Here is a 54,599-nt window from a genome sequence, read left to right on the forward strand (position 1 = left end):
GCCGGATCTGAGGCTTGCCGAGTCGGCGGACATCGTGTTCGCCGCGACGGTGCGAGGGGACAGCGTCAGGTTCGCGGTGGCGCCCGAGGTGAAGGTGACCTTCCATGGAGATCCGGGTGAGGACTCCGACGTCGGCAGCCACCGGATCCACCTGCCCGACGAGGTGGCCGAGGGTACGAGCTACCGGGCGTTCCAGATCGAGTACGTCATCGCGTCCAAGGTCATCTTGACCGACACCGACTGATCGCGACGGTCGTGGAGTCGCGGCGGGGCAAGGTGTCGCGACGGTCATTACAGCGCGGCGGGCGGCACCGGGTGGCGGGGCACGCGGGCAGGGTGAGATACCTGCCCATACCACTGCAAAGCATCCCGCAACAGCAAGCCAACAGCGTGACCATTGTCACTCTGGCCCGGAAGACACATACCGGCAACATCCGCCGCGTATCTTTTACCGATCACCCAAGCGTCTCCCATGCTTCGGGTTCGTACGGCGCGGCGCGCGGCCTGCGCGTAGGCAGGGGATCGAGGGGAAGTTTCGGGCAGGTTTGTGGCGTTATGTCGTACGGCGGGACCCGAGCACTGGCTGATCAACCGGTCCAGTAAAATCGGCCCATTCAAATTGATATTTCCGGACTTCACGCCCCATGTGGCGATATAGGAGGGTGTGGCATGACGACGGCTGCCCTGCAGACCGTGTTGACCGTTCCCGAGCGGTTCCGAGGCCCGGCGGGAGTCGCCAACGGCGGCTGGCTGGCCGGGACCCTGGCGGGTGCCCTCAACGGTAAACGATCAGCGGTCGAGGTCACGCTGCACGCGCCCACGCCCCTGGAGCAGGACCTGCGGCTGGAGCACGTCGCCAACACGGTGGCGCTCTACGACGGCGAGAAGCTGCTCGTGGAGGCCATCCCGGTGGTCGAGGAGGTGACGCCGCCGCCGTTCGTGCGGTTCACCGAGGCCGCCCGCGCCGAGGCCGGCTTCGCCGGGCACAAGGGGCACGCCTTCCCCGAGTGCTTCGCCTGCGGGCTGCGCGAGCCGGGCGACGGGCTGCGGATCTTCCCGGGGCCCGTGGAGGGCAAGGACCTGGTCGCCGCCGGGTGGCGGGTGCCGTTCGCCGTCGCCGACGAGGACGGCGTGCCCGCGTCGGTCGTGGGCGCCGCACTCGACTGCGTCACCGGCTGGGCCCACTTCAAGCCGGGCGAGTCGGCCCTGCTGGGCAGGCTCGCCCTCCAGTTCCACCGGGACGTGACCCCGGGCGGCGTCTACTCCGTCGTCGGCCGCGCCACCGGCCGCGAGGGACGCAAGCTCTTCGGCGAGAGCGCCATCTACGAGGTGGACGGCAGCCTGGTGGCCGCCGCCCGCGCCACCTGGATCGCTCCACGCTGACCAGCGGCACACACCCTTCGACAGCCGTGGAACGGCCCCCGACCGGGGGCCGTTCCGCGTCGCACCCGAGGTCGCGGCGCACCGGCGCCGGACTGCCCGGGAGGTCAGCGGCCTGACGTGAGCCGATCCGCGACGGTCCGGGCGCAGCGCTCGTCGAACAGGATCGTGTAGTGGTTGCAATCCGGCACCACCTCGTCCGCGAGGCCGGGCAGCCGGGCGGTCCAGCTCGCCGCCAGCTCGTCCGGCAGCATGCCGACTTCCTGGTCGAGCAGCCCGCGCGGCGCCCTGAGCAGGGAGAGCGGCGCCTTGATGGTGGCCAGCGCGGCGGCGATCCGGTCACTTTCGAGAAGCATCCACCGCCCGTCCTCGCGCACCGCCTCGCCCGCCGCCCGCGAGCGCAGCGCGTCCCGCGGCCCGGTCAGGTCGTAGCGGGCGTACTCCTCGACGTCGGCGCTCCAGTTGCCGGCGAAGGCCGGGTGCGCCCTGAAGAAGTCCACGTACGCCTCGGCGGACGGGAAGGTCTGCCGCAGGCGGGCCAGCGCCGGGCCCAGGACCGCGGCCATGGCGGCGTCCGCGTCCACGCCTTCGGGCAGCGGCAGCGGCAGCCCGCCGTCGACCAGCACCACCCGCGAGAAGTCCCGCTCGGCCGCGGCCAGCGCGGCCACGTAGGCGCCCATCGAGTGCCCGGTCAGCACCGCGTCGGCTCCCGCCCCCGCGTGGTCGGCCACCCTCAGCACGTCCTCGGCGTGCCTCGGCAGTCCGTACGGCCCCGGCAGGCCCGCGCTGTGCCCGCGCCCGCGCAGGTCCATCGCCACCAGCGACCATCCCTCGGGCAGCTGCCGCGCCACCGCGCGCCAGGCCATCAGCGAGGCGGTGATCCCGTGCACGGCGATGATCACCCGCGGTCCCGACCCGAACGTGGCCACCCGCATGCCGTCGACGTCTTCAACTCTCATACCGGGATACTAAGGACAAGCGCTCCTGTACGCCTCGTGACGTCCAGGTGCGATCCATTCCGAGATCTCAGGCAAAATCATCGAATATGCGCATCACCGTGATCGAACACGAGGCCGAAGCCGGGCTCGGCTACCTGGGCCGCTGGCTGGGCCTGCCCTGTGACGTCGTCAGGCCGTACGCGGGGGACGAGATCCCCGTGCGGGCGCGGGACGGGCTGATCGTGCTCGGCGGGGAGGCCGCGGCGTGGGAGGACGAGCGCTTCCCGTGGCAGCCCGCCACCCGCGACCTGCTGCGCCGTTCCGTCGGCGAGGGCACCCCGACGCTCGCCATCTGCCTCGGCGCGCAGCTCATGACCATGGCCTGCGGGGGCACGGTCGAGCTGGGCGGCAACGGGCTGGAGGTGGGCGCGTGCGAGGTGGTCGCACTGCCGGCCGCCGCCTCCGACCCGCTGTTGTCGGGGGTGGGCGAGGCCGTCGCCGTCCAGTATCACCGTGACGCGATGACCCGGCTGCCCGACGGCGCGGTGCCGCTGATGACCGGGACCCGGTATCCGAACCAGGCCTACCGGCTCGGCGAGGCCGCCTGGGCGGTGCAGTTCCATCCGGAGGCGACCCCGGAGATCTTCGCCTCCTGGACGTCGGGCTCGGGCCTGGACGCGGAGCAGGCGCTGAACGAGGGGGTGCGCGCGGCGGCCGGGGCGCTCGAGGCCACCTGGCGGCCGGTGGCGGAGGCGTTCGCCGAGGTGGTCAGAGCCGGCGCGAAGGCGGCCGATCCGAAGGTCAGCGTCGGCGATCGCGCCTGAACCGCCGGGGCCGGGTGGCCGCATGCGCCAGCGCGTGCACGCCGCCCAGGACCAGAGGGAACATCGCGGCCCCCGCCCAGCCGGCGCTGACTGGCACGCCGGCGGCCTTGAGCCGTCGCCACGCCCACACCGAGAACGGGATCACCACCACCGGCGCGGTCACCAGCCCCGGCGTGTAGCCGCGCGTCACCGCCCCCTGCGCCAGGTGCATCGCGCCGTGCGCGCCGAAGGCGAGCAGCACGCTCTGGAAGGCCGGACTGCGCCCGCCGCTGCGCGCGCCCGCCGCCGAGGCGGCCGCGATCACCCCGCCCATCAGCCCGATCGCCACGTTCACATGCCGCTGGGAGACCTCCAGCCGCTGCCACGGGACGCCCGGGAAGCGCTGCTCCAGTCGCGGCCGGGCGGAGCGCGTCCAGCGCGCCATCGTCGCCAGCTCCTCCGCGTCGTGCACCGCCCACGCCGCGAGCAGACCCCAGGTCACCGTCGCCGGAACCCTGTCCGCGTACCCCTCGTCCATGCACCCTCCAAACGCAACGCAACGTTGCGTTTTACTCTAGGCTCTTGCGGCGCAGGGCTGTCAAGATGGAGGGGTGCCCAGGATCGAGTCCACCGCAGCCCGCCTCGCCAAGCTCGGATTCGCCGACGCGGCCCAAGCGGCCCGGCTGGTCCAGCAGGCGGGAGTCGACCTCGACGGCCTGCTCGAATCACTGGTCCGGGTGGCCGATCCCGATCTGGCGCTGGCCTCCCTCACCCGGATGGCCGAGCGGGACCCCGCCGCCCTCGACCGGCTCCGCGCCGACGGCGAGCTCAGGGAGCGGGTGCTCGCCGTGCTCGGCGTGAGCGCCGCCCTCGGAGATCACCTGGAGCGCCATCCGGACCACCTCGACCTGCTGGCCGTATCCACGCTGAGTGAGCACCGGGCGGAGCTGCTGCGCGCGGTCGGCGCCGAGCCGGACGCGGCCGAGCCTCGCGCGTCCGCCCCCGACGCGCTCGTCGCGCTGCGGGTCGCCTACCGCGGGCGGCTGGCGCACGTGGCCGCGCGCGACCTGACGGGGCAGGCCACGCTGCCCGAGGTCACCAGCGAGCTGTCCGACCTCGCCGGCGCGGCCCTGGAGGCCGCGCTGGCCATCGCGCGCGCCGAGGTGGACGCGGGCGACGTACGGCTCTCGGTCGTGGGGATGGGCAAGTGCGGCGCCCGGGAGCTCAACTACATCAGCGACGTCGACGTGATCTTCGTGGCCGAGCCGCGCGAAGGCGCGGACGAGACCAAGGCGCTGCGCGCCGCCACCCGGCTGGCCCAGGCCATGATGCGGGCCTGCACGGCCGCCACCCCCGAGGGATCGCTGTGGGAGGTGGACGCCGGGCTGCGGCCCGAGGGCCGGGCCGGGCCGCTGGTGCGGACACTGACCAGCCACCTGGCCTACTACCGGCGCTGGGCCAAGACGTGGGAGTTCCAGGCGCTGCTCAAGGCCCGGCCGGTCGCAGGGGACATGGAGCTGGGCGCCGCCTACGTCGAGGAGGTCAACGAGCTCGTCTGGTCGGCCGCCACCCGCGACAACTTCGTCGAGGACGTGCAGGCCATGCGCCGCCGGGTCGAGGCGCACGTGCGATCGGAAGGCGAGCGGCAGATCAAGCTGGGCCCCGGCGGGCTGCGCGACATCGAGTTCGCGGTGCAGCTGCTCCAGCTCGTGCACGGGCGGCTCGACCCGCTGCTGCGCCGCCGCGCCACCCTGCCCGCGCTGGCCGCCCTCTCGCGCGGCGGGTACGTGGGCCGCGAGGACTCGCGCGGCCTGGCGGAGGCGTACTCGTTCCTTCGGCGGGTCGAGCACCTGCTGCAGCTCCACCGGATGCGACGCACGCACGTCCTGCCCACCGGCGACGGCGACCTGCGCAGGCTCGGCCGGGCACTCGGCATGCAGGCGGACCCGGTGGGGGAGTTCACCTCACGCTGGCGGAGGCACGCCATGGAGGCGCGGCGGCTGCACGAGAAGCTGTTCTACCGGCCGCTGCTGCAGGCGGTGGCCCGGCTGCCCGACTCCGAGGCCCGGCTGTCCACGGCGGCGGCGTCCGCCCGGCTGGGCGCGCTCGGCTACGTCGACCCGGACGGCGCGCTGCGCCACATCGCGGCCCTGTCCACCGGGGTGTCCAGGCGCGCGGCGATCCAGCGGACGCTGCTGCCGGTCATGCTCGGCTGGTTCGCCGACACGCCGGACCCGGACGCGGGACTGCTCGGCTTCCGCCAGGTCAGCGACAAGCTCGGCACCACGCCGTGGTATCTGCGGCTGCTGCGGGACGAGACCGCCGTGGCGGCGCGGATGGCCCGCGTGCTGGGGACCAGCCGCTACGCCACCGGGCTGCTCACGAACGCGCCGGACGCGGTCGCCATGCTCGGCAGCGAGCAGGACCTGGCCGTGCGATCCGCCGAGTCGCTGCACGGCGAGGCCTCGGCCGCGGTGTCCCGCCACGGCGGCGAGGCCGAGACCGCCGTGGCCGCCGTCCGGGCGCTGCGCCGCCGGGAGCTGTTCCGCACCGCGGTCGCCGACATCTTCGGGCTCGTCGACATCGAGCGGGTCGGCGTAGCGCTGTCGACGCTGAACGACGTGACGATCCAGGCCGCCCTCGACGCCGCCATCGGCAAGATCTCGGCCGAACGCCGCGGGCCGCTGCCGACCCGGTTCGCGGTGATCGCCATGGGCCGGCTCGGCGGCATGGAGTCCTCCTACGCCAGCGACGCCGACGTCATGTTCGTCCACCAGCCGCTGTCGGGCGCCGTCGAGCGCGACGCCTCCGACGCGGCCTTCGCGGTGGCCAACGAGCTGCGGCGGTTGCTGGCGCTGCCCGCTCCCGACCCGCCCCTGCTCATCGACCCCGACCTGCGCCCCGAGGGCAGGCAGGGCCCGCTCGTGCGCACCCTGGCCTCCTACCGCGCCTACTACTCCCGCTGGTCCTCGCCATGGGAGTCGCAGGCCCTGCTGCGCGCCCGCTTCTCGGCCGGGGACGCCGAGCTGGGGGCCGCCTTCATCGCCGTGATCGACGAGCTGCGCTACCCGGCCGGCGGCATCACCGACGACGCCGTACGCGACATCAGGCGGCTCAAGGCCCGTATGGAGGCCGAGCGGCTGCCCCGCGGCGCCGACCCGGCGCTGCACACCAAGCTGGGCCCCGGCGGGCTGTCGGACGTGGAGTGGGTGGCGCAGCTCCTGCAACTCCGCCACGCCGGCACGACGCCCGCCCTGCGCACCACCCGCACGCTGGAGGCGCTGCGCGCCGCCGTCGCGCAGGACCTGCTCGACCCCGCCGACGAGGCGGTGCTGGCGCGGGCCTGGCGCTTCGCCTCCCGCATCAGGGATGCGCTCATGCTGGTCAAGGGCCGGCCAGGCGACAGCGTGCCCGCCGACACCCGCGAACGCAGCCTCATCGCGCAGACCATCGGCTACCCGCCGGACGGCTCGGAGGACTTCCTGGACGACTACCGCCGCGGCACCCGCCGCGCCCGCCGGGTCGTCGACCGCGTCTTCTACGGGGCATGACCATCGCATTGCGGAGAGTGCCGCCGTGGGTGTATCAAGGCGCGGGGTGATCACACGTGTTATCCGCATACATCGATCTCGCGCTGGGCCTGGTGCTCTCGTTCCTGATGCTGTCGCTGCTCGTCAGCGGGCTGAACGAGGCGTTCGTCCGCCTGCTGTCGATCCGCAGCAAGTTCCTGTGGGCCTACCTGCGCGACACCTTGGACGGGGCCGACGCCAAGGGCAGGTCCTGGCTGCCGTCCGGCCTGCGGGACGTGTTCGCCTCGCTGCCGTTCGTGCGCGATCCGCGGCCCGCGCACAACTCGCATCCCGCGCCCGCGGAGTCGGCCGAGATGCCGGCGCGGGACACCAAGGCCGCGGACGCCATGACGAACCTGCTCTACGAGCGGGTCCGCGAGATCGACCACCCCAAGAGCGGCAGGACCAGCATCGCCAACCTGCCGCCCGAGCGGTTCTCCGTCGCCCTGATGGAGATGGCGGCCCGCGAGCCGGGCGGCGTCGAGGGACTGCTGGAAAAGCTCAAGTCCATGGGCAGCCCGCTGTACGGCCACCTGCACGGCGTGTGGGAGACCGCCCAGCGTGACCTCAACCGCTTCCGCCAGGGGGTGGAGGGCTGGTTCGACAGCGAGATGCAGCGGCTGACGATGCTCTACAGTCGCTACGTCAAATGGGTGGTCGCCCTGCTGGCGCTCCTGGTGACGTTGCTCTTCACGATGGACGGGCTGGAATACGCCAAGACGCTGCTGCGGGACAACGCCTTCCGCGCCTCCGTCACCGCTGTCGCCGAGGCCGGGCCCGACGCGTACAGCGAGCTCAAGGCGCAGTGCGAGCAGGCCGACCCGGTGCCGTGCATCACCGACACGCTCAGCCAGCCGGCCCTGGTCAAGGTGCTCGACCACGCGATCGTCAACGTCACCCTGCCCGCCGACGGCGATCCGTCCTTCCACTGGAACGGCGCCTCGTGGTGGGACCGGCTCACCACGCCCAGCCACTGGCCCGGCTTTCTGATGACGTACGTGGCGCTGCTGTTCGGCGCGCCGTTCTGGTGGGACGTCTTCCGCCGCATCACCGGCATGCGCTCGCGCCGGTAACGTGCTGGGGATGGACACGGAACGGTTGATCATGCGCAGGTGGCGGGAGAGCGACAGGGAGCCGTTCGCGGCCATGAACGCCGACCCCGAGGTGATGGAGCACTTTGTCGCCCCGCTGACCAGGGCACAGAGTGACGCGATGGTCGACAGGGTCGAGCAGGGCTTCGACGAGCACGGCTACGGGCTGTGGGCGCTGGAGGTGCGGGCGACGGGGGACTTCATCGGCTTCACCGGGCTGGCGCTGCAGACGTTCGAGGCGCCGTTCACCCCTGCGGTGGAGGTCGGCTGGCGGCTGGCCAGGCATGCCTGGGGCCACGGCTACGCGATCGAGGCCGCCCGGCAGGCCGTCGCCTACGGCTTCGACGAGTCAGGGCTGACGGAGATCGTCTCCATGACCGCCGTACACAACGATCGCTCCCGCGCGGTGATGGAACGGCTGGGCATGACCCGAGACCCGGCCGACGACTTCGAGCACAGCAAGGTACCGGCGGGCCACCCGCTGCGCCCGCACGTCCTCTACCGGCTCAGGCGCTCATAGCGTAGAGGACGTCGCGCAGGGACGCCTCGCGGCCTCGCGGCCAGACGAGACGCAGGGCCAGGCGGGGCGCGTCGAGTTCGAGCGGCACCAGCGCGCCCGAGGCCAGGTCGGCGGCGACCGCGAAGTCCGGCAGCAGTGACCTGCCGAACCCCTGCCTGGCCCACTCGCGGGCGGTGGCGACGCTGGTCAGCTCCCTGCGCGGCGCCTCGGGGCCGAACACCCGCTCGGTGGCCAGGCGGATCGAGCATCCGGGCGCGGAGACGAGCAACGTGTCGCGGTCCCCGCCGGGGGCCGCGACCAGCAGCAGCTCGACCTCGCCCACGTCCAGGAAGTCCAGGTCGGCCGGTGGCACGAAGCCGAGCGTGCCGACGCGCAGCCCCGAGTCCAGCAGCAGCGCCGCGTCCACGCCGCCGCTCGCCAGCTCGGCCAGGAGCGTCTGCCTCGGCAGCGCCCGCACCTCGACGTCCAGGTCCGGGCGGCGCTGCGACAGCCGCCGCACCACGTCGGGCAGCCGCGTCGCGGCCAGCATCTCCAGCGCTCCGATCGTGACCCGCCGCCGGTGGCCGACGACCTCGCGCCGCACCTCGTCCGCGTGGTCGAGCAGCTCTCGCGCCCGCCCGAACAGCAGGCCGCCCCGCTCGGTCGGTCGCATGCCGCGGGGAGTCCGTTCGAACAGGGTGACGCCGAGGCTCTCCTCCAGCCTGCGGATCTGCTCCGACACCGACGCGGGGGCGAGTCCGAGCGCGTTCGCCGCTCCGGTGACGGTGCCCGCCCCCACGACTGCGACAAAAGCTCTCAAATGACGCAGATCCATGCGAGGCAGCATACGGGTTTCCCGAACGCCGCCTCCGGTCCAGGCTGTTGAGCACGTACGACCCCGCCGAGCAGGCTGGCGCGCATGAAACTGATCGGAGTCTGTCTCGCCTACTTCCTGGTGCTGCTCGACACCACCGTGCTGACGATCGCGCTGCCCGACCTGCGTGCCACCTTCGGCGGCTCGGTGGCGGGCCAGCAATGGACGGTGAACGCCTACACCGTGGCCTTCGCCGCCGCATTGCTCACCGGCGGAGCGATCGCCGACAGGTACGGCGCGGCCAGGGTCTTCAAGGCAGGCGTGGCGGCCTTCGGCCTCCTCTCGCTGGTGAGCGCGGCGTCACCGGCGCTCGAGGTCCTCGTGGGACTGCGCGCGGCGCTCGGCGTGGCGGGCGCGCTCTGCCTGGGCGGCTCGCTCGGCCTGATCGCCGAGCTCTTCCCCGCCCCGGCCGACCGGGCGCGCGCGACCGGGGTCTGGGCGGCGGTCACGGGTTCCGCCCTCGCGGCCGGGCCGCTCCTGGGCGGCCTTCTGGTGGATCTGTACGGCTGGCGTGCGGTCTTCCTGATCAACCCGCCCATCGCCCTGATCAGCTGGCTGGCCGTGCGGGGCGTGCACTCGCCGCCCGGCGGGCGCCGCGTCGACTGGGCCGTGCAGGGACTGGCCTGTCTGTCCCTGGGCCTGTTCGCGCAGGCGCTCATCGGCGCCTCGGTCCCGGTCGCCGCCCTGGCCTGCGCCGCGCTGGCCGCACTCGTGCTCGTCGAACGGCGCAGCCATGCTCCCGCTCTGCCCGGCGGGCTCCTCGCCGCGACCTGGCCGGAGTTGCTGGCCGGCACCGCGGCCACCTTCGCCTTCTCCGGCGCCCTGTTCGTGCTGACGCTGCTCCTGCAGGACGTCCGGCACCTCACGCCGCTGGCGACCGGCCTCGCCTTCCTGCCGCTTACCCTGCCCATGACGGTCAACCCGGTCGTCACCGGGCGGATCGTCGCTCGATACGGCGCCCGGCCGCCGATCCTGGGCGGGCTGAGCCTGCTCGCGGCCGGGCTCGCGGGGGTGGCGCTGACGGAGGCGCTCACGCCCTGGCTGGTGGTGATGGGTTTCGGGCTGTCGTTCTGCCTGCCCGCACTGGTGGCCGGGGTGGTGTCGAGCGCCCCGTCGGGGAGCGCGGGCACGGCGGGCGGGGTGCTGAACGCGGCCCGCCAGGCTGGAGCCACCCTCGGCGTGGCCGTGCTGGCGGGAGTGGGTCGCCCGCTGCTGGTCGCCTCCATCGTCACGGCGCTGGCGGGCGCCTGTTACGCCGTCGCGGGCGGCCGGCGGGTGAGACGTCCCCTCGGGGCGCGTTCGTAGGAGCGAGGCTGCCACATTGACGCCGACCGGCGCCGCCACGGGACAATGACGGCCACCCCTCTGGAGGGAGCGTGGATCGCATGCTCATGAGCCTGGTGGTCCACGTGGCGAGGTTCGCGGGAGCCGTCGCGGCGATCTGGGGCGTGGCATACCCGCTCAACGGCGCCACCCAGGCTCCTGGACCCGTCGCCATCCGTGTCACATCCGTCGACCAGCTGGGACTGACCGGTGTGAAGCTCCCGCCCGGCGTCACGCTCCACGGGCACGAGCTGTCACTGGACGTCTGGGACTCCACCGTCGCCGAGCAGGTGCTCGCACGCGGCGAGGTCCTGCTGAGCGGTCTGTCCGCCGGTGCCGCCGCACTTCTGCTCGCACTGGCCGTAGCGCTCCGCGTCGCCGCCGCGCATCCGGGCGCCGGCCCCTCCGCCGAGGCGCGGACGAACATCAGCGGAGAAGCGGACACTCCCTAGTGGCGGAGCGGACGCGAAAGGCGGTTGACCGTGCCCTGAACGGGCGGCGCCCGGCAGTCTCCGGCCCTGTGCGGCCAGGTGATCATCGCGCTGGTTGTGACCAGAGTGTGCCGTAAAGTGGCACGTCATGGTGGATTGGGGTATTCGGCGTGCTTCGGCTGCGGACGTCGAGGCGGTGGCCGAGCTCCGTGCCGTGGTGATGCGGGCGGATCTGGAGCGGCTTGGACGCTACGACGAGCATCGGGTGCGGCAGCGGCTGAGGGACGGGTTCGATCCGGCGCACACCTGGGTGATCGAGGTCGGCGGCGAGTTCGCCGGCTGTGCGGCGCTACGGGAAGCCGAGGACGCCCGCTGGCTGGAGCACTTCTACCTGGCCCCGCACCTGCAGGGATGCGGTATCGGGTCGGGTGTCCTGGGCGAGCTGTTGGAACAGTGTGACCGTGACGGTGTTCCTGTCCGGTTGCAGGTGCTGCGGGGAAGTCCTGCCCGGCGGCTGTATGAGCGGCACGGGTTCACCCTGGAGACCGAGGATTCGGTGGACGTGTTCATGGTCCGCGTGCCGCGCTGCCGGTGACCCGGCCGGCGCCGTCCGGGGGCCCAAGGGCGGGCACACGAGGAGCCTCGAATCAATAAGATCGTCGCTGTTGCGATGATCCGGCGATCGGGAGCCTCGATGACTGACCCCGGCGGCTTCGGCCCCCTGGAGATGGACGAGCGCGAGGTGATCGGCCCCTACCGGATCGTGGGCCGGATGGGCGCCGGTGGCATGGGGGTGGTCTACGCGGGGATCGCGGCCGACGGCGCCCGGGTCGCGGTCAAGGTCATCCATCCGGGGTTAGCCGCCGATCCGCACTTCCACGCCCGCTTCATCCGCGAGGTCGATCTCCTGTCCCGGGTGCGCGGGCGCTGCACGGTCTCGGTGCTGGCCGCCGACACCACCGCGATGCCTCCCTGGCTGGCCACCGAGTTCGTCCCCGGCCCGACGCTCAGCACGTACGTGCGGGACAACGGGCCGCTGCGCGCGGACGAACTGCTCTCGTTCGGCGTGGACATCGCCGAGGCGCTCACCGACATCCACCGGGCCGGCATCGTGCACCGCGACCTCAAGCCCGGGAACGTGATCCTCTCCGCCTCCGGCGCGAAGGTTCTGGACTTCGGCATCGCCCGGGCTCTGGACGAGAGCGGGCTCACGGGCACCGGCGCGCTGATCGGGACTCCCGGTTGGATCAGTCCCGAGCAGTACCGGGGCGACCAGGCGGACGAGGCCGCCGACGTCTTCGCCTGGGGCGCGTTGATGGCGTACGCCTCGACGGCACGCCCGCCGTTCGGCACCGGAGCCCCCGACGTCCTCGCCTACCGCGTCATGAGCGTCGACCCCGACCTGTCCGGGGTGCCCGAACAGGTCCGCGGCCTCGTACGGAGCGCGCTCGCCAAGGATCGAGCGGCCCGGCCGGCCGCGCGCGAGGTGCTCGCCCGGGTCACCGCGCTCCGCTCGGGCACCATCCCGATGGAGGCGCGCGACAGGCGCCTGATGGTGCCGCTGTGGCCGGCCGCGGCCGTCATGGCGGCGGTCGTGGCCGCCGGCGCCGTGTTCGCGATGAGCTCGGCCGGAACGCCGGAGGCACTCCGGAGCCCGAGCGACACTCCCGCCTCCACGCACACCGACAGCCCGGAGCCGGACACGACCGAGGACCCGGACGAGGCGACGACGGCGAGCGAGGCCGCCGAGGAGACGCCCAGCCCGAGCGACACCCCGGAGAAGACACCTCCCGCCAAGAAGACGAGCGCGCGCCCGAGCCGCTCGGCCACCGGTCTGCCGTGCGCGTCCGCGAGCTCGATCCTCCGGCAGGCCGCCGCGCTGAACCACGGCAGCCTGCCGGCGGACGCCGTGGTCGTGCGCAGGCGATGCGTGGGCTACTGGGTCGCGGCCGAGCTCGACTCCAAGTCCTTCGGCGGGATCGACATGATCGCGAAGCGGAACGCGACCCGATTCCTCGACGGCGAGATCGGCAGCAACCTCTGCTCGGCGGAGAGCCGGCCGACGCTCGTCGCAAGCGCGCCGAGCAGCGTCAGAGCCTTCCTCTGCCCTCACGGCCTCGGCTGACCACTCAGTCGAAGGTCAGCACGGGCTTGAGCGTGGTCCCCTTCTCGGAGTCCTCCACCGCCTGGTTGATGTCCTCGAACGCGTACGTCCTGATCAGTCTGTCGAACGGGAAGCGGCCCTGCCGATGGAATTCGACCAGCTGAGGGATGAACAGGCGCGGCACACTGTCGCCCTCGACGATGCCGCGCACACTCCGGCCGAACAGCAGCGAGGACATGTCGAGCGAGACCTCGGTGCCGAGGACGGCGGCGCCGATCACGCCGCAGGTGCCGCCGTTGGTCAGCACGTCGACCGCCTGCCGTAACACGCTGGGGACCGCGGTGGTCTCGAGGGTGTAGTCGGGGCCGAGGCCCGTGCCCGCCACCTGGCCCAGGACGGCGGCCGGTGGCAGGAGCTCCAGGACGCGCTGCGCGCCGCGCTGCCCGCCGAGGTCGTCGTCGCCGGAGACAGCTCGCAGGTGTCCTACCTGGGCACCGCACCGTACTGGCGGTTCGCGGCGCCGCGCCGGTATCTGGTGCCCATCGGCTACTCGACCCTGGGATACGGACTCCCGGCCGCCATCGGAGCACGGCTCGCCGAGCCCGCGCGGCCGGTGGTGGCGCTGCTGGGCGACGGCGCGTTCATGTTCAGCGCGCAGGAACTGGTCACCGCCGCCGAGCTGGGCCTGCCGCTGCCGGTGATCGTCGTCGACAACCACGGCTTCGGCGAGATCCGCCAGAACATGCTCGACCGGGACATCGCCCCGTACGCGGTCGACCTGACCCGCCCCGACTTCACGGCGATGGCCCAGGCCATGGGCTGCCACGGCGTGAGGGTGACGAACGCCGCGGAGGCGGCCCAGGAGGCGGCCGCCGGCCTGACCGCCTCGAAACCGACCGTGATCGTCCTGGAGGTCGGCCCGTGACCACGACCACGGTCATCGGGACAGGTGCGGCGTAGCGCGGCGGTTCTCGCGGTTGGCCGCCGTCGGTCCCGGCTCTTCTCTCCGACCTGGGAGATCGGCTCTGTCGGCCGCGGCGGTTCCCGCAACCGGTGCCGCGAGGGCTTGCCGACGGCGGGGATAACCGTTAGACATAGGGGCTAACGGTTATAGGAGGGCCCTCATGCAGCAAGAAGTGGTGCTGGCGATGCTGGCCAAGGAGCCGTCGCACGGCTATCAGCTGCGCGCTCGGCTGCGCGACGCCCTCGGCCCTCTCGGTGACGGGATGAACGCTGGGCAGGTCTACGTCACGCTGACCCGGCTGGAGAAGGCCGGCCTGTTGGCGGTCGAGAGGTCTGCCGATGGCGCCGACCGGTCGGATCGCAAGGTGTACGCGCTCACCCCCGACGGCCAGCAGCGAGTCGCCGAGTGGATCGCCGAGGTGAGCTGGCCAAGACCCGACCTCGTGGAGTTCCATCTCAAGCTGATCGCGGCCGCGTCGGCCGGGCTGGCCGACCCGCTCACCATCGTCGACACCCAGCGACGCGAGCTGCTGCGCCGGCTGCGTGACGCCCAGCGCGCCGCCATGGCCGAGCCGGAGCGCTCGAACGCGGCGCTGCTGCTGGAGGGCATCGTGCTCCGGCTTCAGGCGGACCTGCGCTGGCTCGAGGCATGTGAGCAGAACTGGACCCACCGAAGGAGTGGATCGTGAGCAACACCGCCGACACGTCCGTGCTTCGCGCCCGCGGGTTACGAAAGGAGTACGGCAAGGGGGAGGGATTGGTGCGCGCCGTCGACGGGGTCGATCTCGACATCGGCGCGGGAGAGACGGTGGCGGTGATGGGGCCCAGCGGCTGCGGGAAGTCCACGCTGTTGCACCTGCTCGGAGGGCTGGACCGGCCCTCGGGTGGAGAGGTGTCGCTGAACGGCCGTCGCATCGACGACATCGGCGAGAATGCCCTGGCCCGGATGCGACGGTCCGCGGTCGGCTTCGTCTTCCAAGGCTTTCACCTGATGGAGGAGCTGACCGCCGTGGAGAACGTCGAGCTGTCGGCGCTGCTGGCCGGACGCTCGCCGCGGGCGGCCAGACGGCGTGCGGAGGAGCTGCTGGAGCAGGTCGGGCTCGCCGACCGCGCGCGTTTCCTGCCCTCGGCGCTGTCCGGCGGCCAGCGGCAGCGGGTCGCGATCGCCCGGGCGTTGAGCAACGAACCGCTGGTCGTTCTCGCCGACGAACCGACCGGAAATCTGGACAGCGCCGCCACCCTGGACGTCCTCCACCTCTTCGAGAGCCTGCACGAGTCCGGTCAGACGCTGGTCATCGTCACCCACGACGCGCGGATCGCGGCCACCGCAGACCGGTTGATCTCGATGCGCGACGGCGCGCTCGTGGACGAGACCAGGCTGACCGGAGGCACCACCGGGCAGCTCGGCGCCCTCATCGGGCTGGAGGACTGAGGGCGATGGGCCGCATCCTGCTCGTGGGCCGCCTCGCCGTACGTGATCTCCGGCGGCGCCGCACCGAGGCCACGCTTCTGCTGCTTGCCATCATGGCGGCCACCACGACGTTGACGCTCGGGCTCGTCCTGCGCGACGCGGCCGGCGACCCGTACCAGAGCACCCGGGAGGCGACCAACGGACCTGACGTGGTCGCCAGCGTAGGCCAGTCCGCGGAGCTTTCCAGCCTCGCGGAGCTGGCCGGAGCTCCCGGCGTCGTCGACCACAGCGGACCGTACCCGGTCACCCCGGCGAGACTTCAGGCATCCGATCGAACCTCAGACGTGCAGGCCATGGGCCGCGACGCCGCGCCCGCGTCGGTCGACCAGCCCGAGCTGATACAGGGCAGCTGGGTCAGCGATGGCGGCGTGGTGGTCGAAGCCGCCTTCGCCAACGCGCTCGATGTGCGCGTCGGTGATCCGGTCACGCTGGACAGCCGGTCGTTCGAGGTCGTCGGCGTCGCGGTCACCGCCGCCATGCCGCCCTACCCGAAGGCGTCCTGCATTGTCGCCTGCATGAACGGCGCCATTCCCGATGATCCGGCCGGATTGCCTTCGGGGTTGTTGCACAATCCCGGCCTGGTCTGGCTCACCCAGGCGGATGTGCGGACCCTTACCCCGGACCCGGACTCCCTGTCCTACGCGATGAACCTGAAGCTGGCCGACCCGGATGAGGCCCAGGTGTTCGCCGACGCCAACCACGGCGAACACGGCGGCGCTCCGCCTATGCAGACCTGGGAGAACATCCTCGAAGACGCCACCGAGCTGGCCAGAGACTCCCAGATCCTTCTGCTCATCGGAGCCTGGCTGCTCGGTCTGCTCGCCGTGGCCAGTCTCTCGGTGCTGGTCGGCGGCCGGATGGCCGATCAGACCAGACGCGTCGGACTCCTCAAAGCAGTAGGCGGCACACCGAGCCTGGTCGCTGCCGTGCTGCTCGCGGAGTATGTCCTCGTGGCCATCGTCGCGGCCGCGGCCGGGCTGGCGGTCGGATCGCTGACCGCTCCGTTGCTCACCGAATCCAGTGCCGGCCTCGTCGGCAGCGCGGGCACGCCGTCGATGACCATGTCCACGGTCGGCCTGGTGACCGCCGTGGCACTCGGAGTCGCGGTGGTCGCGACCTTTGTTCCGGCCGTGCGCGCCGCCCGTTCCAGCACCGTCAACGCGCTGGCCGACTCGCCACGCCCACCCCGCCGCATCGGCTGGCTGATCGCGATCTCGGCGCGACTGCCCGTCCCGCTGCTGCTCGCCTCGCGGGTCGCCGCCCGCCGGCCGCGACGGGTCGTCCTGGGTGTGGTCAGTATCGCGATCACGGTCAGCGGGATCTACGTCCTCCTGGTACTCAACGCCTTCCTCAGCACCCAACCGCTCGCCGGCGGATATGACGATGCTCAGGTGGAGGTGCTGCGTCACGTGCTCCTCGTCTGGATGGTCATCCTGCTCTCCCTGGCGGCGGTCAACGCCATCGTCATCACCTGGGCGACGGTGCTCGACAACCGGCGTTCGTCGGCGCTGGCGCGCGCCCTCGGCGCGACCCCCCGTGAGGTGAGTGCGGCACTGGCGGCCGCGCAGGTCCTGCCCGCGCTCGTCGGCGCTGTCCTGGGCGCCTTCCCGGGAGGCTTCGCTCTGTTCGCCGCCGTGAACGCGATCACCGGCGGCGACAGCGACAGGGCCACGCTTCCGGCGCTCTGGCAACTGCTCGCCCTGGTGCTGTCAACCGTGCTCGTGGTGGCGGCGCTCACCGCTGTCCCCGCCCGCCTCGGCGCCCGCCGCCCCGTGACCGAGACCCTCCAAGCCGAGCTCACATGATTCGAGCAGGTCTGCCGGGCCTCGGCCAACGGGTCGGCGATCTCCGAGAAGGACAGCTCGTACGGCCACTGACCCAAGTGCCGTAGCCGACGCGGGAGTCAGGCGACGCCGCGAGCCGAGGCGCACCACCCACCTCCCGGCCACTTGATCGAGGCGTGACACGTACCGCGGGGATCGGCGGCTCTTCTGGCACGCCCAAAAACTCCATCGCTCGCCGCGGCTGCCGGGCGGGAGCGCGGCAGGCGGCGGCGCTACCTGCCGTACCCGCCGCCCGGCGAGGGTCAGCTACCGGACGGCGGGTATGCCTCGGGGTTCGTCCTGGGGTCGGGCATCTTACCCCAGGACGGGTCGTCGATGACCTTGCAGGGCTTGACCGGACCGGTGACGAGGTAGCCACCGAACTGCCACAGGGCTCTGGGCTTTTCCGGGCCCGAGGTCTGGTCTTCGTCCTCGATGAACTCCATGACGGCTGTCTGTCCCGGCTTGATGTGCTGCGGATCGATCCGCACCTCGCCGCGGCCCATCCTGAACGCCTTACTGTTCGGCGAGTTCTCGATCGCTTCCCTGATCCTCTTCCGGACCTCGGGATCTCTGCTCTTGAGCTCCTCCTCGGAGAACGAGGGACCGGCGTCGGTGTGCCCGCGGTCAGGGGCACACCGGGTGCCGGGCTTGACGTAGGAGACGTCGGCGGTCAGGCCAAGTGCCGCCAGGTCCTTCGCTACCTGGGTGGGATTCCTGAACTCGTTGATCTTCAGGGTGATCGTGCCGTCAGTGTTCTTGGTGACCGCGTAGGCCGGGGTCTCCGATCCGTTGAGGAGTGGCACCGCGACGGCCGCCGCCGCCGCGATGGCGGCCACCGCCGCTCCTGTGAGCAGGCGCCGCCTGACGAGCAGGCGTCGAGCCCTGTTCCGAGCCACGATCTCGGCTTTGAGTTCCATCAGCACGTGCTCCTTGAACTTCATCGCATTCCTTCCATGACGAAGGGAGCTATCTCTGGCACGTTCCTGAGCGTGCGCCGGGCGCGATGCAGCCTGGCCCTGGCGGCTCCCTGCCGGATGCCCAGAGCGGTGGCCGCCTCGCTGATCGTGAGCTGGTCGATAACGACCAGTTCGAGCATCGCGCGATCACCGTCCGGTAGTCCGGCCATGGCCTGGAAGGCCCGCCTGGCCAGGCTCTCCGCGTCGATCCGCCCTTCGAGCTCGGCGACATCGTCGGAGTCGAGCGGCCTTCGTCCGCCTACGCGATCGGCCAGCTTCGTCTCCTTGAACGCCCGCCGCCGCTCGGCCGAGAGGGTGTTGCGAGCCACGCCGTACAACCACGCGATCTCGCTACCGCGTCCGGGCCGGTAGGTGTGGGCGGAGTCGAGCACCGCGACGAAAACCTCCGCCACCAGGTCGGCGACCGTGTTCGGATCAGCGACCCTGCGGGCAAGAAACCACGTGATCGCGTCGACATGGCGTCGGTAGAAGGCTTCGAAAGCGTCCGGGTCTGTAGCGATGTCCGCCTGTCTGCGACGCACCGGCCGTGCTCCCTTCGTCGATTACACCCCTTCTTGGTCAGCAGCCGGAAAAGCGTTATGAAAGTAAACAGACGGCGCCAATGTTCCATCGGCGGCGCACGGGCGGACCGCGGAAATCGAGTCGAAGCGCGGCCGGTTGTGACGTGCTGGCGCTGTGATCACATCGCTACGTGACAGCTTGAGTGAGATCGCTAAGAACGGAACATAATTCAGCTTATGTTCCCCTTTCCGATGTTACGCTCAAAGTGATCACCTCCTCTGCGAAAGAAGATCATCATGAGCGTACGAAGGTTCCCGTTGACTCTGCGTGTCGCCGTGAGCGGAGCAACACCGGATGAGATCAGAGAGGCTGCCGTGGCGCAGGCCCTCTCGTTCTTCGGGGCGGGCACCGAGTTGGACGTCATCAGCGCCGAAGCCGAGCCGGATGGGGAGCACCACAACCGCTATAACGCGACCGTTGTGTTCCGGAAGGTCAGCTGATGAGCCTTGCCGACGAGAGCATCGGAGATGCCATCCGTGGCAGCCGCCATCGTTCGGCATCAGTGACGATCAATGGCCGCTGAGCTGGTCGAGGCGCCACGCGGCGACCTCGCGCTACCGCTCGACCTGCCGCCGATCATCCTCGACCTGACCCGGGCGTGGCTGTGGTCGTACGACTCGCCGAACACGCGTGAGGTGTATGAGCGGAACATCCGGCGGTGGTTCGAGTTCTGTGCGGAGACCGGCCTGGACCCGCTGGAGGCACGCAAGCCGCACGGCGACGTGTTCTCCCGCTGGTTCCAGGAGACGGCCCGCCGGCCCCCGAAGCCGGCGACGGTCGCTCAGGTGCTGTCGTCGGTGTCGTCCTGGTACGAGTACCTGCACGAGACCGAAGCCCTCGACGCCAACCGGTTTAAGAAGACGCGGCGGCCGAAGATCCCGCGCAAGCACTCCGAGACGGTCGCGCTCACCAAGTCGGAGGCGCAAGACCTCCTCCGGGCGGCCGACGCCGACCATGGCCGGGAACGGCTCCGTACCTCGGCGCTGATCCGGCTGCTGCTGCAGACCGGCATCCGCATCTCCGAGGCGGTGAACGCGCAGATCGACGACCTCGGGTATGCCCGTGGCTATCGGACGCTGCGCATCACGGCCAAGGGCGGCGACACGATCACCCGGCGTCTGCCGGTGGAGACGACACACGCCCTGGACGTCTACCTCGGCGAGCGGGCACGCCGCGAAGGGGTCGAGCTGCAGGACCTGAAGGGCCCGCTGTTCGCGACCTCGACGGGCCAGAGCTGGAGCAGGTCAAAGGCGTTCGAGCTGGTAGGTCGCATCGCCAAGCAGGCGGGCATCACGTCGAAGGTGTCGCCGCACTCCCTGCGGCACACCTACGCGTCGCTGGCGCAGGAGGCCGGCGTCGCGATGCGGCAGATCCAGCTCGACCTCAATCACGCCGACGTGTCCACGACCGAGATCTATCTGCACAGCCGGGACCGGCTGGAGAAGGACGCCTCTCAGGTGGTGGCGTCGCTACTGGAGTAGGAGAATCACGTGCCCAGTGTCAGGTGACATCCAATCTGGCCGCCGATCATGGCCTGACCTCGTGCTGGCCACTCGGCTGGCACATTCCGCCCCGCAGATCGTGCCATCAAAAGTGGCTATTCTCCGGCACGAGACGCCGTCATCGGCGGGGAACGCACCATGTGCTGCGGGCCCTGACGGCAGCACATGGTGCCGTTGGACTGTGGTCGTGCAGATGGTGATGCGGCGGGCTTCCACCGGGATAGCACACCATAAGCATTAAGTAATGAACTGAATACTCTAAGTTATGGGATGGTGTAGGGGGGTCTCGATAACCTCTCCCCTCGGGAGGCACCATGCCGCTTGCTCGCCCTCTGCTGCCTGGCACTGTTCTGGCCACCCCGCCGTGTGCGCTTCCGTCGCCCTGCCTGTCAAGCCCCGCACCGCGACTGCGGGCGGCGGCACCCGGTCCACAGCCGTGGGCATCGAATCTTCACGAAGGAAAGAGAACCTCATGCGTCACAGCGTGTTCAGCGGCCTGCTCGCGGCCGCGGCAAGTGCCGGGATCATCCTGTCCGGACCGGTGCCGGTATCAGCGGCGGCCACCGACCCGGCGCAGTTGTGGGTGGTCGACCACACCTCCCACAGGATTAAAAACCCCGCCGGCAACGGTTGCCTGACCGGCGCCGCTCCCGGTTATCCCACCCGGCTGCTCGGCTGCACCGGCGTACCCCCGCAGATCTTCGTCTTTGAGGCCACGATCGAGGACGTGAGCGGCATCCTGTGCCTGAGCTCCGCCGGGGCTTTCGCTCCCACAACGATGCTCCGCTGCAGCGGCTCGCCCACCCAGGCGTTCGTCTTTCATTCCGCGACCAAGACCATCCGCAACCGCGCCACCGGCCTCTGCCTGACCACCACCGGCCTCGACCAACCCACCGTTATGAGCATCTGCGCCTCATGAGACAACCACAACCGGCGTAGGCAACCCAGCCCGCACGAGCTGGTCCGATGACCGGTCGCTGGTGGACGACTTCCCGGCCGACATGTCCATCAAGGACATCGTGGCGCTGCTCGGCGCGGTCGGCCTGTCCTCACCGCCGGCGTGGCTGCGGCCATACCGCACCCTGTCCAACGGGGAGGCGTTCCGAGCGTCGATCGCGCGGGCTCTGGCCGAGTCCGGCGAACTGGTCGTCATCGACGAGTTCACGTCGGTCGTGGACCGCCAGGTCGCGCGCGTTGCCAGTCACACGATCCAGAAGACTGTCCGGCGCAGCGGACGACAGTTCGTGGCGGTGACCTGCCATTACGACGTGCTGGAGTGGCTGCAGCCGGATTGGGTGCTGGACGTCTCGACTGGTTCGTTCGAGTGGAGGTCGGTTCAATCCCGGCCAGCGCTCCGGCTCGAAATCCGGCCGGTCGACGGGCAGCTCTGGCCTGTCTTCGCACGTCATCACTATCTGAGCACGGAGCTCCACCGCGCCAGCAAGAAGTTCGCCGCAGCGAAGACGGGCCCGACGCCGATTGCGGCGTCGGGCCCGTCTGTTACCCCTCTGTTGCCTCTGAGGTTGCTCAGCAACGACAACCAACGACAAGTAATGACAACGTTTTTCCAGCTCAGCGCCTGTCCGCAGGAAGATCGCCGAGGCCGGAAAACCGCTCCGTCACACGTCGTAGTAGAGCTCGAACTCGTGCGGGTGCGGCCGCAGGCGGATCGGGTCCACCTCGTTCTCGCGCTTGTAGGCCACCCACGTCTCGATCAGGTCGGGCGTGAAGACGCCGCCCTCCAGCAGGTAGTCGTGGTCGGCTTCCAGCGCGTTGAGCACGTCGGTCAGCGAGCCTGGCACCTGCGGGACCGAGCGGGCCTCCTCGGGCGGGAGCTCGTAGAGGTCCTTGTCCACGGGCTCCGGCGGCTCGATCTTGTTACGGATGCCGTCGAGGCCGGCCATCAGCATGGCCGAGAACGCGAAGTACGGGTTGCACGACGGGTCCGGCACCCGGAACTCGATGCGCTTGGCCTTCGGGTTGGAGCCCGTGATCGGGATGCGGACGCACGCCGAGCGGTTGCGCTGGGAGTAGACCAGGTTGACCGGCGCCTCGTAGCCCGGCACCAGGCGGTGGTAGCTGTTGACCGTCGGGTTGGTGAAGGCCAGCAGCGACGGGGCGTGCCTGAGCAGGCCGCCGATGTAGTAGCGGGCCGTGTCGGACAGGCCCGCGTAGCCGACCTCGTCGTAGAACAGCGGCGAGCCGTCCTTCCACAGCGACTGGTGGCAGTGCATGCCGGACCCGTTGTCACCGAAGATCGGCTTGGGCATGAACGTGACGGTGTGGCCGTACTCGAGGGCGGTGCTCTTGATGACGTACTTGTAGAGCATCAGGTTGTCGGCCGTCTTGAGCAGCGTGCCGAACCTGAAGTCGATCTCCGCCTGGCCCGCCGTGCCGACCTCGTGGTGCTGCATCTCGACGTCGATGCCGCACTCGATGAGGTTGCGGACCATCTCCGAGCGCAGGTCGGTGAAGTGGTCCATCGGCGGCACCGGGAAGTAGCCGCCCTTGTAGCGCGGCTTGTAGCCGAGGTTGCCGCCTTCGGTGGCCTTGCCGGTGTTCCAGGCGCCCTCGATGGAGTCGATGTAGTAATAGCCGGCGTTCTCGCGCGTCTCGAAGCGGACGTCGTCGAAAATGTAGAACTCGGCCTCGGGGCCGAAGTAGACCGTGTCGGCGATGCCGGTGCCCCGGAGATACTCCTCGGCCTTGCGGGCGACGTTGCGCGGGTCGCGGCTGTAGGCCTCGCCGGTCAGCGGGTCGTGCACGAAGAAGTTGATGTTGAGCGTCTTGTGCTGGCGGAACGGGTCCACCACCGCGCTCGACGGGTCCGGCAGCAGCAGCATGTCGGACTCGTGGATGGCCTGGAAGCCGCGGATCGACGAGCCGTCGAACATGAGGCCGTCGGTGAAGACGTTGGCGTCGAAGTTCTCAACCGGGAAGGTGAAGTGATGCGTCGTCCCCGGCAGGTCGGTGAACCTGACATCGACGAACTGCACCCCTTCGTCTCTGATGAACTTCAGGACGTCGTCGGCGGAGCTGAACACTCTCGAACCTCCCTGGGGACGGGCTATCAGCCCGACGGTAAGGCGCGGCCGTTTCCATACGGTGTCTCGATTGTTTCGCACGTGTTACGCAGGCGTCATGTCGGGTCCGGGCTCGTCGGCTGCGGGACGCGGAAGACCGGGGGCGTGCTCTCCTGCGGGGCGGCGGGGGCCGGCGAGAGCACGTCGGGGCGGAAGACCAGCACGAGCCCCGCGGCGGCGATCACCGCCAGCACGGCCGCCGCCGCGAACCAGGCCCGGGAGATGCGCCTGGCAGGCCCGGCCGGGCGGGCCGCCCTGCCCGCCGCCGCCCGCATCTGGCGCCGCTCCTCCTCGCTGATCTGCGCCACCAGCTCGTTGAAGCGCGCGTCTAGGTCGTCCCCGTACGGCATGGCGTACATGATGGGCCTGAAGTCGCCCGCGTTGAAGCGCGGTTGGGTCACGATCCCGACCGCCCGCCCCGCCGGATACCGTTGGGGCATGAGCAGGAACGAGCCGCGGTGGACGCAGACCTGGCTGGGCGGCCTCAGGTCCGCCGGCGTCGATCTCGGATATCCCGGGCAGCGCCTGGGGCTGCCGCAGGAGGGCAGCGGGTCGATCGCCGGCTGGGGGCGCAGGATCGGCGCCCTGGTCATCGACTGGCTGATCTGCACGTGGGCGATCACGCAGCTGCTGCTCAGTACCAACCCGGCCGAGTCGCCCTGGATGCCCGTCGTCGTCTTCGCGGTGCAGTACTTCCTGCTCGTCGGCTTCATGGGCCAGACGTTCGGCCACCGGCTGACCGGGATCCGGATCGCGGCGATGGACGGCGGCAATCCGCGCTGGCTGCCGGTGCTGGTGCGCACCGCCCTCCTCGCCCTGGCCGTGCCGGCGCTCATCTTCGACCGCGACCACCGCGGCCTGCACGACAGGGTGTCCAACACCATGGTCGTCCGCATGTGATCTCTGCTCGATAACCGTACCGGGTTCACTTTCATACCCGGTACGGTTTATGCTGCCGTCATGATGACTGGGCTCAGGCAGCGCAAGAAGGAGCAGACGCGGCGGCGCATCGCCGAGGTGGCGCTACGGCTGTTCGACGAGCGCGGGTACGACGCCGTGACGGTCAACGAGATCGCCGAGGCCGCCGGCGTCGCCAAGGTGACGTTGTTCAGCTACTTCCCGACCAAGGACTGCCTGGTCCTGGAGGGAGTCCAGGACGACACGGCCGGGGTCGTGGCCGGGCGCCGCCCCGGCCAGCCGCCGCTGGACGCGCTGCGGGAGCACTACCGGGCGTTCGCGGCCCGCGGCGCCGACGGCGTCGACGTGCGGCACCTGCTGACCCAGGTCCGGGTGATCTCCGCGACCCCGGCGCTCATGGCCGGGGTCTACCAGGCCCACATGGGCCAGCGCTACGAGCTCGCCGCCGCTCTCGCGGCCGCCTTCGCCGAAGAGGCCGCCGGGAACGGAACGGCCGCCGCCGGGGCGGCTGTCACCGGCGACGAGGGCGGGACCGGTGATCCGGCGGGTGACCTGCTGGCGCGGATCGTGGCCGGGCAGATCACCGCGACGCTCACCACCCTTCAGGAGGCGTTCTTTCAGCGCCTGGCCTCCGGGATGCCGCTGGAGGAGGCGGGGCGCCTCCTGGCGGACGACGTGGAGCTCGCCTTCGACCTCCTCGAGAACGGCCTTAAGCCGAAAAATGGAGATAAATCGTGAAAAAAGGCATCAACTACGACACCGGCTTCCTCCCCGAACCCGACCGCAGTCGTAAGGCCTTCGACGCCGAGACCGTCAGGCGCGAGATGCGCGTGATCGCCGAAGAGCTGCACTGCCAGGTGGTCCGCGTCTCCGGCGCGGACCCCGCCCGCCTCACCGTCGCGGCCGAGCAGGCGGCCGCCGCCGGGCTGGAGGTCTGGTTCGCCCCGTTCCCCGTAGACCTCCACCCGAAGGAAACGCTCACGCTGTACGCGGAGTCGGCCCGCCGAGCCGAGGCGCTGCGCGCGGGCGGGGCCGAGGTGGTGCTGGTCGCCGGCTGCGAGACCAGCGCCTTCTGTCACGGCTTCCTGCCCGGCGCCACCTACGGCGAGCGCCTGGGGACCCTGACCACGGCGAGCGTCGAGTGGTGGTCGACCACGATCCCGCCGATCATGCGCAGCTTCGACGCCTACCTGGCCGAGGTGGCCGAGACTGTCAGGCCGCTGTTCGGCGGCAGGCTCACCTACGCCGCCGGCCCGTGGGAGTTCATCGACTGGACCCCGTTCGACCTGGTGGGCGTGGACGCCTACCGCGCCGCCTACAACGCCGGGACCTTCCGCGAGGAGTTGCGCGGCCACCTCGCGCACGGCAAGCCCGTCGCCGTCACGGAGTTCGGCACCTGCCCCTACCGGGGCGCGGCGGAGCAGGGCGGGTCGGCCTGGCTCGTGCCCGGCGGCGCGGTGCCCGACGAGGGCGAGCAGGTCCGCTATCTGGAGGAGCTGATCGACGTCTTCGAGGAGGAGGGCGTCGAGACCGCCCTGTGGTTCACCTTCGCCGGATACACCCGTCTGGGCGCCGCCGACCTCGGCTCCTATGGGGTCGTCAGGATGCTCGACGAGACCCGCTGGGAGCCCAGGAAGGTCTTCGGCGCCATGGCCGCTAGGTACGCGCGCAGCTGAAGATGGCGGTGCCGGGCAGCTGCCGGCCGCGCAGCGGGCTCCAGCCGCCCCACACCCGCTCGTGTCCCGGCGGCCACTCGGGCTCAAGCAGGCCGGTGACGGTCAGCCCGGAGGCGACGACGAGGCCGACCCAGTCGCCCATCGTCCGATGGTGCTCGACGTAGGTGGGCGCGCCGTCCTCGTCGCGCTCGACGTAGGGGGAGCGGTCGAAGTAGGACCGGTCGGAGGTCAGCCCGCGCGGCCCGGGGTCGTCCGGGAACGCCCAGCGGACCGGGTGGCTGACCGAGAAGACGAACCGCCCCGACGGCCTGAGCACCCGGCGAACCTCACGGAAGACCGCCAGCGGGTCGGCCACGAACGGCAGCGCGCCGAACGCCGAGCACGCCAGGTCGAAGCTGGAGGCGGCGAACGGCAGCGCCTCGGCGTCGGCCTGCACCGCGGGAACGCGCAGGCCGGTGTCGAGGTCGATGCGCTGGGAGTGGCGGAGTTGCCGGTGCGACAGGTCGAACGCCGCCACCTCGGCCCCCTGGCCCACCAGCCAGCGCCCGCACTGCGCCGCGCCGCAGCCGATCTCCAGCACGCGCCGCCCGCGCACCTCGCCGAGCAGCCGGGCGTCGGCCTCGTCCACGCCTTCCGGACACCAGACGAAGCCGGCGTCCCGCAGGAACTCGCCGTGCTCCACCTGGTAGTCGTCGGCGTTGCCGTCCCACCAGCCGCGGTTGGCCCGCGACGACGTCGACGGCACTAGCGCATCTTGGGGCCGCGCGGCATGCGGACGCCCTTGGGCATCGGCCCCTTGGGCATCGGCATGTTCTTCGGCAGGGACCGCAGCCGGTCCTTGACCTCGTTGACGGCCGGCTTCTTCAGGTTGCGCGGCAGCTTCATGATGTGCCGCTGCAGCTTGCCCAGCGGCACCTGGCCCTCGCCGTCACCGCACTGGATGTCGTAGATCTCGACGCCCAGCACCACCCGGGCGACCCGCTTCTTCTCGGCCGCCAGCATCTTCGCCACCCGGTTGCCCGGGCCCTCGGACACCAGGACGACCCCCGGGTAGCCGATCACGAGGTGGATCAGGTCCTGGTCGCGGTTGACCGCCATGGCGGGGGTCACCTGCCAGTTGCCGCGCATGCCCTGCAACACCGCGGCGGCGGCGCCCGTCTGGCCGTGCAGGATCGAATACTGGGCCCGCTGCGCGAGCTGCCCGAACACGATGAGGCCGACCGTGAAGGCCGCCAGGATGCCCAGGAACACGGAATACCACAGATAGTCCGTTACCAGACCGATCACCACGACCACAGCCAGCGTGCCTGCCGCCGAAAGGAAGACGATCGGCATTCCCTTGGGATTGGCCTGCTTGATGATCTTCGCGATCATGCGGAGCTGCTTGATGCGCCCCGGCTTCTCTGGATCCTCGGACTTCGCCATGGAAGGAAGGATACAAACGAACCGGACAGGTGGGAGAACGCGGTGGCCGTATCTTCCCCTTCGAGAACGTTCCAAAAGCCGGGCGGGTGTACGGCGCGGCGAGCACCGCCGCTCGGACGGCGGTGCTCAGCCCTTTGTCAGAGTTTGACGATCACCGAAAGGCGGCGGCCGCCTCGCCGATCCTGGCCCCCGCTCAGCCGGCGACGAAGAACTCCAGCAGCTCCGGCACGAGCGCCTCCGGAGCCACGTTGTGCGTCTGCCCCTCCAGCACGCGATGGGCCGCCCCGGGCAGTGTCCGGGCGACGGCCCGGCCCGCGTCCGCCATCCACGCCGGGCTGTCCGCGCCGGTCAGCACCAGCGCCGGCCTGTCGATGGCGGCGATCCGCTCGCCCGGCAGGACGTTGCCGGGGCCCATGACGGCGGCCTCGTAGACCAGCGTGTGGGCCAGTGCCTCCATACCCGCCCAGAAGGGCGTGGCGCGCATGTCCGCGACCGTCCCGGCGGGGACCTGAGCCGCCGCGACCATGAACAGCTCGACCGCCTCCCCGCGCCGGCCCCGCCGCACCAGCTCGTCCAGCCGCGCGCCGAAGTCGTCCGGCAGGCCGGGGGCGCCGGGACCGACGTGGTAGGGCGGCTCCCACACCGCCAGTTTCGCGACGGCGGGCAGGCGCGCGGCGGCTTCCAGGGCCAGCGCGCCACCGGAGGAGCCGCCGAAGACGATGGCCGGCCCACCCGCCGCCGCCATGACCGCGGCCAGGTCCTCGATCTCACGCTCCACCGTGTACGGCGCGGTGTCGCCGCTGCCGCCGCGGCCCCGGCGGTCGTAGTCGTACACCGTGAACCACGGCGCCAGCGCGGTCGCCACGCCGGTCAGCGTCGGATGCCCCCGGCCGGTGAACGCCCCGTGCACCAGGACGACGGCCGGACCGGAACCGCGCCGGTCGAAGACGATGGCGGTCCCGTCGGCGGAGACCACCGATCCGGTTGACGCGCCGGTCGCCGTGCCGGTCGTGGTGCTCATGTCAGGCCCGCCTTCGCCGTCGCCGCCGGCCACGTCAGCCCGCGGGCTGGACGAGGCACAGCACCTCCCAGTGATGGCCGTCGAGGTCGGCGAAGGCACGCTGGTAGCGGTAGGCGTCCTGCCTCGGCGGGCCGAGCGGAGTGGCGCCCGCCGCCAGCGCCTTCTCCGCCAGCTCGTCGACCTGGGCGGCATTCTCGGCACCGAGCACGAGGATGGCCTCGGTGCTCTTGGTCGCGTCGGCGACCTCCTTGGTCGCATAGCCGGCGAACGTCGCCTCGGCCAGCAACATGACCTGGGTGTCGTCGTTGATGACCACCGACGCCATGTCATCGGAGGCGCCGAAGATGGTGAGGCCGAGCTCGCCGAAGAACGTCTTCGACCGGCTCAGGTCCTTGACCGGAAGGTTCACGAAGAGCTGCATCGCCCGTTCCTTTCGACAGGGTTCGCGTGGTTGCGAACATGCCTCAAGTCTGCGGATCGGGACTCCGCCGGGCTTGCATCCTGGCGCCCGCCGCCTTGACGATGCGCGCACACTCGGCCTCAGGCGCTCCGGAGCGCGCGCTCGCGCCGGAACTCGACCGGAGGCAGCCCGTACGCACGCCGGAACAGGCGGCTGAAGTGGGCCGAGTCGGGCAGCCCCCACCTGGCCGCGACGGCGCTCACCGGCAAGGACCGCAGCGCGGGGTCGGCGAGGTCCTGGCGGCAGCGCTCCAGGCGCCGGTGCCGGATCCACGCCGAGACCGTCGTGTCGCGCGACTCGAAGAGCCGGTGCAGGTAGCGCACGGAGATGTGGTGGGCGGCGGCGACGGCGGCGGGGTCCAGGTCGATCTCGCCCAGGTGCTGTTCGATGAAGGCGTGGACGCTCAGCAGCAGCGTCTGCTGCCGGGACTCCGGAGACAGCGCCGCGACATGGTCCAGGCGCTCGGCCACGGCGGCTGTCACCAGGTCCATCACCACGGCCGACAGCCGGACCGCGCTGGCCGGCTGGTAGGAGTCCAGGTCGAGCGCCACCCGCCGGAGCAGCGGCGCGGCCAGGGCGCCGGCGCCGCTGTCCGAGGTGATCGGCACCGCGGTGATCGCCGAGGCCGCGCCGGGAGGCAGCGCCATCTGGTCATGGGGAAAGCTGAAGACGGCCAGTTGCACGGCCGAGTCGTAGGCCAGCTCGTAGGGCCTGGCGAAGTCGTAGATGACGAACTCGCCGCGCTTGAGCTGGACGCTCCTGCCGTCCTGCGCCAGCAGCGGGCTGCCCGACAGGGCCAGCACCCCCCGGTAGAGGGCGGACCCGTCACCGCGGATCAGGCGGGGCGTGCGGTGCACGCTGTGCGGCGTGGTGGTGCGGATCCTGCCGACTCCCACCGAGCCGAGCATGCCCGCCTCGATCTCGCCGCGCAGGGGCGCGTCCGGGGCGATCCGCACGTCGAGCGGGCCCAGGTTGTCGCACACAAAGCTCCGCCAGGCGTCGTGCCGCTGAGCGGGGGGCACGTCGCGGGTGCGGATCAGGATGGCCATGCCGGTCGCCTTCCCTCGACGACTGTCAGCGTAGTCACACGACGGAGCCCCGGGAGGTCTCCCGGGGCTCGCTCGCGGGGTCAGGCCGTCTGGCGCGCCGCGATGGCCTGCTGGTAGAGCTTGCCCGCCCGGTAGGAGGACCGGACCAGCGGGCCGGACAGCACTCCGGCGAAGCCGATGGCCTCCGCCTCGGCCTGCAGCTCGACGAACTCCTCCGGCTTGACCCAGCGCTCCACCGGGTGGTGGCGCGGCGTCGGGCGCAGGTATTGGGTGATCGTCAGCAGGTCGGTGCCCGCGGCGTGCAGGTCGCGCATCGCCTCGACCACCTCCTCGCGGGTCTCGCCCATGCCGAGGATCAGGTTGGACTTGGTGACCAGCCCGGCCTCGCGAGCCATGGTGATCACGCCCAGCGAGCGCTCGTAGCGGAAGGCCGGCCGGATCCGCTTGAAGATGCGCGGCACCGTTTCCACGTTGTGCGCGAACACCTCGGGCTTGCTGGAGAAGACCTCCTCCAGCTGGCCGCGGTCGCCGTTGAAGTCCGGCACCAGCAGCTCGACGCCGCAGCCGGGCAGCAGGGCGTGGATCTGGCGCGCGGTCTCGGCGTAGAGCCAGGAGCCGCCGTCAGGCAGGTCGTCGCGGGCCACACCGGTCACCGTCGCGTAGCGCAGGCCCATCTGCTGGACCGACTCCGCCACGCGGCGCGGCTCGTCGCGGTCGTACTCCTTGGGCTTGCCGGTGTCGATCTGGCAGAAGTCGCAGCGGCGGGTGCACTGGTCGCCGCCGATGAGGAAGGTCGCCTCGCGGTCCTCCCAGCACTCGTAGATGTTGGGACAGCCGGCCTCTTCGCAGACCGTGTGCAGGCCCTCCCGGCGCACGAGCGATTTCAGCTCGGTGTATTCGGGGCCCGTCCTCAGCTTGGTCTTGATCCACGGGGGCTTGCGCTCGATAGGGGTCTCGGCGTTACGCACCTCCAGGCGGAGGAGCTTTCGGCCTTCAGGAGCAACGGTCACCAGCCCAGCTTACGTCGCGCGCGGGCATGGCCACTTCGAGGGGGGACCTCAGCTGATGAGGCCGAATCCCCGGATCGCCCGGGTGTAGTGCTTGAGCAGCTCGTCGTCGATGCGGTCGGACTCGGCCGAGCCGAGCAGGACGGCGTTGGGGGCCGCGCCGAACACGCTCGGCGCCTGCCGGTCGAAGCGGGCCAGCGCGCCCTGCCTGATCGCCGGCACGCTCTCGCCGCGCAGCACCGCCGCCTGCATCGGGGCCAGATAGCGGTTGCCCGCCATCAGGTCTTCGAGCTCGGCCAGCTCCTCTGCCGTCACCACCCGCCGCGCCAGCGCCAGCCTGCGCTCGCGCGCCCGGCCGTCGCCCGAGCGGGCCAGCCGGGTCAGGCCGTACTCCAGCAGCAGCACCGGGGCGCCGACCACCCGGCCGATCAGGCGTCCGAACATGCCGGCCACCTCGTATCCGGTGCCGGGGGAGTCCAGCGCGCCCAGCGAGGCGGTGATCTTGGTCTGCGCCTCCTCGCGCGCCTTCAGCGGTGCGGCGCCCATCAGCGCGCTCCGCCACTCGCCCAGCGTCGACAGGGCGCCTTCCACGATGAGATCGTCGCCGGTCGTGGCGCCGGCGTAGGCCAGGGTCAGCAGCGTCACCCGCTGCCTGGGCGGCAGCGCCAGCCACAGCGGCAGGCCGACCACCAGCACGGGCGTCCTGAACGGGCCGACCCGCTGGTAAACGGCGCCGGTCGCGAGGTCCTCCACGGCGATCTTCCTGGGCGGCCTGACGCCCATCCGGTCAGCGACCCGCTCCGCCGTGCCGTACAGCTCGGCGGCCGACGAACGGTCGAGCACCTCGGCGTCGGCGGGCATGCGGCCCAGGCGTGGCCGCAGCAGCCAGCCGATCCCGATCAGCATGCCGCCGAGCACCCAGCCCACGGCGAACTCGGAGTTGACGACGATGGTCCAGGCGCCGAGCACGACGAAGGCCAGCGTCAGCGCGTGCACGACGAGCGCGATGACCAAAGCTGTGATCCGTCTCACAGCACGATCGTAGACAGGTAAATGCGCGCAAACCATCGCTTAACGGGGTCAGCGGCGCAGGAGATCCTCTTCGTGCAGATCGAACGGCTCCCTGCCGAGCGCCTCCGCCAGCCGCTTCTCGGCGATCGGCAGGACCTCCTCGACCACGATCCGGCGGCCGGTCTCCGCGGAGAGTGAGGAGACACCCACGTCAGGCAGTCCACACGGGACGATCCGGTTGAACCACCGCGGATCGTTCGCGCAGTTGAGCGCGAAGCCGTGCATCGTGACGCCCTGCGTGACGCGGATGCCCACCGCGCCGAGCTGCCGGTCGGGCAGGCCGAGGCTGCTGTCGCCCACGGCCCAGACCCCGGCCCGGCCCCGCACGCGCCGCGCCGTGACGCCGAAGTCGGCGCAGACCTGGATCATCGTCTCTTCGAGCCGGCAGATGTAGTCGACCACGTCGGTGATCGCCACGATCGGATAGCCGACGAGCTGGCCGGGGCCGTGCCAGGTGACCCGGCCGCCGCGGTCGACGTCGACCACCGGCGTGCCGTCGGCCGGACGCTCGTGCGGCGCGGCGCGCTTGCCCGCCGTGTAGACGGGCGCGTGCTCCAGCACCAGCAGCGTGTCGGCGACCTCGCCGGCGACGCGCTTGCCGTGCACCCAGCGCTGAAGCGACCAAGCCTGCTCGTAGGGGACGTCGACGCCGAGGCGGACGATGGCTAGTGCGTGGGGATCGACCCCATGGGTGGGGCGCATGTGTCCATTGTGCCGTTCCCTCACCCTTGTAGGGTAATTCAGGAAGTCAGCAGCCGAGGTTCGATCCTGAACTCCTTCACCCCGCCCACCCCGTCATGCTCCAGCTTGTACGCGTAACCGCTGGGATCGGTTGACACGGCCTGGATGAAGTCGGTGCCGATGTAGTGCAGCGCCACGCCCTCGTCGGCCGCGTAGCCGCCGGGCAGCTCACCGCTGGCGACCGACTCCTGCAGCAGCGGCCGGCGCTGCGGCTCGGCGTTGTAGTGCACCCCGCACGAGTAGGGCAGGAAGCCCAGGCCGTCGGACCACACGCGCAACTCCGGGCCGAAGGAGTCGGTGTTGCCGCCCACGTGCCAGCACAGCGCGCCCGCGCTCTGCCCCGAGAGCACCACCCCGGCCCGCCACGCCTCGTCGAAGGCCTCGTCGAGCCCGTGCAGCCGCCACAGCGCCATGAGGTTGGCGACGCTGCCCCCGCTGACGTAGATCATGTCCTGCTCCAGCATCCACGCCCGCGGATCCTCCACGTTGGGCATGGGGAACACGGTCAGGTGGCTCAGCTCCACGTCCCAGCCGGCGAACGCGCCGTACATCTTGAGCAGCCACTCGGCGCTGTCGCCCGTCGCGGTGGCGAGCAGGCCGAGCTTGGGGCGGTCCTGGCCGGTCAGGTCGAGTCCGTAACGCAGCAGCGGGCTGGCCTCGATGAAGCCGTAGCGCCTGGTCTGGCGGAACGAGCCGCCCCCGATGGCAAGGATGTGCGACTGCCCTGACCTGGTCATGTCGGAATCTCCCCGAAGTGAAGGACGAACAGCACACTAGAGTACGGCGCGCAGCGCATCGCCGAGACTGGTATGGGCGAAGCCGTAGCCGCTGTCCATCAGCTTGGCCGGCTGGAGCCGGTGCCCGGCCAGCAGCCCCTCCCGCGCGAACTCGCCGAGCCCGAGGGCCAGCGCGAACGCGGGGACCGGCATCGGGACGGTGGACCTGCGCAGCGCCGCGCCGAGCGTCCTGGTGAACTCGGCGTTGGTGACCGGGGTGGGGGAGACGAGATTCACCGGCCCGGAAATATGTGGATTTTCCAGGACATGTTGGGTGGCGTGCACCCAGTCCTGCTCGGAGATCCACGACCAGTACTGCTTGCCCGTGCCCAGCGGCGCGCCGAGCCCCATCCTGAAGATCGGCAGCATCCGGCCGAGCGCCCCGCCACGCCCGCTCAGCACCAACCCGGTGCGCAGCAGGACGGTCCGCACGCCGAGCTCGCCGGCCGCCGCGGCCTCCGCCTCCCAGCGCTCGCACAGCTCGGCCAGGAAGCCGGCGCCCTTGCCCGCGCGCTCGTCGATCACCCGGTCGCCGGTGTCGCCGTAGAAGTCCATTCCCGAGGCGGACACGAGCACCTCAGGCGGCTGCGACAGCTTCCGCAACGCGCCGACCAGCAGCCGCGTGCTGTCGACGCGGCTGCGGACGAGCTCGCGCTTGTAGGCGGCGCTCCAGCGCCGGCCCGCGACCGACGCCCCGGCGAGGTGCACCACCGCGCGTGCGCCCTCCAGCACGGCCGGATCCAGCACCCCCTCAGCGGGCTGCCAGAACGCCTCGTCGCCGCTCCTGGGCTCCCGCCGGACCAGCGTGACCACCCGCTCGCCCGCGCCTCGCAGCGCGGCGACCAGCGGCTCCCCGAGCAGACCCGACGCACCCGTCACGATGATCGCCATACGCCCACACTACGCCGACCCGGCTGGAAGCACGGGGCTCGAAATGCGGCGGCGGGGTGTCGGGAGCCGGCCCTGAACGGCGCGGGCCGGGTGCGCGGTGTCGCGCACCCGGCCCCCGGCCCGATCCCGCCGTGCGGGGTGGAGCTCGCTACGCGAGGCCGAGCTGGGCCTCGAAGCGGCCTTCTTCCAGGCGGCGCTTGATCGTGGTCAGGAACCTGGCCGCGTCGGCGCCGTCCACCAGGCGGTGGTCGTACGTCAGCGCGAGGTAGACCATCGAGCGGACCGCGATGACCTCGCCCTCAGGGGTGTCGACCACCACGGGACGCTTGACGACGGCGCCCGTGCCGAGCATGCCGACCTGCGGCTGGTTGAGGATCGGCGTGTCGAACAGGGCGCCGCGGCTGCCGGTGTTGGTCAGCGTGAACGTGCCGCCGGTGATCTCGTCGGGCGTCACCTTGTTGGCGCGGGTGCGCTCGGCCAGGTCCGTGACCTTGCGGGCCAGACCGGCCAGGTTGAGGTCGCCCGCGTCCTTGACCACCGCGGCGAGCAGGCCGCGCTCGGTGTCGACCGCGACGCCGAGGTTCTCGACGTCGAAGTAGGTCACCTCGTTGGTCTCGTTGTTGATCGTCGCGTTCAGCTTGGGGTGCTGCTTGAGCGCCTCGACCGTGGCCATCGCGAAGAACGGGGTGAACGTCAGCTTGACGCCCTCGCGGCGGAAGAAGTCGTCCTTCGCCTTCGCCCGCAGCCGCGCGATCTTGGTGACGTCGACCTCGACGACCGAGGTGAGCTGGGCCGCGCTCTGCAGCGACTCCACCATCCGCTTGGCGATCGTCTGGCGCAGTCGCGTCATCTTCTCCGTGCGGCCGCGCAGCGTGGTGTCGACCTGGACGGGCTCGGGCTCGGCTGCCGGAGCCTGGGCCGCCGGAGCGGCCTGAGCGGCGGGAGCGGGCGCCTGGGCGGCCGGGGCCTGAGCCGCGGGTGCGGCCTGGGCGGGAGCCTGGTCGCGCTGGCTCTTGGCGGCCTCCAGGACGTCCTGCTTGCGGATCCGGCCGCCGACGCCGGTGCCGGTGATCGCGTCGAGGTCCACGCCGTGCTCGTTGGCGAGCTTGCGCACCAGCGGCGTCACGTAGGGGCTGTCACCGGAGGTGGGCAGCGGCGACGGCGCTGCGGCGGGGGCCTGCGCCTGAGGAGCCTGCGCCTGAGGAGCCTGGGCCTGAGGAGCCTGGGCCTGAGGAGCCGCCTGGGGTGCGGGAGCGGGCGCGGCCTGCGCGGGGGCGGGCTGAGCGGGCTGCTCGGGGGCGGGCTGGGGGATCGAGGAGGCGGGCGCCTGGGCGGGCTCGGGCTCCGGCTCGGGCTCCGGCTCCGCGGCGGGGGCGGCCTCCTCGGCTGGGGCGGCGGCGCCGGCCTGACCGCTCTCGTCGATGATCGCCAGCTCGGCGCCGACCTCGACGGTCTCGTCCTCAGCCACGACGATCTTGGTGATGACACCCGCGGAAGGCGACGGGATCTCGGTGTCGACCTTGTCGGTCGACACTTCCAGGAGCGGCTCGTCGGCCTCGACGCGCTCGCCCTCCTTCTTCAGCCAACGGGTGACGGTGCCCTCGGTGACGCTCTCGCCGAGCTGGGGCATCTGTACGGAGACCGGCATCGTTATCTTCTCTCGCGTTCTGATCTCGAGGGCTGGACTAGTTGTGTACGTGCAGCGGCTTGCCGGCCAGGGCCAGCATCGCCTCACCGACCGCCTCGGACTGGGTCGGGTGTGCGTGGATGAGCTGGGCGACCTCTGCGGGCAGCGCCTCCCAGTTGTAGATGAGCTGCCCCTCAGTGACGAGTTCACCGATGCGGCGGCCCACCATGTGGACGCCGACGACCGGTCCGTCCTTGCGCGCGAGCACCTTGACGGCGCCCGCGGTGCCGAGGATCTGGCTCTTGGGGTTGCCCGCGAGGTCGTAGACCTGCTCGACGATCTCGATGCCGCGCTCGGCGGCCTGCGCGGACGTGATCCCGACCGAGGCGACCTCGGGGTCGGAATAGGTGATCCGCGGGACGCCGGCGTAGTCGATGGGCGGCGGGTTGAGGCCGGCGATGTGCTCGGCCACCAGGATGCCCTCGGCGAATCCGGCGTGGGCCAGCTGCGGCGTCGCGATCAGGTCGCCGATCGCGTAGACGCCGGGCGCCGTGGTCCGGCAGTGCTCGTCGACCGTGACCGCGCCGCGCTCGATCGCCACGCCGGCCTCGTCGAAGCCCATGCCCTCCGTGACGGCCCCGCGGCCGACCGCGACGAGCAGGATCTCGGCGTCCAGGGTCTTGCCGTTGGCGAGGGTGACGATCACGCCGGTGTCGGTGGTCTTGGCGCTCTCGAAGAAGACGCCGAGCTCGTACTTGATGCCGCGCCGGCGGAAGGCCCGCTCCAGCAGCTTGGAGCTCGACTCCTCCTCGGTCGGGAGCAGGTGCGGCAGGGCCTCGACGATGGTGACCTCGGCGCCGAAGGAGCGGTAGACGCTGGCCAGCTCGACGCCGATGACGCCGCCGCCCAGCACGATCACCGACGAGGGCACCCGGTCCATCTTGAGGGTGTGCTCGCTGGTGATGATCCGCTGGCCGTCGATGTCGAGGCCGGGCAGCGACCGGGGCGCCGAGCCGGTGGCCAGCACGACGTGGCCGCCCTCGTACACCTCGGAGCCCACCTGGACGCGGCGCTCGCCCGCCAGCCGGCCCTCGCCCTCGACCACGGTCACGCCCGCGGCCTTGAGCAGCCCCTGCACGCCCTTCCAGGCGCGAGTGACGATCTTGTCCTTGAAGGCGTGGACGCCGGGGACGTCGATGCCGTCGAAGCGCGCCTTCACGCCGAACGACTCGCTCTCCCGGGTCTCGTCGGCGATCTCGGCCGAGTGCAGCAGGGCCTTGGTGGGGATGCAGCCCCTGTGGAGGCAGGTGCCGCCGATCTTGTCCTTCTCGATCAGGGCGACCGTCATGCCCAGCTCGGCCGCCCGCAGCGCGCAGGCGTAACCGCCGCTGCCGCCACCTAGGACGACGATGTCGTAGGCCACTGGAAGGCTCCTTGTCGGGGTGTTCGTGATGCCGTCATCTTTTCATTTGTTTCAGATGCTCGCGTGCCGCTCGGCGAGTCCGATGAGGGTCCGGGTGATGGCGCCGGTGCCGCCCTTGGGGGTGTAGCCGTGCGGCTCGCCCTTGTTGAAGGCGGGTCCGGCCATGTCGATGTGCGCCCAGCGGACCCCGTCGGGCACGAACTCCTTGAGGAAGATGCCCGCGGCCAGCATGCTGCCCCAGCGCTCCGGCTGGAGGTTGGCGATGTCGGCGACCGGGGAGTCGAGGCCCTTGCGCAGTTCCTCGGGCAGCGGCATGCCCCACGCGCCCTCGCCGGCGGCGCCGGCCGCCTCGACGACCAGCTCGCGCACGGCGTCGTCGTTGGACATGACGCCGGCAGTGCGCCAGCCGAGGGCGACGATCTGGGCGCCGGTGAGCGTGGCCACGTCGACGATCAGGTCGGGGGAGTCCTCGGCGGCGCGGGCGATGCCGTCCATGAGGACCAGGCGGCCCTCGGCGTCGGTGTCGAGCACCTCGACGGTCTTGCCGCTGTAGCTGTGGAGGACGTCGGAGGGGCGCTGGGCGGTGCCGCTCGGCAGGTTCTCCGCCAGGCAGAGGTAGCCGACGACGTTCACCGGCACGCCGAGGCGCGCGATGCCGACGAGCGCGCCGAACACCGCTCCCGCGCCGCCCATGTCGGACTTCATCCAGTCCATGGAAGCCGACGGCTTGAGCGACAGGCCGCCGGAGTCGAAGGTGATGCCCTTGCCCACGAACGCCAGCGTCTTGGTGGCGTCGGGATGGGTGTAGGACAGGCGGACCAGGCGCGGCGGGTTGACCGAGCCCTGGCCGACGCCGACGATGCCGCCGTAGCCGCCTTCCCTGAGCTGCTGGTCGTCGAGCACCTCGACGGTCAGCCCGGCCTTGCCGCCCTCCTGCTCGGCGATCTCGGCGAACTTCGCCGGCCACAGGTCGGACGGAGGCGTGTTGACCAGGTCGCGGACCAGGCTGACGGACTCGGCCAGCACGCTCGCGCGCTCGGTCACGTCAGGCTCGCCGGTCAGGCCGGAGATCACGGTGAGCTCGGCGACCGGCGCCTTCTGCTCGCCGTCGGTGCGGTAGCGGGAGAAGGCGTAGGCGCCCAGCAGCCCGCCCAGCGCGACGGCCTCGGCCTCGGCGGCGGAGCCGGCCGGCAGGACCAGCGCGGCGCGGGCGGTGCCCGCGAGGGAGCGCACGGCCGCGCCCGCGGCACGGCGCAGACCCTCGGCGTCCGCCGACTCGCCCAGCCCCACGGCCACCAGCACCGGCGCGGTGATGGAGCCGAACGTCGGCAGCTTGGCCAGCTCGCCCGCCTTGCCGGCGAACCCGACGGAGGTGAGCGAGGTGGCGAGCCTGCCGCCGAAGGCCGCGTCGAGAGCCTCGGCGCCCGCCGCGGGGCGCGGACCGTCGGGGCCGGACTGGAAACCGACGACGAGCGCGTCGGTGTCGAAGGAGACTGGATCTGCTGAGTTCAGCCGCACAGTGGTCACGTAAACCGATGCTATCCACGGTTTCTCAGTACTCACAAACAGGGGTTCATCCCACCAATACTTGGCATGCGTTCATGAAGACATGGTGCTAGTGTCATTAGCACCATGTTGCTCACCCTGGACCTCAACGACGCCCGCCCCCTGCACGAGCAGGTCGCGGGCGCCATCAGGCGTGCCATCGGCGAGGGCTCCTACGCGCCGGGAGACCGGCTGCCGCCGGCCAGAGACCTCGCCGACGCCCTCGGCATCAACTCCAACACCGTTCTCCGCGCCCTGCGCGACCTGCGGGAAGAGGGGCTGCTGGAGTTCAGGCGGGGGCGCGGCGTCAGCGTCGCGCGCCACGCCGACGGCCGGTCCCTGATCCGCGAGCGGGCGCGCGAGCTGCTGGAGGAGGCCAAGAGGTACGGCTACCGCAGGGAGGACGTCATCACGATTCTGAAGGAGCTGAAATGATCCCCCGCACCGTCGCCGCCGTCTGGGGGGTGGTCGTCATCGCCGTGCTGATCGCGACGCCCCTGGCGGTGCGCGGCCGGCTGCCGGAGCCGATGGCCACGCACTGGGGGCTCGGCATGGCGCCCGACCGCGCCATGTCCTTCACCGCCTACCTGGTCATGTCGGTCGCGTTGTGGGCGGTGATCTGGCTGCTGCTGCTCGTCTCGGCGGTGCGCGGCCTGTCCCGCCGGTCCGGCCGCGCCGGCTGGTGGGCGCTGCTCGCCGGCGGCAGCCTCTTCGCGTTCGGCATGAGCGGCACGACACTGCTGGCCAACCTCGACGCGGCGAGCTGGACCGGCGCGCGCCTGCCCGGCTGGGCGCCCTTCGTCGTGGCGGGCGTGCCACTGGCCGTGGCGATGCTCGCCGGCTACCTCGGCAGAGGCGCCCCCGACCCGCGGCGGCAGCCTGATCAGGAACCGCCCGTGCTCAGGCTCAGGACCGGCCAGCGCTCGGTCTGGGTCAGCCACATCAACAACCCCTGGCCGCTGGCCATCTCCGCCGTGGCGGCGGGCGGCCTGTTCGCGCTCGGCGCACTCGAGATCACCGGATTCGCCACCGCCCCCGCGGTCGCCGGCACGCTTCCCGTCCTCGGCGTCGTGCTGCTGATCGGGCTGTTCGCCTCGTCGCTCACCGCCCGGGTCACCGGCGACGGGCTCGCCCTCGGGTTCGGCCCGTTCGGCTGGCCCGTGCGCAGGATCAGGCTCGCCAGGATCGACCGGGCCTGGACGGAGGAGAGGCGCCCGAGCCAGGTCGGCGGCTGGGGCGTGCGCGGCCTGCCGGGCGGCGCCACCATCATGCTGCGCGGCGGGGAGTGCCTGGTCATCGGCTACCGCTCCGGCGGGCAGCTGGCGATCAGCATCGACGACGCCGAGCGCGGCGCCTCCCTCATCAACGCCCTCATCTCGGAGAGGATCGCCGCGTGAAGCCGCTGATCGCCTTCCTGGTCGCCGCCTTCGGCCTGTCCTGGGCGGTGGCGCTACCTCCCTGAACGCGGTCGTCCCCGCCGTCCTTCTGCTCGGCGACGTCGCGGCGCCGCCCGACCCGGTGGTGGCGGGGCTGGGCGGCGTGGTCGGCTGGGTCCTGCTCGCCGCGTGCGGCGCGCTGCTGCTGAGATTCTTCCCGGTACGGACTCCGCAGCCGGCCGGCGCGGACCCCGCGCCGGTGTCCTGAACGCCGGCACGGACTCGTCCGCCCTCCGGGAGGTCAGCTCAGCACGGCCCAGACCACCAGCGTGGTCGCGGTGGCGGTCTCCACCAGCGCGCCCAGGACGTCACCGGTGATCCCGCCGAGCCGCCGCCGGGCGTGGCGGAGCAGCAGCAGAGCCGCGCCCAGCCCGGCGAGCAGGGCCGCGGGCGGCGTCAGGATCGCCAAGAGGTCAGGACGCGCCCCGAGGCCCACGCCGCCCGGCAGGGGTGACGGACCGGCGGTTTCCAGCGCAGGCGTCAGGCCCGCGGTCCCCGTCAGGAGCACCAGGCCCGAGCTGCCCACCAGGGCGGCCAGGGTGACCAGGGAGGCGGCGCCCGTCCGTACCGTGCCCGCGACCATCGCGCCCAGCCCGTCCGGGCGGGCGGCGGGAACCCCGCGCCGACAGGCCCAGGAGAGGGCCAGGCGGCCGGTCACGCAGGCGGTCACCAGTGCGGCGGGCCCCGCCCCGGACAGGGCGGTGGCCTGGACGAGCAGCGTGAGGACCAGAGCCATCACGCCGAACGGCCCGATGTCCGACTTTTTCATGATGTCTAGTGCCTGGGCGGCGGGTTTGCCGCTGCCCAGGCCGTCGGCGAGGTCCGCCAGACCGTCCAGGTGTAGGCCCCGCGTCAGCACGGCCAGCAGGCCGAGCGCCAGCGCCGCCCCCAGCAGCGGCGGGCCGGGCAGCAGCAGCGCGAGCGCCGCCACCGCGCCGAGCGCCAGCCCGACCAGCGGCGCCAGCATCATGGCCCGCCCGGCGACCTCGCGATCGGCCCTGTCCACCCGCACGGGCCACACGCTGAGCGTGCCCACCGAGAGCCGCAGCCCGTGCCCCAGCCCGGCCAGGAAGTCGGGCACGTCAGAACAGCTCGTCCAGCAGCCGGTAGTAGTCCAGCTTGCGCTGGTCCACCTCGGCCGGCCCGTAGGCGGCCAGGAAGTCGCCGGCCGCGGGCCCCTCCAGCTCGCGCAGCGCCACCGCGAGGTCCACGTGCCGGTCGGCCACCCCCAGCGCCCCCACGTCGACGAGCACCGGCTCGCCCGCACCCGTGGGCGGGGCCAGCACGTTGGCCGGAGTGTAGTCGCCGTGCGTGACGACCAGGTCCTCGCTCGCGGGGCGCCCGGCGACCAGCCGCTCGTAGACCTGATCCGGGGTGAGCCCGGCGTGGTCGGCGTCGAAGTCGGCGGCGTCCACCAGCCCGTCGCGCACCCGCTCGGCCGCCCTGGCGAGCTTGACGTCGAGCCGCTCGTCGAACGGGCACTCCCGCACGGGCAGGTCGTGCAGGGCGCGCAGCGTGGCCCCCATGACGGTGCCCGCGTCCAGCGGCCTGCGCTCCAGGCTGCGCCAGCCCGCGTCCGCCAGCACCAGCGCGTCCTCCTCGAACGCCACGATGTCGGGCACGTTCGCCCAGCGCTTGAGCCACAGCAGCCGATCGTGCTCGGCCAGGGCCGCCGGCCCCTGCTTGACGTAGAAGGCGCCCGTGGGGCTGGTGACCCGCAGCGTCTCGCCGCTCACGCCCTCGTGGTCGTCCGACCAGATGGCGTGCTCGCCGAACAGTTCGAACAATCGCCCAGGAAGCTGCATAACGGCCGATCCTACGGGGCCTACTAGGGTGGCCGGATGCACGTGCTTGAACTCGAAGGTGTAGGTGTCCGGGTCGTCGGCAAGACGTTGCTGGACGGGATCGACTGGCAGGTCGACTATGGCGACCACTGGACGGTCCTCGGTCCCAACGGCGCAGGCAAGACCACGCTGCTGTCGCTGGTCGCGGCGGTGCGCCACCCCACCGTTGGAGCGGTGACCGTGCTCGGCCGCCGCCTCGGCCGGGTCGACGTGCGCGAGCTGCGCCGCCACATCGGCCTGGTCACGTCCAGCCAGCACCTGATCGACGAGGACCTGCTGGAGGAGGAGGGGGCGACCGCGCACACGGTGGTGCTCACCGGGCACACCGCCACGAGCGCCCCGCTCTGGGACAGATACGGCGACGCCGAGCGGGAGCGGGCGCTGCGCCTGCTGGCCGACCTGGGCTGCAAGGACCTGGCCGACCGGCCCTTCCGGGTGTGCTCCCAGGGGGAGCGGGCCCGGATCAGGGTGGCCAGGGCGCTCATGGCCGACCCGGCCGTGCTGCTGCTGGACGAGCCCTACGCCGGGCTTGACCTGCCGGCTCGCGAGGACCTCATCTCCGCCGTCGAGGACCTGGCAGCGACCAGGCCGGTGCTCACCACGGTGACGGTGACGCACCACCTGGAGGAGGTGCCCGCGACCACGACGCACGCGATGCTGCTGCGCGAGTCCCGCGTGCTCGCCGCGGGGCCGGTGTCCGAGGTGCTCACTCCGGCCAACCTGTCCGACTGCTTCGGCCTGCCGCTCCACGTGGACCGGATGGACGGCCGCTGGTACGCCCGCGCCGTCCGCCCCTGACCCGCATCCGCCTCCCGTCCCGCCCGCCGGCGGGGCTGAGTCGCGGCCTCAGAGCCGCAGCGGGCGGCCGCCGACCACCAGGGCCACGTACTCGGATTCGGCGGCGAGGCGCTCGTTCAGCCTGCCCAGGGCGTCTCTGAACATCCGGCCGCTGGCCGTCGCGGGCACCACGCCCATGCCGGCCTCGTCGGAGACGGCCACGACGCGCCCCGGCGCGTTCCGCCACGCCCTGACGAGCTCGTCGCAGCGCTCGTCCACGGGGGTGCGATCGCCCCGCCAGGCGCCGTGCTCGTCGAACACCGCGGCCAGCCACGTGCCCAGCCCGTCGATCAGCAGTGGCGTGGTGGCGGTGCCGATCGCCTCCGCCAGGCCGGTGGTCTCCGCCGTCGCCCAGTGCGCGGGCCTGCGCGCGCGGTGGGCGCCCACCCGCGCCGCCCACTCCGGGTCCCCCTCCCCGCCAGGCCCGGTGGCGACGTAGGTGACGTACGGCTCGGCGGCCAGCCGCAGCTCGGCCTCGGCGGACTTGCCGGAGCGGGACCCGCCGAGCAGCAGCGCCCTCCTCGGCTGCCCGTCAGGCGGCGGCGGGGGACGGTCGGTGTCGAGTACGGTCCCGTCCGGCACGGCGTGCGCCCCCCACATCCGCAGCCGCCTGGCCAGCTCCTCCTCGGACCTGACGCGGTGGTCCAGGCCCACGGCGACCACGTGGGTGCGCCCGTGCACCTGCCCGGTCGCCCGCAGCGACCCGAGCCGCTCGGGCCGCTCCAGCGGGTCGATCAGGACCACGTCGTAGGCAGGGCCGGCCGCAGGCAGGTCCCGGTCCGAGGGCGCGTACAGCAGGCGGGTCCCGTCGGGGGCGGTCAGTCCCGAGCCGTCACCATGGACCCGGTAGCCGTCCGGCAGGTCGTCGAAGGGGAAGGCCACCACGTCGTCGACGACCATCCCGAACGGCCGCCGCCCGGGCGGGCGCGCTGCGGCCAGGCCACCCTGGGATTCCGGGACCTGCGAGGCGCAGGAAGCGCATGGGCATCCCGGCTCGGGCCAGCCCGCGGCGCCCGCCGTACCGGTGAGAAGGACTTTCACCGCGCCGAGCGTACAAACAGCCCGCCGGAGCCGCGCACCGAGGGAGCCACGGCGGGGTCAGGGCGAGCGGCGCGCGGGGGAGCGGGAGCGGCGGCGGGTGGCCACGACCGTGCCGCCGCCGAGGAGGGCGAGCGCGCCCGCGCCGGCCAGGAGCAGGGTGAGCGGCGGGCCGCCGGAAGGGGCGGCGGCGGGTTCGGCGGCGCCGAGGTCGGAGCCGCCGCGCTCCTTGGCCGGGTAGCCGTCGATGGAGACGACGTCGCCGGCGGTGTTCGCGCGGGTCCTGGCGGCGGAGGCGAGGAGCTGGGCCGAGGTGGCGTCCTCGGCGGCGGTCACGCACTCCAACAGGTCACCGGCGGGCGGCCGGTCGCCGGGGTAGGCGTCGGAGTCGGCGTCGCCGAAGTCCACCACCACGACGACGCGCTTGTGGCCCGAGGCGGCGGTGTCCATGCCGCACACCGCCTGGAACGCCGGCTGGTCGCCGCCGGGCGGCTCGCTCGCCGTGCCGTCAGGGGAGGCGGCGAACCGCCAGCCCACGACGGAACCGTCAGGGGGCACGTCCCGGGCGGTGGTGCCCAGCCAGGCTGTGCCGTCGCTCTGCCAGACGCTCCACAGCCGCGCCGCGCCGGGGTCCCGGCCGGTCGAGGCGGAGGCGGGGGTGGGGGAGGAGAGCAGGGCGGCCGCCCCCAGAACGGCGCCCGCGGCGACGAGATACGCGCGCAGCATCGATCGACCTCCGAGCTCGGGGAGTAGGGTTCCAGTGCCGTCGAGAGGGTGCGCCGGCGAACCCGCGGAAAAGGAGCGTATGGCATGACATGGCGGTGGCGTTATGAAAATGCAAATGGTGGTGAGGTGACGGACAAGCCTTTGCCGCGAGAGGTTTTTCCGAGCCAGGCGGACGCGGAGTCCTGGATCGGTGAAAACTGGCGTGAGCTGCTCGAATCCGGTGTTGAACGGGTGGCGCTGCTCGACGAGGATCGAGTCGAATACACGGGATTGTCATTGCGGCCGGAGTGAATTCCAGAGAATGGGAAAACCCCTTGAGCGCCATTGTGGCTCAAGGGGTTTTCGATGCCGCGGGTCAGGGGCGCCTGGGAGGGCTCGCGGTCTTGGCGGGGTCGCGCTCCACGATCGGGGCGATCGCCTCGTCGATCCTGCGCATCACCTCGGAGTCGAGCTTGACGCCCGCCGCCTTGACGTTGTCGTGCACCTGCTCGGGCCGGGAGGCGCCGACGATGGCGCTGGCGACGTTCGGGTTCTGCAGAACCCAGGCGACGGCCAGCTGCGCCATGGACAGGCCGAGATCGGCGGCGATCGGCTTGAGCTCCTGCACGCGCGCCAGCACGTCGTCGTTCATGAAGCGGGCGATCATGCCGCTGCCGCCGGCGGAGTCGGTCGCCCGGGAGCCCTCCGGCGGGGCCTGGCCGGGCAGGTACTTGCCGGTGAGCACGCCCTGCGCGATCGGCGACCAGACGATCTGGCCGATGCCCTCGCGCTCGCTCAGCGGCACGACCTCGGACTCGATGACCCGCCACAGCATCGAGTACTGCGGCTGGCTGGACACGATGCGGTCGAAGCCCATCTCGTCGGCGATCTTCAGCGCCTCGGCGATCTGGCCGGCCGTCCACTCGCTGACGCCGATGTAGAGGACCTTGCCCTGTCGGACGAGGTCGTCGAAGGTCTTGAGCGTCTCCTCGAGCGGGGTCTCGTGGTCGAAGCGGTGGGCCTGGTAGAGATCGACGTAGTCGGTCTGCAGGCGGCGCAGCGAGCCGTGGATCGACTCGGTGATGTGCTTGCGCGACAGGCCTCGGTTGTTCGGGCCCTTGCCGGTGGGCCAGTAGACCTTGGTGAAGATCTCCAGGGAGTCCCTGGGGATGCCCTTGAGCGCCCGGCCGAGGACTGCTTCCGCCTTGGTGCCGGCGTAGACGTCGGCGGTGTCGAACGTGGTGATCCCCTCGTCGAGAGCCGCCTGCACGCACTGCTTGGCGGCGTCCTCCTCGACCTGGGAGCCGTGAGTGAGCCAGTTGCCGTAGCTGATCTCGCTGACCATGAGACCGCTGCGGCCGAGGTGACGGAATTCCATACATCCGACCTTAGGGGTCCTTGTGGCCTTTCCTTGACCCGGGGGCGGTCCGGAGACCGCTCGTGAACGGTGAGCGATAAGGTCGGCCTGTGCCCAACCCCGTCCGGACGGCGCTCACCGCCGCCGTCCTGCTGGCGATAGCCGTGCGCCTGCGCCGCCGCGCGCGCCTGACCGACGGCCGGCGGCCGCCCGACGCTCCCGCGCCGCATCCGTGACGGCCGTCATGGGAGGGGTGGCGTTCTCCGGGGCCGGGCTCTGAGAGAACGCGTCCCGGACAGGGCGCGCATGATCGCCGCCGTGGAGTCACTGGCCGGCGTGCACCACGCATACGACCTGCCGCCCTCTCCTGAGGACTCCGATCTGGTTCGACCGCGCCCGTCGACGCTCGGCCCGCCGTCAAGCGGGCATGCCGAGCCGACGGCCCGCCGGATGGCGGGCACTCGGCTGCGGGGCCTACTTCTTCGGCGGCACCGGCTTGCCGCCCGGCAGCACCGCGGGCGGCGGGAAGCGCAGCTTGCGGATCTGCAGAGCGCGCATCGCGGCGTAGAAGCCCACGCCCTTCAGGCTCTCGTTGGGCAGCTTCGCCGCCACCTCCTTCTTGACCTTCCAGGCCACGTAGACGGAGGTGAACAGCACGCCGATCATCATGACCGGCCAGCCGAACACGATCACCGCGTTGAGCACCTGCACGCGGATGGCCGGCGGCCACGGCACCCAGGTGGCCAGCAGGATCAGCAGCGAGAAAGGCAGGAAGTACTGGCTCGGGAGCCGCCGCGAGTCGACCCAGTCACGGGCGAACTTACGGGCCGGACCCTTGTCACGAGCGGGGAAATAACGCTCGTCACCGGCGAGCATGCCCTTGCGGGCCCTGTCACGCTCGGAGGCCTGCTTGGCGCGCATCGCCCGATAGGCCTCTTTGCGGTCCTTGGGCGCGCTGACAGGCTGGCGCCGCCTGCTCTGGGCGTCTCTGCGCTTGGGTGTGGGACGACCCTTACCCTGGGGCTTAGGATCGTCAATGGGGACGGGGGTGTCGTCCACGGTGGTTTGGGAACGGCGTCGCAACACGACCTCAACCCTACCTGTAGTGCAACTTAGTGACGCCCTCGTGCGTTATGCGTAGGGTAATCCCAAGGCGGCTGCGCTGCACTGGGTGAACACAGCACGACCTAAGAAGGGGACGGCCGACGCGCATGAGCGTGATGAAGAGACTTTCGATGATCTTCAAGTCCAAGGCCAACAAGGCCCTGGACAAAATGGAGGATCCACGCGAGACCCTCGACTATTCCTACCAGCGGCAGCTCGAGCTGCTGCAGAAGGTGCGTCGCGGGGTGGCGGACGTCGCCACTTCTCGCAAACGTGTAGAGCTGCAGATCAACGGTCTCGAGCAGCAGGGCAAGCGTTACGAGGAGCAGGGCCGCAAGGCGCTGTCCGTTGGCCGTGAGGATCTCGCGCGCGAGGCGCTGCAGCGTCGTTCCAACCTGCAGTCGCAGATCGCCGATCTCAAGGTGCAGCATGACAACCTGCAGGCCGAGGAGGAGAAGCTGACCACGGCTTCCCAGCGGCTGCAGGCCAAGGTGGACTCCTTCCGGACGAAGAAGGAGACGATCAAGGCCACCTACACGGCGGCCGAGGCGCAGACGCGCATCAACGAGGCCTTCTCCGGCATTTCCGAGGAGATGGGCGACGTCGGCCTGGCGATCCAGCGTGCCGAGGACAAGACGGCCCAGATGCAGGCCCGCGCCGGCGCCATCGACGAGCTGCTCGCCAGCGGTGCGCTCGACGACTACAGCGGCACCCGTGGCGACGACATCCAGGCCGAGCTCGACCGCATGGGCGGCGGCATGGACGTGGAGCTGGAGCTGGCCAGGATGAAGTCCGAGCTCGGCCAGGGGCCGGCGCCCAAGAGCGCCATCGAGCCGGGCCAGCCGCAGGAGCAGCCGCAGCCCCAGCCCAACCAGCAGACGCAGCAGCTGCGCCAGCCAGGGGAGGGAGCATGATCGTTCGCATCATGGGCGAGGGGCAGGTCGAGATCTCGCCCAATGACATCTCCGTGCTCAACGAGCTCGACAGCGAGCTCGAGGCGGCCATCGAGTCCGACGACGAGAAGGCCTTCCGCGTCAAGCTGCACGCGCTGCTCGACAAGGTCCGCCACGTGGGCAAATCGCTGCCGGACGACAGCCTTGAGCCGTCAGAGCTGATCCTTCCCCCCGCGGACGCCTCGATACAGGAGGTCCGGGAGATGCTGGGCGACCAGGGCCTGATCCCGGGCTGAGCCCGTGCGCACGCGCTTCGCGGCTGACAGCGGCCTGACCCGCCGCATGGTCGTGACGCTGTTCCTGCTCGGCCTGCTCTACGTGGTGTTCGTCGGCGTCCTCGTCGCCCTGGGCGTGCGGGCGGTCGCCGTGCTGCTGATCGCGGGGGTCCTGCTGCTCGTGCAGTACTTCCTGTCGGACCGCATCGCTCTGTACGCGATGGGCGGGCGGGAGGTGTCGCCACAGGAGGCCCCCGAGCTCCATGGGCTGATCGACCGGCTGAGCGCGCTGGCCGACATGCCCAAACCGCGGGTCGCGATCGCCGACTCCGACGTCCCCAACGCCTTCGCCACCGGCCGTAATCAGAAGAACTCCGTCGTCTGTGTGACGACAGGCCTGCTGCGCCGCCTGGAGCCCCAGGAACTCGAGGGCGTGATCGCCCACGAGATGTCGCACGTCGCCCACCGCGACGTCGCCGTGATGACGATCGCCTCGTTCCTCGGCATCGTGGCGGGGCTCATGACGCGGATCGCGCTCTACACCGGCCTCGGCGACCGCCGCTCCAACGGCCAGGGCGGGCTGCCCATCGGGGTGATCGTCATGCTGGTCTCGATCCTGGTGTACGCCGTCAGCTTCCTGCTCACCCGCGCCCTGTCGCGCTATCGGGAGCTCGCCGCTGACCGGGCGGGCGCGCTGCTCACGCAGCGGCCGTCGGCGCTGGCCAGCGCCCTGGTCAAGGTCTCCGGGGAGATGGCCAGGATTCCGACCCGCGACCTGCGCGAGGCGGAGCCGTTCAACGCCTTCTACTTCGCACCCGCGCTGGCCAAGGGGGAGACGCTGGCGAATCTGTTCTCCACCCACCCGCCGCTGGACAAGCGGCTGGCCCAGCTCGCGCAGATCTCCAACCAGCTCGGAAGGGGTTGACCGCCATGGGCTGGCTCGACACTCTCCTTGGCCGGTCCAAGCCGGTCAAGCCCAACCTCGACGCGCTGTTCGCGCTGCCGTCCGCGGCCGTGACGCTGCAGGCCGCCACCGGGATGATGCCCTCGGGGCTCGGCTCGGTGTCCTACAGAGCGGCCGAGGGCGGCGCCTTCGCCACGCTGGAGCACGACGTCAAGGCCCTGGTCGGTGAGCGGGTGGAGGAGTTCACCGACAGCTACGGCTACACCTGGCTGGAGGTGCGGCGCACCTCCGACCAGATCGGTGACCTGGTCACGGAGCTGCACGCGGTCAACTCCTCGCTGGAGTCCGCCGGGTTCGGCCCGTCGCTGCTGTGCTCGCTGGTGTCGTTCGCCGACCCTGACGGCAGGCGGCTGGCCATCGTCTACCTCTACAAGCGGGGCACCTTCTACCCGTTCGCCCCGCTCGCCGGGCAGATGCGGGACAACGCCCTGGAGATGCAGGCCAGGGCGGCGCTGGAGGGTGAGCTGCCGCTGGAGGAGGACCTCAACCGGTGGTTCCCCGTCTGGGGTGCGCCGGGACTCTGATAGCCCTCGGTGATGTAATTGTCACGTGGAGCGAAGGTTGTACGTGCTCGCGGCTTCCGCGTTCATTGCGGCGGCCGTGCTGTACTGCGCGTGGATCACCGGCCAGTTCACCACGCCGGCGGTCGACAGGGCGCACGGCTACGTCGGCGAGCTGGCGGCACGCGACCAGCCGTGGACTCGCCTGTTCAGGGTCAGTGACGTGCTGTCCGGCCTGGCGTGCCTGGCCGGGGTGGCGATGGTGCCCAGGGTCCAGCGCGAGTGGCCGGGCTGGCTGGCGCTGGCGGCCTTCGGGCTGCTCACCATCGCCGGCGGCGTGTTCCCGCTGGACTGCGCGGTGCTGAGCGCCCCGGCGTGCGGGCTGGGATCGCGGTCGTTCCCGCACCACGTGCACGTGGTGACCGGCATGCTCGCCACGGCCGCCGTGCTGGCCGCCATGGTGTTACTGAGCATCCGCTGGCGCACTCTGACGGCCTGGCTCATCACCGGCCTCACCGGGGCTCTCACCGTCTTCGCCGCCATCGCCGTGGCCGCCGGTCAGTTCGCCGGCCTGGCGCAGCGCCTGCAGGTGACGCTGATCGCCGGATGGCTGGTCTACGTGGCGCTCAGGCTGCTGGTCTGTGACGTGCCCACGCTGGTGCCCGGCCCGCTGCACGTGGTGCGGCAGGGCCAGGGACCTGTCGTGCTGATCGCCACGGGCCCCGCGGCGGCCTGGTGTCACTGGGACGGCGTCGCGCAGGAGCTGTCCAGGAACCACCGCGTCACCCGCTTCGACCGGCCCGGGCTCGGCCTCAGCCCCGCCTCGCCGGTCCCGCCCACGCTGCACGGCGAGGCGGCCCGGCTCGCCGCCCTGGCCCCCGCCCATCCCGAGCGGGTCACGGTCGTCGCGCACGCGGTTTCCGCCTGGCACGCCGAGGCGTTCGCCAGGCTTCACCCGCTGCGCGTGGCCGCGCTCGTGCTCGTGGATCCGAGATGCGACACCGGCCGCGGGCGCGGCGCGTCCACCTTCGGCAGGGCGCTCGGCAGATGGCTGCCCGCGCTGGGCGCCACGTGGGGCGCGACCGCGCTGGCGCGGTGCGCCGGGCCGCCGGCGCACCGCCTGCTCTGCGGTCGCGCCGACACGCACGGCCTCTACAGCAAGGGCCGCGTCCTGGCGGCCGCCGCGGGGGAGTGGCTCGCGCGCCGCGACATGGCCGCCGACCTGCGTCGCATCAGGGCCGAGCACCCCTTTCCCGACGTGCCGGTGACCGTCCTGTGCGCGGACGTACGGCGCGGCTGCCGCAGGAGGCTGGCCGAGGAGCTCAACGCCACGCTCGTCCCGCTCCCGTCTCCAGGCTTCCGGGTGCACCTGCGCGTCCCCGGCGCCATCGCCGACGCGGTGTGATGCCGAACAGGTGACGCGAAGCCGCGGTAGCCACCAGAATGTCGGGAAAAGCGGCGATATATGGGGGATGTAATGCCGGACCTCGCGCCCCTGCGTGCAGGGGACCCAGCCTCGGTGGGGGCCTACACCCTGACCGATCGCCTGGGCGAGGGCGGGCAGGGCACCGTCTATCTCGCCTCGGCCGGGAACGGGCAGCAGGTCGCGGTGAAGCTGCTGCGCGCCGACCTGGCCGGCGACGACGAGGCGCCGGTGCGGTTCGTCCGCGAGGTGGAGCTGGCCAGGCGGGTCGCGCCGTTCTGCACCGCTCAGGTGATCGAGACCGGCCTGCTCAACGGCCGCCCGTACATCGTCAGCGAGTACATCGACGGCCCCACCCTGACCGACGTGGTGAGGACGCGGGGACCCCGCTCCGGAACGTCGCTGCACCGGCTGGCCATCGGCACCGTCACCGCGCTCGTCGCCATCCACCAGGCCGGCATCGTGCACCGCGACTTCAAGCCGTCCAACGTGCTGCTCGCCTCCGACGGGCCGCGGGTCATCGACTTCGGCATCGCCAGGGCGCTGGACCTCACCTCCACACTGACCGCCAGCGCGATCGGCACGCCCTCGTTCATGGCGCCCGAGCAGCTCAGCGAGTCGAGCCCCGGGCCGGCGTCGGACATGTTCGCCTGGGCCTGCACGCTGCTGTTCGCCGCCTCCGGGCACGCGCCGTTCGGGCAGGACAGCCTGCCCGCGGTGATCAACCGGATCATGCACGCCGAGGCCGACGTCAGTCCCATCCAGGACCCGGCACTGCGCTCGCTGGTGGTGGACTGCCTGGCCAAGGACCCCGCCCGGCGGCCTTCGGCGAGCGAGGCCCTGATGCGCCTGCTCGGTCACGCGCCCGGCGTGCCCGCGCAGGGCGGGTTCGCCCCGGGCGCCGCGATGCCGGGCCCGGCCGGCGGCTACGGCCCGATCGGCGGCGTCCCAGGTCCGTCCGGCGGTGCGCCGCATGGCATGGGAGGCCCTTCGGCCGGGCCCCGGATGGCCGCGCCCGGCCCAGGCGGGGCCGTACCTGGTCCCAGGGAGGCCGGCGCCGGCCATGGAGGGGGTGCTTCCGCCCCCGGAGGGGCCTGGACCGGCCCTGGTGGGACGGTTCCCGGCGCCGGGGGGACGCTGCCCACTTCGGGGGGCGCCGGTCAGGCCGGGGGCGCGCCGGGCATGGGAACCGCGGCGGGGCTGCTCCAGCAGGGGAGCGCGGCCGCCGCCGGCCCGGCCCCAGGCGTGTGGCAGGGCTACGGGCCGCCGCCCCCGCACGCCCGCCCGTTATACCCGCAACAGCAGCACGGGCAGGGCGGCAGGCGTGCCACCGGCTGGATCGTCGCCACCGCCGTGGCGGGCGTGCTCGCGCTGCTGGCCGGGGGCGCCTTCGTGGCGACGCGGATCGCGGCACAGCAGACGGTCACTCCCACGCCGAGCCAGAGCCTCACGTCCTCCTCCACCCCGTCCACACCGACGCCCACCCCCACACCGACCCCCACACCGACCCCCACGTCCTCGGCCCCGACCACGATCAAGCTGCCCGGCAGCGGCGTGGAGATCGAGGAACTGGACTCCGACCCGATCAAGCTGGCCTCGTACAGCCTGAACAGCGGGAAGTCCGTCTATGTACGGCGGGCCGGCACGGACGTCTTCAGAGCCGACAGACGCTACTTCGAGTACGCGCTGAACCACGACGGCACCAAGGCGCTCGGCACGGACGTGGACTACAGCACCGACAGGTACGCCCAGCTGTCGGTCATCGACCACCGGGCGGGCAGCAAGCGCACCGTCAAGGTCAGCGCCTCGCCGGTCTTCCCCACCACGCCACGCTGGTCGCCCGACGGGAGCATGGCCCTCGTCACCCTCTACAGGTCCACCGACACCGAGAGCGTCGAGTACGGCTACGGCATCGTCGACGTGGAGGCGGGCACCGCCCGTACCTTCCGGATCAAGGAGAAGGGCGCGGGCGAGTGGCGCTTCTTCTGGGACGCCGGCGGGCAGGCGGTCGGCACCTGGGTGGGCGACAGGATGAAGTTCTACGACCTGAACGGCAAGGCGGTGCGCACGCTGTCGGACGTGGGCGCGCCCGTGTGGGTGGAGGGCGAGGACGTCTCCCCGTCCGGCAGCCGCTTCCTCGCTCACTGCACCGCGGCGCGCACCTCGATCTGCCTGCGCTCCACCTCGGGCGGCGACGCCGGGTCCGGCACCGGCACCGTTCCGTTCGCCAGCGACCGGCTCATCGGCTGGTGGGACGATGAACACCTGGCCGTCTGGCGCGCCAAGGGGACGGGCCAGGAGGCGGTCGTGATCGACTTGTCCGGCAAGGTCGTCCGGGTGCTGGCGACCGCGGCCAAGAAGGCGGAGTTCGACGACATGGCGTTCCGGTTCAGCAGAGGCACGCCGTAGACCAAGACCGGCCGAGCGAAGGAGTTGGCGTGGACATCACCGTCGTCGGAGAGGGCGCGGTCGCGGCCGCGCCGGACGTCATGCGGCTGCACGCGGGCGTCGAGGTGCGCAGGCAGTCCGCGGCCGAGGCGTTCGCGGGGGTCAGGGCCGCCGCGGCGAGGCTGGCCGAGGCGCTGCGGGGGGCCGGGATCGCGGGCGAGGATCTGCGCACCACCGAGCTCTCGCTCGGCCCGGAGTACGAGGCCTATCCGAAGGTGTCCGCCTATCGGGCGGCGCAGGGTGTCGAGGCCGTGATCCGCGACCTGTCCCGGGCCGACCGGATCATCGACACGGTCGCCGGGGTGGGCGAGGAGGCCAGGCTGAACGGGGTGGCCTTCGAGCTGTCGAACCCGGACGCGGCGCTCAGGGAGGCCCGGGACCGGGCGTTCGCCGACGCCGCGGCCAAGGCCTCGCAGTACGCGGGGCTGGCCGGGCGCCCGCTCGGCGGGGTCGTCTCCGTGAGCGAGGAGGTCGATCGCGGGCCGCAGCCCATGCGGGTCGCGGCCGCGATGGAGGACACGGCGTCGGTCAGCCCCGGACGGCAGACGCTGACGGTCGTCGTCCGGGTCGGCTACGCGTTCGGCGAGTAGGAGGCGAGTAGGAACGGTCAGGCGGGCGTCCGGTGGTGAGCGGAGTCCGTCAGGCGAGTGCGAGCATCCGGTCGAGGGCGACCCGCGCCCAGTGGGCGGTGTCGTCGTCGACCGTGATCTGGTTGACGACCTCGCCGAGCGCCAGTGACTCCAGCGCCCA

The 54,599-nt window shown here is 71.5% G+C and carries 61 protein-coding genes (2 of these 61 running past the window's edge); 33 read left to right on the forward strand and 28 right to left on the reverse strand.

The annotated features are described in order from the left end of the window. Both V5E28_RS27185 and V5E28_RS27190 read left to right on the forward strand, forming a co-directional pair. Positions 1-244 carry the 3' portion of a hypothetical protein gene (locus V5E28_RS27185; protein WP_336210493.1) on the forward strand. It extends 14 nt beyond the left edge of the window, so the window shows 244 of its 258 coding nt (coding positions 15-258); its start codon lies beyond the left edge, outside the window; its stop codon occupies positions 242-244. A 425-nt stretch (positions 245-669) separates the two neighbouring features. Then, positions 670-1,383, forward strand: a complete 714-nt coding sequence (locus V5E28_RS27190; RefSeq protein WP_336210495.1) for a PaaI family thioesterase — start codon at positions 670-672, stop codon at positions 1,381-1,383. A gap of 104 nt (positions 1,384-1,487) precedes the next feature. On the opposite strand, the gene V5E28_RS27195 is transcribed toward V5E28_RS27190, so the two are convergent. Further along, positions 1,488-2,339 (reverse strand): alpha/beta hydrolase, encoded by an 852-nt coding sequence (locus tag V5E28_RS27195; RefSeq protein ID WP_336210497.1) that lies wholly within the window; start codon positions 2,337-2,339, stop codon positions 1,488-1,490. Positions 2,340-2,425: 86 nt separating this feature from the next. Here V5E28_RS27195 and V5E28_RS27200 point away from each other — a divergent pair, with 86 nt between their 5' ends. Then, a complete protein-coding gene (locus V5E28_RS27200) occupies positions 2,426-3,142 on the forward strand; it encodes a type 1 glutamine amidotransferase (protein ID WP_336210499.1) in 717 nt (238 codons plus the stop codon). Here the strand turns inward: V5E28_RS27200 and V5E28_RS27205 are convergent. Then, on the reverse strand, positions 3,120-3,659 hold the full coding sequence (locus V5E28_RS27205; protein WP_336210502.1) for an HXXEE domain-containing protein: 540 nt from the start codon (positions 3,657-3,659) through the stop codon (positions 3,120-3,122). The two genes, V5E28_RS27200 and V5E28_RS27205, sit on opposite strands and share 23 nt — an antisense overlap. Before the next feature lie 73 nt (positions 3,660-3,732). Between V5E28_RS27205 and V5E28_RS27210 the strand changes: the two genes are divergently transcribed. From V5E28_RS27210 to V5E28_RS27220, 3 genes are read left to right on the forward strand one after another with little or no spacing between them, the layout of a single operon-like run. Beyond that, positions 3,733-6,672, forward strand: coding sequence for a bifunctional [glutamine synthetase] adenylyltransferase/[glutamine synthetase]-adenylyl-L-tyrosine phosphorylase (locus V5E28_RS27210; protein ID WP_336210505.1), 2,940 nt, complete (start codon positions 3,733-3,735; stop codon positions 6,670-6,672). A 56-nt stretch (positions 6,673-6,728) separates the two neighbouring features. After that, a complete protein-coding gene (locus tag V5E28_RS27215; protein ID WP_336210508.1) occupies positions 6,729-7,763 on the forward strand; it encodes a hypothetical protein in 1,035 nt (344 codons plus the stop codon). 10 nt (positions 7,764-7,773) lie between these two features. Continuing rightward, complete coding sequence (locus V5E28_RS27220) at positions 7,774-8,301, forward strand: GNAT family N-acetyltransferase (RefSeq protein ID WP_336210511.1); 528 nt, start codon at positions 7,774-7,776, stop codon at positions 8,299-8,301. Here V5E28_RS27220 and V5E28_RS27225 read toward each other — a convergent pair. Continuing rightward, a complete protein-coding gene (locus V5E28_RS27225) occupies positions 8,288-9,115 on the reverse strand; it encodes a LysR family transcriptional regulator (RefSeq protein ID WP_336210514.1) in 828 nt (275 codons plus the stop codon). The two genes, V5E28_RS27220 and V5E28_RS27225, sit on opposite strands and share 14 nt — an antisense overlap. Before the next feature lie 84 nt (positions 9,116-9,199). Between V5E28_RS27225 and V5E28_RS27230 the strand changes: the two genes are divergently transcribed. The 4 genes from V5E28_RS27230 (at position 9,200) to V5E28_RS27245 (ending at position 13,033) form a co-directional block, all read left to right on the forward strand. Next, complete coding sequence (locus V5E28_RS27230) at positions 9,200-10,459, forward strand: MFS transporter (protein ID WP_336210517.1); 1,260 nt, start codon at positions 9,200-9,202, stop codon at positions 10,457-10,459. 71 nt (positions 10,460-10,530) lie between these two features. Next, positions 10,531-10,929 (forward strand): hypothetical protein, encoded by a 399-nt coding sequence (locus V5E28_RS27235; protein WP_336210520.1) that lies wholly within the window; start codon positions 10,531-10,533, stop codon positions 10,927-10,929. A gap of 175 nt (positions 10,930-11,104) precedes the next feature. Next, positions 11,105-11,503: a GNAT family N-acetyltransferase gene (locus V5E28_RS27240; RefSeq protein ID WP_336210522.1), complete on the forward strand. Its 399-nt coding sequence runs from the start codon at positions 11,105-11,107 to the stop codon at positions 11,501-11,503. 99 nt (positions 11,504-11,602) lie between these two features. Next, positions 11,603-13,033: a protein kinase domain-containing protein gene (locus V5E28_RS27245; RefSeq protein ID WP_336210525.1), complete on the forward strand. Its 1,431-nt coding sequence runs from the start codon at positions 11,603-11,605 to the stop codon at positions 13,031-13,033. Between the two features lie 4 nt (positions 13,034-13,037). On the opposite strand, the gene V5E28_RS27250 is transcribed toward V5E28_RS27245, so the two are convergent. Further along, positions 13,038-13,397: a zinc-binding dehydrogenase gene (locus tag V5E28_RS27250; RefSeq protein ID WP_336210527.1), complete on the reverse strand. Its 360-nt coding sequence runs from the start codon at positions 13,395-13,397 to the stop codon at positions 13,038-13,040. Positions 13,398-13,490: 93 nt separating this feature from the next. Here V5E28_RS27250 and V5E28_RS27255 point away from each other — a divergent pair, with 93 nt between their 5' ends. From V5E28_RS27255 to V5E28_RS27270, 4 genes are all read left to right on the forward strand, one after another. Further along, a complete protein-coding gene (locus V5E28_RS27255) occupies positions 13,491-13,937 on the forward strand; it encodes a thiamine pyrophosphate-dependent enzyme (protein WP_336210528.1) in 447 nt (148 codons plus the stop codon). A gap of 199 nt (positions 13,938-14,136) precedes the next feature. Further along, the gene (locus V5E28_RS27260; protein WP_336210530.1) at positions 14,137-14,664 is read left to right on the forward strand and encodes a PadR family transcriptional regulator; all 528 of its coding nucleotides are present in this window, start codon (positions 14,137-14,139) and stop codon (positions 14,662-14,664) included. After that, complete coding sequence (locus V5E28_RS27265) at positions 14,661-15,407, forward strand: ABC transporter ATP-binding protein (protein WP_336210532.1); 747 nt, start codon at positions 14,661-14,663, stop codon at positions 15,405-15,407. Before V5E28_RS27260 ends, V5E28_RS27265 begins: the two co-directional genes overlap by 4 nt. A 5-nt stretch (positions 15,408-15,412) precedes the next feature. Further along, positions 15,413-17,251, forward strand: coding sequence for an FtsX-like permease family protein (locus V5E28_RS27270; protein ID WP_336210534.1), 1,839 nt, complete (start codon positions 15,413-15,415; stop codon positions 17,249-17,251). Between the two features lie 281 nt (positions 17,252-17,532). Here V5E28_RS27270 and V5E28_RS27275 read toward each other — a convergent pair whose 3' ends face one another. Both V5E28_RS27275 and V5E28_RS27280 read right to left on the reverse strand, forming a co-directional pair. Continuing rightward, positions 17,533-18,213 carry a hypothetical protein gene (locus tag V5E28_RS27275; protein WP_336210536.1) on the reverse strand — a complete coding sequence of 227 codons (681 nt, stop codon included), beginning with the start codon at positions 18,211-18,213 and terminating at the stop codon, positions 17,533-17,535. Further along, positions 18,210-18,770, reverse strand: a complete 561-nt coding sequence (locus tag V5E28_RS27280) for an RNA polymerase sigma factor (protein ID WP_336210538.1) — start codon at positions 18,768-18,770, stop codon at positions 18,210-18,212. The genes V5E28_RS27275 and V5E28_RS27280 overlap by 4 nt, the downstream gene beginning before the upstream one ends. A gap of 276 nt (positions 18,771-19,046) precedes the next feature. Here V5E28_RS27280 and V5E28_RS27285 point away from each other — a divergent pair, with 276 nt between their 5' ends. The 3 genes from V5E28_RS27285 (at position 19,047) to V5E28_RS27295 (ending at position 21,231) form a co-directional block, all read left to right on the forward strand. After that, positions 19,047-19,250, forward strand: a complete 204-nt coding sequence (locus tag V5E28_RS27285) for a hypothetical protein (protein ID WP_336210540.1) — start codon at positions 19,047-19,049, stop codon at positions 19,248-19,250. Between the two features lie 72 nt (positions 19,251-19,322). Beyond that, positions 19,323-20,291, forward strand: a complete 969-nt coding sequence (locus tag V5E28_RS27290) for a tyrosine-type recombinase/integrase (RefSeq protein WP_336210543.1) — start codon at positions 19,323-19,325, stop codon at positions 20,289-20,291. Between the two features lie 505 nt (positions 20,292-20,796). Beyond that, positions 20,797-21,231, forward strand: coding sequence for a ricin-type beta-trefoil lectin domain protein (locus V5E28_RS27295; protein ID WP_336210545.1), 435 nt, complete (start codon positions 20,797-20,799; stop codon positions 21,229-21,231). Between the two features lie 700 nt (positions 21,232-21,931). Here V5E28_RS27295 and glnA read toward each other — a convergent pair. Beyond that, complete coding sequence (gene glnA, locus V5E28_RS27300; protein ID WP_336210547.1) at positions 21,932-23,356, reverse strand: type I glutamate--ammonia ligase; 1,425 nt, start codon at positions 23,354-23,356, stop codon at positions 21,932-21,934. 95 nt (positions 23,357-23,451) lie between these two features. Beyond that, entirely contained in the window at positions 23,452-23,796 is a 345-nt protein-coding gene (locus V5E28_RS27305; RefSeq protein ID WP_336210550.1) for a hypothetical protein, read from the reverse strand. 37 nt (positions 23,797-23,833) lie between these two features. On the opposite strand from V5E28_RS27305, the gene V5E28_RS27310 reads away from it, so the two are divergent. From V5E28_RS27310 to V5E28_RS27320, 3 genes are read left to right on the forward strand one after another with little or no spacing between them, the layout of a single operon-like run. Further along, complete coding sequence (locus tag V5E28_RS27310) at positions 23,834-24,295, forward strand: RDD family protein (RefSeq protein WP_336210552.1); 462 nt, start codon at positions 23,834-23,836, stop codon at positions 24,293-24,295. A 60-nt stretch (positions 24,296-24,355) separates the two neighbouring features. Continuing rightward, the gene (locus tag V5E28_RS27315) at positions 24,356-25,051 is read left to right on the forward strand and encodes a TetR family transcriptional regulator (RefSeq protein WP_336210555.1); all 696 of its coding nucleotides are present in this window, start codon (positions 24,356-24,358) and stop codon (positions 25,049-25,051) included. Next, the gene (locus tag V5E28_RS27320) at positions 25,048-25,989 is read left to right on the forward strand and encodes a hypothetical protein (protein ID WP_336210558.1); all 942 of its coding nucleotides are present in this window, start codon (positions 25,048-25,050) and stop codon (positions 25,987-25,989) included. Before V5E28_RS27315 ends, V5E28_RS27320 begins: the two co-directional genes overlap by 4 nt. Here the strand turns inward: V5E28_RS27320 and V5E28_RS27325 are convergent. From V5E28_RS27325 to V5E28_RS27385, 13 genes are all read right to left on the reverse strand, one after another. Next, entirely contained in the window at positions 25,970-26,734 is a 765-nt protein-coding gene (locus tag V5E28_RS27325) for a class I SAM-dependent methyltransferase (protein WP_336210559.1), read from the reverse strand. The genes V5E28_RS27320 and V5E28_RS27325 overlap by 20 nt on opposite strands. Next, the gene (locus V5E28_RS27330; RefSeq protein ID WP_336210561.1) at positions 26,734-27,414 is read right to left on the reverse strand and encodes a DUF4191 domain-containing protein; all 681 of its coding nucleotides are present in this window, start codon (positions 27,412-27,414) and stop codon (positions 26,734-26,736) included. The genes V5E28_RS27325 and V5E28_RS27330 overlap by 1 nt, the downstream gene beginning before the upstream one ends. Positions 27,415-27,607: 193 nt before the next feature. After that, positions 27,608-28,435 carry an alpha/beta fold hydrolase gene (locus V5E28_RS27335; RefSeq protein WP_336210563.1) on the reverse strand — a complete coding sequence of 276 codons (828 nt, stop codon included), beginning with the start codon at positions 28,433-28,435 and terminating at the stop codon, positions 27,608-27,610. A gap of 34 nt (positions 28,436-28,469) precedes the next feature. Then, entirely contained in the window at positions 28,470-28,856 is a 387-nt protein-coding gene (locus V5E28_RS27340; protein WP_336210566.1) for a VOC family protein, read from the reverse strand. A gap of 119 nt (positions 28,857-28,975) precedes the next feature. Next, on the reverse strand, positions 28,976-29,944 hold the full coding sequence (locus V5E28_RS27345) for a helix-turn-helix domain-containing protein (RefSeq protein ID WP_336210568.1): 969 nt from the start codon (positions 29,942-29,944) through the stop codon (positions 28,976-28,978). A gap of 80 nt (positions 29,945-30,024) precedes the next feature. Beyond that, positions 30,025-30,954 carry a lipoyl synthase gene (lipA, locus tag V5E28_RS27350; protein ID WP_336210571.1) on the reverse strand — a complete coding sequence of 310 codons (930 nt, stop codon included), beginning with the start codon at positions 30,952-30,954 and terminating at the stop codon, positions 30,025-30,027. 48 nt (positions 30,955-31,002) lie between these two features. After that, positions 31,003-31,983 (reverse strand): M48 family metallopeptidase, encoded by a 981-nt coding sequence (locus V5E28_RS27355; protein WP_336210573.1) that lies wholly within the window; start codon positions 31,981-31,983, stop codon positions 31,003-31,005. A 48-nt stretch (positions 31,984-32,031) separates the two neighbouring features. Then, on the reverse strand, positions 32,032-32,724 hold the full coding sequence (gene lipB / locus V5E28_RS27360) for a lipoyl(octanoyl) transferase LipB (RefSeq protein ID WP_336210576.1): 693 nt from the start codon (positions 32,722-32,724) through the stop codon (positions 32,032-32,034). 38 nt (positions 32,725-32,762) lie between these two features. Beyond that, complete coding sequence (locus V5E28_RS27365) at positions 32,763-33,500, reverse strand: peptidase E (protein ID WP_336210579.1); 738 nt, start codon at positions 33,498-33,500, stop codon at positions 32,763-32,765. A gap of 36 nt (positions 33,501-33,536) precedes the next feature. Continuing rightward, positions 33,537-34,430: a TIGR01777 family oxidoreductase gene (locus V5E28_RS27370; RefSeq protein ID WP_336210582.1), complete on the reverse strand. Its 894-nt coding sequence runs from the start codon at positions 34,428-34,430 to the stop codon at positions 33,537-33,539. A gap of 148 nt (positions 34,431-34,578) precedes the next feature. Continuing rightward, the gene (gene sucB, locus V5E28_RS27375) at positions 34,579-36,078 is read right to left on the reverse strand and encodes a 2-oxoglutarate dehydrogenase, E2 component, dihydrolipoamide succinyltransferase (protein WP_336210584.1); all 1,500 of its coding nucleotides are present in this window, start codon (positions 36,076-36,078) and stop codon (positions 34,579-34,581) included. A gap of 37 nt (positions 36,079-36,115) precedes the next feature. After that, positions 36,116-37,480: a dihydrolipoyl dehydrogenase gene (gene lpdA / locus V5E28_RS27380; RefSeq protein WP_336210586.1), complete on the reverse strand. Its 1,365-nt coding sequence runs from the start codon at positions 37,478-37,480 to the stop codon at positions 36,116-36,118. Positions 37,481-37,531: 51 nt separating this feature from the next. Further along, positions 37,532-39,007 carry a leucyl aminopeptidase gene (locus V5E28_RS27385; protein ID WP_336210589.1) on the reverse strand — a complete coding sequence of 492 codons (1,476 nt, stop codon included), beginning with the start codon at positions 39,005-39,007 and terminating at the stop codon, positions 37,532-37,534. A gap of 105 nt (positions 39,008-39,112) precedes the next feature. Here V5E28_RS27385 and V5E28_RS27390 point away from each other — a divergent pair, with 105 nt between their 5' ends. The 3 genes from V5E28_RS27390 to V5E28_RS27400 all read left to right on the forward strand — a co-directional run bounded on the left by V5E28_RS27390 (position 39,113) and on the right by V5E28_RS27400 (position 40,669). Continuing rightward, on the forward strand, positions 39,113-39,460 hold the full coding sequence (locus V5E28_RS27390) for a GntR family transcriptional regulator (RefSeq protein WP_336210593.1): 348 nt from the start codon (positions 39,113-39,115) through the stop codon (positions 39,458-39,460). Beyond that, entirely contained in the window at positions 39,457-40,422 is a 966-nt protein-coding gene (locus V5E28_RS27395; RefSeq protein ID WP_336210596.1) for a hypothetical protein, read from the forward strand. Before V5E28_RS27390 ends, V5E28_RS27395 begins: the two co-directional genes overlap by 4 nt. Before the next feature lie 121 nt (positions 40,423-40,543). Next, complete coding sequence (locus tag V5E28_RS27400) at positions 40,544-40,669, forward strand: hypothetical protein (RefSeq protein WP_336210598.1); 126 nt, start codon at positions 40,544-40,546, stop codon at positions 40,667-40,669. 33 nt (positions 40,670-40,702) lie between these two features. Here the strand turns inward: V5E28_RS27400 and V5E28_RS27405 are convergent, their stop codons facing one another. Both V5E28_RS27405 and V5E28_RS27410 read right to left on the reverse strand, forming a co-directional pair. Beyond that, on the reverse strand, positions 40,703-41,542 hold the full coding sequence (locus V5E28_RS27405) for an adenosylcobinamide-GDP ribazoletransferase (RefSeq protein WP_336210600.1): 840 nt from the start codon (positions 41,540-41,542) through the stop codon (positions 40,703-40,705). Between the two features lies 1 nt (position 41,543). Then, the gene (locus V5E28_RS27410) at positions 41,544-42,266 is read right to left on the reverse strand and encodes an aminoglycoside 3'-phosphotransferase (RefSeq protein WP_336210604.1); all 723 of its coding nucleotides are present in this window, start codon (positions 42,264-42,266) and stop codon (positions 41,544-41,546) included. Between the two features lie 36 nt (positions 42,267-42,302). Here V5E28_RS27410 and V5E28_RS27415 point away from each other — a divergent pair, with 36 nt between their 5' ends. Further along, entirely contained in the window at positions 42,303-43,103 is an 801-nt protein-coding gene (locus V5E28_RS27415; protein WP_336210606.1) for an ABC transporter ATP-binding protein, read from the forward strand. 48 nt (positions 43,104-43,151) lie between these two features. Here V5E28_RS27415 and V5E28_RS27420 read toward each other — a convergent pair whose 3' ends face one another. Then, complete coding sequence (locus tag V5E28_RS27420) at positions 43,152-44,183, reverse strand: bifunctional adenosylcobinamide kinase/adenosylcobinamide-phosphate guanylyltransferase (protein WP_336210608.1); 1,032 nt, start codon at positions 44,181-44,183, stop codon at positions 43,152-43,154. A gap of 57 nt (positions 44,184-44,240) precedes the next feature. Continuing rightward, the gene (locus V5E28_RS27425) at positions 44,241-44,906 is read right to left on the reverse strand and encodes an SCO2322 family protein (RefSeq protein ID WP_336210611.1); all 666 of its coding nucleotides are present in this window, start codon (positions 44,904-44,906) and stop codon (positions 44,241-44,243) included. 84 nt (positions 44,907-44,990) lie between these two features. On the opposite strand from V5E28_RS27425, the gene V5E28_RS27430 reads away from it, so the two are divergent. After that, a complete protein-coding gene (locus V5E28_RS27430) occupies positions 44,991-45,197 on the forward strand; it encodes a hypothetical protein (RefSeq protein WP_336210613.1) in 207 nt (68 codons plus the stop codon). A 64-nt stretch (positions 45,198-45,261) separates the two neighbouring features. Here V5E28_RS27430 and V5E28_RS27435 read toward each other — a convergent pair whose 3' ends face one another. Continuing rightward, positions 45,262-46,263 (reverse strand): aldo/keto reductase family protein, encoded by a 1,002-nt coding sequence (locus V5E28_RS27435; protein WP_336210614.1) that lies wholly within the window; start codon positions 46,261-46,263, stop codon positions 45,262-45,264. A gap of 89 nt (positions 46,264-46,352) precedes the next feature. Between V5E28_RS27435 and V5E28_RS27440 the strand changes: the two genes are divergently transcribed. Next, entirely contained in the window at positions 46,353-46,478 is a 126-nt protein-coding gene (locus V5E28_RS27440; protein WP_336210615.1) for a hypothetical protein, read from the forward strand. 238 nt (positions 46,479-46,716) lie between these two features. Here V5E28_RS27440 and V5E28_RS27445 read toward each other — a convergent pair whose 3' ends face one another. After that, entirely contained in the window at positions 46,717-47,301 is a 585-nt protein-coding gene (locus tag V5E28_RS27445) for a DUF3043 domain-containing protein (RefSeq protein WP_336210673.1), read from the reverse strand. A gap of 152 nt (positions 47,302-47,453) precedes the next feature. Here V5E28_RS27445 and V5E28_RS27450 point away from each other — a divergent pair, with 152 nt between their 5' ends. From V5E28_RS27450 to V5E28_RS27480, 7 genes are all read left to right on the forward strand, one after another. Beyond that, the gene (locus tag V5E28_RS27450; protein ID WP_336210617.1) at positions 47,454-48,260 is read left to right on the forward strand and encodes a PspA/IM30 family protein; all 807 of its coding nucleotides are present in this window, start codon (positions 47,454-47,456) and stop codon (positions 48,258-48,260) included. Continuing rightward, the gene (gene pspAA / locus V5E28_RS27455) at positions 48,257-48,535 is read left to right on the forward strand and encodes a PspA-associated protein PspAA (RefSeq protein ID WP_336210620.1); all 279 of its coding nucleotides are present in this window, start codon (positions 48,257-48,259) and stop codon (positions 48,533-48,535) included. Before V5E28_RS27450 ends, pspAA begins: the two co-directional genes overlap by 4 nt. A 46-nt stretch (positions 48,536-48,581) precedes the next feature. Beyond that, positions 48,582-49,439: a zinc metalloprotease HtpX gene (gene htpX, locus V5E28_RS27460; protein ID WP_336210676.1), complete on the forward strand. Its 858-nt coding sequence runs from the start codon at positions 48,582-48,584 to the stop codon at positions 49,437-49,439. Positions 49,440-49,444: 5 nt separating this feature from the next. Next, positions 49,445-50,002 carry a PspA-associated protein PspAB gene (gene pspAB, locus V5E28_RS27465; protein ID WP_336210622.1) on the forward strand — a complete coding sequence of 186 codons (558 nt, stop codon included), beginning with the start codon at positions 49,445-49,447 and terminating at the stop codon, positions 50,000-50,002. Between the two features lie 25 nt (positions 50,003-50,027). Continuing rightward, positions 50,028-51,383, forward strand: a complete 1,356-nt coding sequence (locus tag V5E28_RS27470) for an alpha/beta fold hydrolase (RefSeq protein WP_336210624.1) — start codon at positions 50,028-50,030, stop codon at positions 51,381-51,383. Between the two features lie 114 nt (positions 51,384-51,497). Beyond that, the gene (locus tag V5E28_RS27475) at positions 51,498-53,810 is read left to right on the forward strand and encodes a serine/threonine-protein kinase (RefSeq protein WP_336210627.1); all 2,313 of its coding nucleotides are present in this window, start codon (positions 51,498-51,500) and stop codon (positions 53,808-53,810) included. 29 nt (positions 53,811-53,839) lie between these two features. Beyond that, a complete protein-coding gene (locus V5E28_RS27480) occupies positions 53,840-54,439 on the forward strand; it encodes an SIMPL domain-containing protein (RefSeq protein WP_336210629.1) in 600 nt (199 codons plus the stop codon). Positions 54,440-54,488: 49 nt separating this feature from the next. Here V5E28_RS27480 and nadA read toward each other — a convergent pair whose 3' ends face one another. Further along, positions 54,489-54,599, reverse strand: the 3' end of a protein-coding gene (gene nadA, locus V5E28_RS27485) for a quinolinate synthase NadA (RefSeq protein ID WP_336210634.1). 1,041 nt of this gene lie beyond the right edge of the window; 111 of the gene's 1,152 nt are visible here — the last part of the coding sequence; the start codon falls outside the window, past its right edge; its stop codon occupies positions 54,489-54,491.

It is taken from the genome of Nonomuraea sp. LPB2021202275-12-8, from assembly GCF_037044575.1.
In the GTDB taxonomy this organism is placed as follows: Bacteria; Actinomycetota; Actinomycetes; order Streptosporangiales; family Streptosporangiaceae; genus Nonomuraea.

Excerpts from the sequence above, each read along its gene's own strand:
- htpX (WP_336210676.1), top strand. The coding sequence starts at position 48,582 with ATGGTCGTGACGCTGTTCCTGCTCGGCCTGCTCTACGTGGTGTTCGTC.
- V5E28_RS27410 (WP_336210604.1), bottom strand. The coding sequence starts at position 42,266 with ATGCAGCTTCCTGGGCGATTGTTCGAACTGTTCGGCGAGCACGCCATC.
- V5E28_RS27205 (WP_336210502.1), bottom strand. The coding sequence starts at position 3,659 with ATGGACGAGGGGTACGCGGACAGGGTTCCGGCGACGGTGACCTGGGGT.
- V5E28_RS27200 (WP_336210499.1), top strand. The coding sequence starts at position 2,426 with ATGCGCATCACCGTGATCGAACACGAGGCCGAAGCCGGGCTCGGCTAC.
- pspAA (WP_336210620.1), top strand. The coding sequence starts at position 48,257 with ATGATCGTTCGCATCATGGGCGAGGGGCAGGTCGAGATCTCGCCCAAT.
- V5E28_RS27330 (WP_336210561.1), bottom strand. The coding sequence starts at position 27,414 with ATGGCGAAGTCCGAGGATCCAGAGAAGCCGGGGCGCATCAAGCAGCTC.
- V5E28_RS27395 (WP_336210596.1), top strand. The coding sequence starts at position 39,457 with ATGATCCCCCGCACCGTCGCCGCCGTCTGGGGGGTGGTCGTCATCGCC.
- V5E28_RS27190 (WP_336210495.1), top strand. The coding sequence starts at position 670 with ATGACGACGGCTGCCCTGCAGACCGTGTTGACCGTTCCCGAGCGGTTC.
- V5E28_RS27270 (WP_336210534.1), top strand. The coding sequence starts at position 15,413 with ATGGGCCGCATCCTGCTCGTGGGCCGCCTCGCCGTACGTGATCTCCGG.
- V5E28_RS27245 (WP_336210525.1), top strand. The coding sequence starts at position 11,603 with ATGACTGACCCCGGCGGCTTCGGCCCCCTGGAGATGGACGAGCGCGAG.
- V5E28_RS27260 (WP_336210530.1), top strand. The coding sequence starts at position 14,137 with ATGCAGCAAGAAGTGGTGCTGGCGATGCTGGCCAAGGAGCCGTCGCAC.
- V5E28_RS27220 (WP_336210511.1), top strand. The coding sequence starts at position 7,774 with ATGGACACGGAACGGTTGATCATGCGCAGGTGGCGGGAGAGCGACAGG.
- V5E28_RS27315 (WP_336210555.1), top strand. The coding sequence starts at position 24,356 with ATGATGACTGGGCTCAGGCAGCGCAAGAAGGAGCAGACGCGGCGGCGC.
- V5E28_RS27195 (WP_336210497.1), bottom strand. The coding sequence starts at position 2,339 with ATGAGAGTTGAAGACGTCGACGGCATGCGGGTGGCCACGTTCGGGTCG.
- V5E28_RS27425 (WP_336210611.1), bottom strand. The coding sequence starts at position 44,906 with ATGCTGCGCGCGTATCTCGTCGCCGCGGGCGCCGTTCTGGGGGCGGCC.
- V5E28_RS27285 (WP_336210540.1), top strand. The coding sequence starts at position 19,047 with ATGAGCGTACGAAGGTTCCCGTTGACTCTGCGTGTCGCCGTGAGCGGA.
- V5E28_RS27290 (WP_336210543.1), top strand. The coding sequence starts at position 19,323 with ATGGCCGCTGAGCTGGTCGAGGCGCCACGCGGCGACCTCGCGCTACCG.
- V5E28_RS27450 (WP_336210617.1), top strand. The coding sequence starts at position 47,454 with ATGAGCGTGATGAAGAGACTTTCGATGATCTTCAAGTCCAAGGCCAAC.
- V5E28_RS27430 (WP_336210613.1), top strand. The coding sequence starts at position 44,991 with ATGACATGGCGGTGGCGTTATGAAAATGCAAATGGTGGTGAGGTGACG.
- V5E28_RS27335 (WP_336210563.1), bottom strand. The coding sequence starts at position 28,435 with ATGAGCACCACGACCGGCACGGCGACCGGCGCGTCAACCGGATCGGTG.
- V5E28_RS27340 (WP_336210566.1), bottom strand. The coding sequence starts at position 28,856 with ATGCAGCTCTTCGTGAACCTTCCGGTCAAGGACCTGAGCCGGTCGAAG.
- V5E28_RS27365 (WP_336210579.1), bottom strand. The coding sequence starts at position 33,500 with ATGACCAGGTCAGGGCAGTCGCACATCCTTGCCATCGGGGGCGGCTCG.
- V5E28_RS27370 (WP_336210582.1), bottom strand. The coding sequence starts at position 34,430 with ATGGCGATCATCGTGACGGGTGCGTCGGGTCTGCTCGGGGAGCCGCTG.
- V5E28_RS27275 (WP_336210536.1), bottom strand. The coding sequence starts at position 18,213 with ATGAAGTTCAAGGAGCACGTGCTGATGGAACTCAAAGCCGAGATCGTG.
- V5E28_RS27415 (WP_336210606.1), top strand. The coding sequence starts at position 42,303 with ATGCACGTGCTTGAACTCGAAGGTGTAGGTGTCCGGGTCGTCGGCAAG.
- V5E28_RS27225 (WP_336210514.1), bottom strand. The coding sequence starts at position 9,115 with ATGGATCTGCGTCATTTGAGAGCTTTTGTCGCAGTCGTGGGGGCGGGC.
- V5E28_RS27345 (WP_336210568.1), bottom strand. The coding sequence starts at position 29,944 with ATGGCCATCCTGATCCGCACCCGCGACGTGCCCCCCGCTCAGCGGCAC.
- V5E28_RS27310 (WP_336210552.1), top strand. The coding sequence starts at position 23,834 with ATGAGCAGGAACGAGCCGCGGTGGACGCAGACCTGGCTGGGCGGCCTC.
- lipB (WP_336210576.1), bottom strand. The coding sequence starts at position 32,724 with ATGCGCCCCACCCATGGGGTCGATCCCCACGCACTAGCCATCGTCCGC.
- V5E28_RS27230 (WP_336210517.1), top strand. The coding sequence starts at position 9,200 with ATGAAACTGATCGGAGTCTGTCTCGCCTACTTCCTGGTGCTGCTCGAC.
- V5E28_RS27390 (WP_336210593.1), top strand. The coding sequence starts at position 39,113 with ATGTTGCTCACCCTGGACCTCAACGACGCCCGCCCCCTGCACGAGCAG.
- V5E28_RS27435 (WP_336210614.1), bottom strand. The coding sequence starts at position 46,263 with ATGGAATTCCGTCACCTCGGCCGCAGCGGTCTCATGGTCAGCGAGATC.
- sucB (WP_336210584.1), bottom strand. The coding sequence starts at position 36,078 with ATGCCGGTCTCCGTACAGATGCCCCAGCTCGGCGAGAGCGTCACCGAG.
- pspAB (WP_336210622.1), top strand. The coding sequence starts at position 49,445 with ATGGGCTGGCTCGACACTCTCCTTGGCCGGTCCAAGCCGGTCAAGCCC.